Annotated in this window: 60 protein-coding genes and 14 tRNA genes (1 of these 74 only partly in view); 56 read left to right on the plus strand and 18 right to left on the minus strand. The window is 60.4% G+C overall.

Going from position 1 to position 54273, the window contains the following annotated elements:
* Window positions 1-1278: 1278 nt before the first annotated feature.
* From THITHI_RS0116145 to THITHI_RS0116155, 3 genes are all read left to right on the plus strand, one after another.
* The gene (locus THITHI_RS0116145) at window positions 1279-2679 is read left to right on the plus strand and encodes a hypothetical protein (protein ID WP_018234137.1); all 1401 of its coding nucleotides are present in this window, start codon (window positions 1279-1281) and stop codon (window positions 2677-2679) included.
* Between the two features lie 116 nt (window positions 2680-2795).
* Window positions 2796-4100, plus strand: coding sequence for a DNA topoisomerase (locus THITHI_RS19290; protein ID WP_156820665.1), 1305 nt, complete (start codon window positions 2796-2798; stop codon window positions 4098-4100).
* Window positions 4101-4110: 10 nt separating this feature from the next.
* Entirely contained in the window at window positions 4111-4482 is a 372-nt protein-coding gene (locus tag THITHI_RS0116155; RefSeq protein WP_018234139.1) for a hypothetical protein, read from the plus strand.
* Window positions 4483-4498: 16 nt separating this feature from the next.
* Here the strand turns inward: THITHI_RS0116155 and THITHI_RS0116160 are convergent, their stop codons facing one another.
* Complete coding sequence (locus THITHI_RS0116160; protein WP_018234140.1) at window positions 4499-5095, minus strand: hypothetical protein; 597 nt, start codon at window positions 5093-5095, stop codon at window positions 4499-4501.
* 148 nt (window positions 5096-5243) lie between these two features.
* On the opposite strand from THITHI_RS0116160, the gene THITHI_RS0116165 reads away from it, so the two are divergent.
* Window positions 5244-5531, plus strand: a complete 288-nt coding sequence (locus THITHI_RS0116165) for a hypothetical protein (RefSeq protein ID WP_018234141.1) — start codon at window positions 5244-5246, stop codon at window positions 5529-5531.
* Window positions 5532-5569: 38 nt separating this feature from the next.
* Here THITHI_RS0116165 and THITHI_RS19900 read toward each other — a convergent pair whose 3' ends face one another.
* Window positions 5570-6196, minus strand: a complete 627-nt coding sequence (locus THITHI_RS19900; RefSeq protein ID WP_018234142.1) for a helix-turn-helix domain-containing protein — start codon at window positions 6194-6196, stop codon at window positions 5570-5572.
* A 247-nt stretch (window positions 6197-6443) separates the two neighbouring features.
* On the opposite strand from THITHI_RS19900, the gene recJ reads away from it, so the two are divergent.
* Together recJ and THITHI_RS20675 are read left to right on the plus strand one after the other, a co-directional pair.
* Window positions 6444-8273, plus strand: a complete 1830-nt coding sequence (gene recJ, locus THITHI_RS19300) for a single-stranded-DNA-specific exonuclease RecJ (RefSeq protein WP_198005654.1) — start codon at window positions 6444-6446, stop codon at window positions 8271-8273.
* Between the two features lie 25 nt (window positions 8274-8298).
* Window positions 8299-8898 carry a ribonuclease H family protein gene (locus THITHI_RS20675; RefSeq protein WP_156820666.1) on the plus strand — a complete coding sequence of 200 codons (600 nt, stop codon included), beginning with the start codon at window positions 8299-8301 and terminating at the stop codon, window positions 8896-8898.
* Between the two features lie 26 nt (window positions 8899-8924).
* Here the strand turns inward: THITHI_RS20675 and THITHI_RS0116185 are convergent, their stop codons facing one another.
* Complete coding sequence (locus THITHI_RS0116185) at window positions 8925-10256, minus strand: hypothetical protein (protein WP_156820667.1); 1332 nt, start codon at window positions 10254-10256, stop codon at window positions 8925-8927.
* Window positions 10257-10487: 231 nt separating this feature from the next.
* Here THITHI_RS0116185 and THITHI_RS0116190 point away from each other — a divergent pair, with 231 nt between their 5' ends.
* Window positions 10488-10697, plus strand: a complete 210-nt coding sequence (locus tag THITHI_RS0116190) for a hypothetical protein (protein ID WP_018234146.1) — start codon at window positions 10488-10490, stop codon at window positions 10695-10697.
* A 40-nt stretch (window positions 10698-10737) separates the two neighbouring features.
* On the opposite strand, the gene THITHI_RS0116195 is transcribed toward THITHI_RS0116190, so the two are convergent.
* A complete protein-coding gene (locus THITHI_RS0116195) occupies window positions 10738-11190 on the minus strand; it encodes a hypothetical protein (RefSeq protein WP_018234147.1) in 453 nt (150 codons plus the stop codon).
* A gap of 298 nt (window positions 11191-11488) precedes the next feature.
* Here THITHI_RS0116195 and THITHI_RS0116200 point away from each other — a divergent pair, with 298 nt between their 5' ends.
* The 6 genes from THITHI_RS0116200 to THITHI_RS0116225 all read left to right on the plus strand — a co-directional run bounded on the left by THITHI_RS0116200 (window position 11489) and on the right by THITHI_RS0116225 (window position 17401).
* On the plus strand, window positions 11489-11683 hold the full coding sequence (locus tag THITHI_RS0116200) for a hypothetical protein (protein WP_018234148.1): 195 nt from the start codon (window positions 11489-11491) through the stop codon (window positions 11681-11683).
* 128 nt (window positions 11684-11811) lie between these two features.
* Entirely contained in the window at window positions 11812-12969 is a 1158-nt protein-coding gene (locus tag THITHI_RS0116205; protein ID WP_018234149.1) for a hypothetical protein, read from the plus strand.
* 82 nt (window positions 12970-13051) lie between these two features.
* On the plus strand, window positions 13052-14170 hold the full coding sequence (locus tag THITHI_RS19905; RefSeq protein ID WP_018234150.1) for a DUF7146 domain-containing protein: 1119 nt from the start codon (window positions 13052-13054) through the stop codon (window positions 14168-14170).
* Window positions 14171-14265: 95 nt separating this feature from the next.
* Window positions 14266-15864, plus strand: a complete 1599-nt coding sequence (locus tag THITHI_RS0116215; protein ID WP_083908791.1) for an ATP-binding protein — start codon at window positions 14266-14268, stop codon at window positions 15862-15864.
* Between the two features lie 147 nt (window positions 15865-16011).
* Complete coding sequence (locus tag THITHI_RS0116220; protein WP_018234152.1) at window positions 16012-16842, plus strand: crotonase/enoyl-CoA hydratase family protein; 831 nt, start codon at window positions 16012-16014, stop codon at window positions 16840-16842.
* Window positions 16843-17086: 244 nt separating this feature from the next.
* The gene (locus tag THITHI_RS0116225; RefSeq protein ID WP_018234153.1) at window positions 17087-17401 is read left to right on the plus strand and encodes a hypothetical protein; all 315 of its coding nucleotides are present in this window, start codon (window positions 17087-17089) and stop codon (window positions 17399-17401) included.
* A gap of 40 nt (window positions 17402-17441) precedes the next feature.
* Here the strand turns inward: THITHI_RS0116225 and THITHI_RS19310 are convergent, their stop codons facing one another.
* A complete protein-coding gene (locus THITHI_RS19310; RefSeq protein ID WP_018234154.1) occupies window positions 17442-18641 on the minus strand; it encodes a hypothetical protein in 1200 nt (399 codons plus the stop codon).
* Between the two features lie 357 nt (window positions 18642-18998).
* Here THITHI_RS19310 and THITHI_RS0116235 point away from each other — a divergent pair, with 357 nt between their 5' ends.
* From THITHI_RS0116235 to THITHI_RS0116255, 5 genes are all read left to right on the plus strand, one after another.
* Window positions 18999-21155, plus strand: coding sequence for an adenosylcobalamin-dependent ribonucleoside-diphosphate reductase (locus THITHI_RS0116235; protein WP_026186436.1), 2157 nt, complete (start codon window positions 18999-19001; stop codon window positions 21153-21155).
* A gap of 11 nt (window positions 21156-21166) precedes the next feature.
* Window positions 21167-21832 carry a TSCPD domain-containing protein gene (locus tag THITHI_RS0116240; protein ID WP_033337298.1) on the plus strand — a complete coding sequence of 222 codons (666 nt, stop codon included), beginning with the start codon at window positions 21167-21169 and terminating at the stop codon, window positions 21830-21832.
* Between the two features lie 110 nt (window positions 21833-21942).
* Entirely contained in the window at window positions 21943-22140 is a 198-nt protein-coding gene (locus tag THITHI_RS19315; RefSeq protein WP_018234155.1) for a hypothetical protein, read from the plus strand.
* A gap of 75 nt (window positions 22141-22215) precedes the next feature.
* Complete coding sequence (locus tag THITHI_RS0116250) at window positions 22216-22620, plus strand: hypothetical protein (RefSeq protein ID WP_156820668.1); 405 nt, start codon at window positions 22216-22218, stop codon at window positions 22618-22620.
* Between the two features lie 249 nt (window positions 22621-22869).
* The gene (locus THITHI_RS0116255; RefSeq protein WP_018234157.1) at window positions 22870-23820 is read left to right on the plus strand and encodes a hypothetical protein; all 951 of its coding nucleotides are present in this window, start codon (window positions 22870-22872) and stop codon (window positions 23818-23820) included.
* An 83-nt stretch (window positions 23821-23903) separates the two neighbouring features.
* Here THITHI_RS0116255 and THITHI_RS0116260 read toward each other — a convergent pair whose 3' ends face one another.
* Entirely contained in the window at window positions 23904-24287 is a 384-nt protein-coding gene (locus THITHI_RS0116260; protein WP_018234158.1) for a hypothetical protein, read from the minus strand.
* Window positions 24288-24396: 109 nt separating this feature from the next.
* Here THITHI_RS0116260 and THITHI_RS0116265 point away from each other — a divergent pair, with 109 nt between their 5' ends.
* Window positions 24397-24858 (plus strand): hypothetical protein, encoded by a 462-nt coding sequence (locus THITHI_RS0116265; RefSeq protein WP_018234159.1) that lies wholly within the window; start codon window positions 24397-24399, stop codon window positions 24856-24858.
* Between the two features lie 186 nt (window positions 24859-25044).
* On the opposite strand, the gene THITHI_RS0116270 is transcribed toward THITHI_RS0116265, so the two are convergent.
* Window positions 25045-25512 carry a hypothetical protein gene (locus tag THITHI_RS0116270; RefSeq protein ID WP_018234160.1) on the minus strand — a complete coding sequence of 156 codons (468 nt, stop codon included), beginning with the start codon at window positions 25510-25512 and terminating at the stop codon, window positions 25045-25047.
* A gap of 83 nt (window positions 25513-25595) precedes the next feature.
* On the opposite strand from THITHI_RS0116270, the gene THITHI_RS0116275 reads away from it, so the two are divergent.
* From THITHI_RS0116275 to THITHI_RS0116290, 4 genes are all read left to right on the plus strand, one after another.
* Window positions 25596-25781: a hypothetical protein gene (locus tag THITHI_RS0116275; RefSeq protein ID WP_018234161.1), complete on the plus strand. Its 186-nt coding sequence runs from the start codon at window positions 25596-25598 to the stop codon at window positions 25779-25781.
* Window positions 25782-25792: 11 nt separating this feature from the next.
* Window positions 25793-26260: a hypothetical protein gene (locus THITHI_RS0116280; RefSeq protein ID WP_018234162.1), complete on the plus strand. Its 468-nt coding sequence runs from the start codon at window positions 25793-25795 to the stop codon at window positions 26258-26260.
* Window positions 26261-26305: 45 nt separating this feature from the next.
* Window positions 26306-26554, plus strand: coding sequence for a hypothetical protein (locus THITHI_RS0116285; RefSeq protein WP_156820669.1), 249 nt, complete (start codon window positions 26306-26308; stop codon window positions 26552-26554).
* A 179-nt stretch (window positions 26555-26733) separates the two neighbouring features.
* Complete coding sequence (locus tag THITHI_RS0116290; protein WP_018234164.1) at window positions 26734-27183, plus strand: hypothetical protein; 450 nt, start codon at window positions 26734-26736, stop codon at window positions 27181-27183.
* A 105-nt stretch (window positions 27184-27288) separates the two neighbouring features.
* On the opposite strand, the gene THITHI_RS0116295 is transcribed toward THITHI_RS0116290, so the two are convergent.
* Window positions 27289-28104 carry a hypothetical protein gene (locus THITHI_RS0116295; protein ID WP_156820670.1) on the minus strand — a complete coding sequence of 272 codons (816 nt, stop codon included), beginning with the start codon at window positions 28102-28104 and terminating at the stop codon, window positions 27289-27291.
* Between the two features lie 623 nt (window positions 28105-28727).
* Here THITHI_RS0116295 and THITHI_RS0116300 point away from each other — a divergent pair.
* The 9 genes from THITHI_RS0116300 to THITHI_RS0116345 all read left to right on the plus strand — a co-directional run bounded on the left by THITHI_RS0116300 (window position 28728) and on the right by THITHI_RS0116345 (window position 30750).
* Window positions 28728-28803: transfer RNA gene (locus tag THITHI_RS0116300), tRNA-Gly, on the plus strand.
* 61 nt (window positions 28804-28864) lie between these two features.
* Window positions 28865-28951 (plus strand) — tRNA-Leu (locus tag THITHI_RS0116305).
* A gap of 7 nt (window positions 28952-28958) precedes the next feature.
* Window positions 28959-29032: transfer RNA gene (locus THITHI_RS0116310), tRNA-Trp, on the plus strand.
* A gap of 11 nt (window positions 29033-29043) precedes the next feature.
* Window positions 29044-29119 (plus strand) — tRNA-Ile (locus THITHI_RS0116315).
* Between the two features lie 47 nt (window positions 29120-29166).
* Window positions 29167-29242 (plus strand) — tRNA-Ala (locus tag THITHI_RS0116320).
* Between the two features lie 26 nt (window positions 29243-29268).
* Window positions 29269-30345 (plus strand): hypothetical protein, encoded by a 1077-nt coding sequence (locus tag THITHI_RS20370; protein WP_156820671.1) that lies wholly within the window; start codon window positions 29269-29271, stop codon window positions 30343-30345.
* A tRNA-Phe gene (locus THITHI_RS0116335) sits at window positions 30310-30385 on the plus strand. Before THITHI_RS20370 ends, THITHI_RS0116335 begins: the two co-directional genes overlap by 36 nt.
* 71 nt (window positions 30386-30456) lie before the next feature.
* A tRNA-Ala gene (locus tag THITHI_RS0116340) sits at window positions 30457-30532 on the plus strand.
* Window positions 30533-30657: 125 nt separating this feature from the next.
* Window positions 30658-30750: transfer RNA gene (locus tag THITHI_RS0116345), tRNA-Ser, on the plus strand.
* A 79-nt stretch (window positions 30751-30829) separates the two neighbouring features.
* On the opposite strand, the gene THITHI_RS0116350 is transcribed toward THITHI_RS0116345, so the two are convergent.
* The gene (locus THITHI_RS0116350) at window positions 30830-31093 is read right to left on the minus strand and encodes a helix-turn-helix domain-containing protein (RefSeq protein ID WP_198005655.1); all 264 of its coding nucleotides are present in this window, start codon (window positions 31091-31093) and stop codon (window positions 30830-30832) included.
* Window positions 31094-31465: 372 nt separating this feature from the next.
* Between THITHI_RS0116350 and THITHI_RS0116355 the strand changes: the two genes are divergently transcribed.
* The gene (locus THITHI_RS0116355) at window positions 31466-32272 is read left to right on the plus strand and encodes a hypothetical protein (protein WP_018234167.1); all 807 of its coding nucleotides are present in this window, start codon (window positions 31466-31468) and stop codon (window positions 32270-32272) included.
* Between the two features lie 59 nt (window positions 32273-32331).
* Here the strand turns inward: THITHI_RS0116355 and THITHI_RS0116360 are convergent, their stop codons facing one another.
* Entirely contained in the window at window positions 32332-32520 is a 189-nt protein-coding gene (locus THITHI_RS0116360) for a hypothetical protein (RefSeq protein ID WP_018234168.1), read from the minus strand.
* 662 nt (window positions 32521-33182) lie between these two features.
* Here THITHI_RS0116360 and THITHI_RS0116365 point away from each other — a divergent pair.
* The 3 genes from THITHI_RS0116365 to THITHI_RS0116375 all read left to right on the plus strand — a co-directional run bounded on the left by THITHI_RS0116365 (window position 33183) and on the right by THITHI_RS0116375 (window position 33429).
* Window positions 33183-33259 (plus strand) — tRNA-Arg (locus THITHI_RS0116365).
* Window positions 33260-33264: 5 nt separating this feature from the next.
* A tRNA-Leu gene (locus THITHI_RS0116370) sits at window positions 33265-33349 on the plus strand.
* 5 nt (window positions 33350-33354) lie between these two features.
* A tRNA-Cys gene (locus THITHI_RS0116375) sits at window positions 33355-33429 on the plus strand.
* A 62-nt stretch (window positions 33430-33491) separates the two neighbouring features.
* On the opposite strand, the gene THITHI_RS0116380 is transcribed toward THITHI_RS0116375, so the two are convergent.
* Window positions 33492-34346 carry a hypothetical protein gene (locus THITHI_RS0116380; RefSeq protein WP_018234169.1) on the minus strand — a complete coding sequence of 285 codons (855 nt, stop codon included), beginning with the start codon at window positions 34344-34346 and terminating at the stop codon, window positions 33492-33494.
* A 60-nt stretch (window positions 34347-34406) separates the two neighbouring features.
* Between THITHI_RS0116380 and THITHI_RS0116385 the strand changes: the two genes are divergently transcribed.
* From THITHI_RS0116385 to THITHI_RS0116405, 4 genes are all read left to right on the plus strand, one after another.
* Window positions 34407-34483, plus strand: a tRNA-Arg gene (locus THITHI_RS0116385).
* 29 nt (window positions 34484-34512) lie between these two features.
* Window positions 34513-35295 carry a metallophosphoesterase gene (locus THITHI_RS19320; protein WP_018234170.1) on the plus strand — a complete coding sequence of 261 codons (783 nt, stop codon included), beginning with the start codon at window positions 34513-34515 and terminating at the stop codon, window positions 35293-35295.
* Window positions 35296-35477: 182 nt separating this feature from the next.
* Window positions 35478-35552: transfer RNA gene (locus THITHI_RS0116400), tRNA-Thr, on the plus strand.
* 35 nt (window positions 35553-35587) lie between these two features.
* Window positions 35588-36133 (plus strand): YgjV family protein, encoded by a 546-nt coding sequence (locus THITHI_RS0116405; RefSeq protein WP_018234171.1) that lies wholly within the window; start codon window positions 35588-35590, stop codon window positions 36131-36133.
* Here the strand turns inward: THITHI_RS0116405 and THITHI_RS0116410 are convergent.
* Window positions 36130-36570, minus strand: a complete 441-nt coding sequence (locus tag THITHI_RS0116410; protein ID WP_018234172.1) for a hypothetical protein — start codon at window positions 36568-36570, stop codon at window positions 36130-36132. The genes THITHI_RS0116405 and THITHI_RS0116410 overlap by 4 nt on opposite strands.
* A 150-nt stretch (window positions 36571-36720) precedes the next feature.
* On the opposite strand from THITHI_RS0116410, the gene THITHI_RS19910 reads away from it, so the two are divergent.
* The 6 genes from THITHI_RS19910 (at window position 36721) to THITHI_RS0116440 (ending at window position 41187) form a co-directional block, all read left to right on the plus strand.
* Window positions 36721-37296, plus strand: coding sequence for a lytic transglycosylase domain-containing protein (locus THITHI_RS19910; RefSeq protein ID WP_018234173.1), 576 nt, complete (start codon window positions 36721-36723; stop codon window positions 37294-37296).
* A 58-nt stretch (window positions 37297-37354) separates the two neighbouring features.
* Entirely contained in the window at window positions 37355-37942 is a 588-nt protein-coding gene (locus THITHI_RS0116420) for an HNH endonuclease (protein WP_018234174.1), read from the plus strand.
* A gap of 166 nt (window positions 37943-38108) precedes the next feature.
* Entirely contained in the window at window positions 38109-38792 is a 684-nt protein-coding gene (locus THITHI_RS20680) for a hypothetical protein (RefSeq protein WP_156820673.1), read from the plus strand.
* 12 nt (window positions 38793-38804) lie between these two features.
* Window positions 38805-39368: a hypothetical protein gene (locus THITHI_RS0116430; protein ID WP_018234176.1), complete on the plus strand. Its 564-nt coding sequence runs from the start codon at window positions 38805-38807 to the stop codon at window positions 39366-39368.
* Between the two features lie 116 nt (window positions 39369-39484).
* Complete coding sequence (locus THITHI_RS0116435; protein WP_018234177.1) at window positions 39485-39967, plus strand: hypothetical protein; 483 nt, start codon at window positions 39485-39487, stop codon at window positions 39965-39967.
* Window positions 39968-40068: 101 nt separating this feature from the next.
* Entirely contained in the window at window positions 40069-41187 is a 1119-nt protein-coding gene (locus THITHI_RS0116440) for a hypothetical protein (protein WP_018234178.1), read from the plus strand.
* Window positions 41188-41312: 125 nt separating this feature from the next.
* On the opposite strand, the gene THITHI_RS0116445 is transcribed toward THITHI_RS0116440, so the two are convergent.
* Both THITHI_RS0116445 and THITHI_RS0116450 read right to left on the minus strand, forming a co-directional pair.
* Window positions 41313-41690: a hypothetical protein gene (locus tag THITHI_RS0116445; protein ID WP_018234179.1), complete on the minus strand. Its 378-nt coding sequence runs from the start codon at window positions 41688-41690 to the stop codon at window positions 41313-41315.
* 28 nt (window positions 41691-41718) lie between these two features.
* Window positions 41719-42039: a hypothetical protein gene (locus THITHI_RS0116450; protein WP_018234180.1), complete on the minus strand. Its 321-nt coding sequence runs from the start codon at window positions 42037-42039 to the stop codon at window positions 41719-41721.
* Between the two features lie 141 nt (window positions 42040-42180).
* Between THITHI_RS0116450 and THITHI_RS0116455 the strand changes: the two genes are divergently transcribed.
* The 5 genes from THITHI_RS0116455 (at window position 42181) to THITHI_RS19920 (ending at window position 46297) form a co-directional block, all read left to right on the plus strand.
* Window positions 42181-42255, plus strand: a tRNA-Met gene (locus tag THITHI_RS0116455).
* Between the two features lie 19 nt (window positions 42256-42274).
* Entirely contained in the window at window positions 42275-42976 is a 702-nt protein-coding gene (locus THITHI_RS0116460) for a class I SAM-dependent methyltransferase (RefSeq protein WP_018234181.1), read from the plus strand.
* A 173-nt stretch (window positions 42977-43149) separates the two neighbouring features.
* Entirely contained in the window at window positions 43150-44574 is a 1425-nt protein-coding gene (locus THITHI_RS19915; protein WP_051080011.1) for a GGDEF domain-containing protein, read from the plus strand.
* A 36-nt stretch (window positions 44575-44610) separates the two neighbouring features.
* Window positions 44611-45450, plus strand: a complete 840-nt coding sequence (dsbG, locus tag THITHI_RS0116470) for a thiol:disulfide interchange protein DsbG (RefSeq protein ID WP_018234183.1) — start codon at window positions 44611-44613, stop codon at window positions 45448-45450.
* Between the two features lie 169 nt (window positions 45451-45619).
* Window positions 45620-46297, plus strand: coding sequence for a single-stranded DNA-binding protein (locus THITHI_RS19920; protein ID WP_018234184.1), 678 nt, complete (start codon window positions 45620-45622; stop codon window positions 46295-46297).
* Between the two features lie 107 nt (window positions 46298-46404).
* Here the strand turns inward: THITHI_RS19920 and THITHI_RS0116480 are convergent, their stop codons facing one another.
* On the minus strand, window positions 46405-47721 hold the full coding sequence (locus tag THITHI_RS0116480; RefSeq protein WP_018234185.1) for a hypothetical protein: 1317 nt from the start codon (window positions 47719-47721) through the stop codon (window positions 46405-46407).
* A 121-nt stretch (window positions 47722-47842) separates the two neighbouring features.
* Between THITHI_RS0116480 and THITHI_RS19340 the strand changes: the two genes are divergently transcribed.
* The 5 genes from THITHI_RS19340 to THITHI_RS0116505 all read left to right on the plus strand — a co-directional run bounded on the left by THITHI_RS19340 (window position 47843) and on the right by THITHI_RS0116505 (window position 50615).
* Window positions 47843-48361: a PH domain-containing protein gene (locus tag THITHI_RS19340; protein ID WP_018234186.1), complete on the plus strand. Its 519-nt coding sequence runs from the start codon at window positions 47843-47845 to the stop codon at window positions 48359-48361.
* Window positions 48354-49187, plus strand: coding sequence for a metallophosphoesterase (locus THITHI_RS0116490; RefSeq protein WP_018234187.1), 834 nt, complete (start codon window positions 48354-48356; stop codon window positions 49185-49187). Before THITHI_RS19340 ends, THITHI_RS0116490 begins: the two co-directional genes overlap by 8 nt.
* Window positions 49188-49440: 253 nt before the next feature.
* Window positions 49441-49884, plus strand: coding sequence for a hypothetical protein (locus THITHI_RS0116495; RefSeq protein ID WP_018234188.1), 444 nt, complete (start codon window positions 49441-49443; stop codon window positions 49882-49884).
* Window positions 49875-50246, plus strand: coding sequence for a hypothetical protein (locus THITHI_RS0116500; RefSeq protein WP_018234189.1), 372 nt, complete (start codon window positions 49875-49877; stop codon window positions 50244-50246). Before THITHI_RS0116495 ends, THITHI_RS0116500 begins: the two co-directional genes overlap by 10 nt.
* 51 nt (window positions 50247-50297) lie before the next feature.
* A complete protein-coding gene (locus THITHI_RS0116505) occupies window positions 50298-50615 on the plus strand; it encodes a hypothetical protein (RefSeq protein WP_018234190.1) in 318 nt (105 codons plus the stop codon).
* A 74-nt stretch (window positions 50616-50689) separates the two neighbouring features.
* On the opposite strand, the gene THITHI_RS19925 is transcribed toward THITHI_RS0116505, so the two are convergent.
* The 3 genes in view from THITHI_RS19925 to THITHI_RS0116520 are tightly spaced (at most 4 nt apart) and all read right to left on the minus strand, a layout consistent with a single transcriptional unit that may run on beyond the window.
* A complete protein-coding gene (locus THITHI_RS19925; RefSeq protein WP_198005656.1) occupies window positions 50690-51535 on the minus strand; it encodes a TrbC family F-type conjugative pilus assembly protein in 846 nt (281 codons plus the stop codon).
* Entirely contained in the window at window positions 51532-52254 is a 723-nt protein-coding gene (locus tag THITHI_RS0116515; RefSeq protein ID WP_018234192.1) for a hypothetical protein, read from the minus strand. The genes THITHI_RS19925 and THITHI_RS0116515 overlap by 4 nt, the downstream gene beginning before the upstream one ends.
* A 4-nt stretch (window positions 52255-52258) precedes the next feature.
* Window positions 52259-54273, minus strand: partial view of a hypothetical protein gene (locus THITHI_RS0116520; RefSeq protein WP_018234193.1) — the 3' portion only. 37 nt of this gene lie beyond the right edge of the window; 2015 of the gene's 2052 nt are visible here — the last part of the coding sequence; the start codon falls outside the window, past its right edge — the gene reads right to left on this strand; the stop codon is at window positions 52259-52261.

Genomic DNA, 54273 nt, shown 5'->3' on the forward strand with positions numbered 1-54273 from the left:
ACAACCCCCCCCGCCGTTCTCCCCGAAGGGTATTCCCCTCATGCGAAGCCCCCTCACGCCTTCCACCTCCCGGCCCATACCCCACACCCAAGAACGCACCCGATAAAGCCCAATACCTCCGCGCAAAGACCCCATACCTCCCACCCCAGCGCCCCGGCCAATACCTCACGCAGCAAACGCCCCGGCTCCACCCAATACCTCCCCGGCGCCACGCAAGGGCAGGTTAGATGCGCGCAAGAAATACCCCAGACGCAGCGAGACCTCGGAAGGCCCCCTCGGGCAATAGCAGCCCGGGAACCCCTCACCTGGCATCGGCTAAAGAGACAGAAAGCAGGCGGGAGCAGCTGGGATTTCGGGACTTTCTTAGCATCCGGCGACAGCCGGACAGGAAACCCTCCGGCCCAATGCCCAGCCCAAAACCACCCCGCCAGGGCAACCCGCCACCCGAACCCGCATGCCCCCCCGGCAAGGCCACGCCCCACCCGAAGACCTCACCCGTACGCTCCAGCCCCGCCAATACGCCCCGACCTCACCCGTACGCCCCGGCCACACGAGAACGCCCAGGCCTCACCCGTACGCCCCGGCCACAACCACCCTCGAGCACAGCGCCCCTTCAACCCGCCCGGGTCCCCCCCTTCGACCCACACGGGCGCGGTTTTGGCCCGCAAGGGCCCGCAGAGCCATACCGCCCACACGGGGGAAGCCCATCCCTCCCGCCTACACGCCCCACCCCATACCTCCACGGCAAACGCCCCAGCCCCCACCCAACACCTCCCGGCGCGCTACCGCAGAAGAGCCGGAGAAAGGCGCGAGAGAGCCCCAGGGCCCATGCCCAGACCGGCACCGATCGCCACACCGAGAATTCGCCACCAAACGCCCAGGGCTCCGGCGCAACGACACCTCGGAAGGCCCCCTCGGGCAATAGGAGCCGCGGACGAGAAAAACTGGCATCGGCTAAAGGGACCGGCAGCAGGCGGGACTCGCTGGGATTTCGGGACTCTCTAAAACTACCGGCGCCAGCCGGGCAGGAAACGATCCGGCCAAGTGCCCCACGGTAAACGCCCCGGGATTGTCGCTATACACGAGCGAAGAGGGCAGAACTAGAGGCAATCAGCATCAGAAATCTGGGAGGTCAGGGGGGCGTGGCTGAGGTCCCTAATAATAATCAGTGGTAATCGAGGAGTAGGGGGGTGATTTCCCTGGGATTTTAGACACCACATCCTGATGTCTGTTTCTGATGCGTGAGACATACACCACAACCAAGCACTTGGAGAGAATATGAATCTGATCGACGTGCTGACCAAACTCGAGGATTGGATCGAGCTGGCCAATGAGTTCATCGTGAGCGAGGACTCGGATGTTCGTACCTGGGATGATGGCATCCTCGGGGTGATCCGCACAGACCCGACCAGTGGGAAGCGCACGCTTCACATCGATCGCGGGATCCTGTCGGAGGTCTTGGGGCCGGAACACGAGGAGGCCCTGATTGCGGCCGGCCTGGTGCCCCGCAAGACGGACTACCGCACGAAGTTGGGCGGCAAACGCCGACACACCTTCGACGTGTATCTGGACGACCTGATCGAGACCGCCGAGGAGGTGGTCATCGGTGACAGCAAGGAGCATCACCTGCGTGAGCAGATCAAGGTGCTTCGCAAGGAGATCCAGTTGCTGCGCAGCAGCGCCTCGAACTCCGAGAAGCTCAAAGAGATGATCATGGACACGCTCCAGCAGGCCAAGGCTCGCCCGAAGGCGCGCCCGCTGAAGGTCGCGAGGAAGCGTGGTCAGAATCTCGCCGGCTGGGCCACGCTGTTTCTCAGCGACTGGCACTGGGACGAGTTCGTGGATCCGAAGCAGATCGAGGGGATGAACGAGTACGACCACCAGATCGCGGTGGCACGCGCTCGACGCACCTTCACGACTGCGGCGGATCTGCTGCTCAACCACAGCTCAGGTGCATACCATGAGGGAATCGTGGTGGCGCTCGGCGGGGACATGGTCTCGGGGATGATTCACGAGGAACTGCGCCGCACCAACGACGCGCCGATCACTGAGACCGTGCTGACCATGTCCGATGAGCTCATCTCGGGCATCAAGATGCTCGCTCAGGAGTTCCCCGAGGTGTATGTGCCCGCGGTCGTCGGCAATCATGGTCGCCTTGACCGCAAGCCGACCTCCAAGGGGCGCGTGCAGGACAACTTCGACTGGCTGGTCTACAACCTGGTCGCCCGCGGCCTGGTTGATGTGCCCAACGTGATCATGGGTATCAGCGACGCCACCGATGTTCAGTTCGACCTGTACGACACCACGTTCCGGCTGACGCATGGCGATCAGTTCCGGGGCGGTGGCGGTATCGGTGGCAAGTGGCCGACGCTGATGCGCGGGGATTACCGCAAGCGCAAGCGCGCCGGCAACGTGGGGGATGCCTATGACTATCTCATCATGGGCCACTGGCACGCATACGGGGCCGTTGATGGCCTGATCGTCAACGGGAGTCTCAAGGGGTATGACGAGTATGCCTACACGTCAAACTTCGATTACGAGCCTCCGACCCAGGCCATGTGGGTGACACACCCGGAGTACGGGATCGTCTCCCACCTGCCGATCTACGCAGAGGGCCGTCGCGAAGGCGCTTCGAGCACCTCCATTCGCCTCGGCGACAAGGTCAAGAAAGCCGCGTAGCGGTCATGTGTTCTTTCACCCGGGCCTTGTGCCCGGGTTTTTTTCTCCCCGCATGTCCACACCCTTGATCTATTCGCTACATCCTTGAGCGGTCCGAGACCTTTAAGGAGATTTGAATGCCAGCACCTCGAGTGTTCCTCGCAGAGAAGCCCAGCCAGGGTGGGGATATCGCCCGCATTCTGGGCATCGCCAAGCGCCACGAAGGCTACATCGAAACCCGCTCCGGAGACATCGTGACCTGGGTAATCGGTCACCTCCTCGAGCAGGCCCAGCCAAACGCCTACCGCGAGGAGTGGAGCAAGTGGCGCTGGGAGTTCCTCCCGATGGTCCCTGATAGCTGGCAACACGAGGTGGTCAAGAGCAAGAGCAAGCAGCTCACTGTCATCAAGAAGGCCTTGAAGTCCGCATCCGAGGTCGTCATCGCCACGGACGCCGCACGCGAAGGGGAGTTGATTGCCCGTGAGGTGCTCGAGCATCTCAGGTACAAGGGCAAGACTCGCCGCCTGTGGGCGTCCGCCCTCACCGACAAGGCGCTTCGCGATGCGCTCTCCAACCTTCTCCCGGGCTCCGCGAAGGATGCTCTCTATCAGGCCGCGCTCTCGCGCAGTCACGCCGACTGGCTCTATGGCATGAACCTGTCCCGCGCGGCCACCCTCTCGGTCGGCCACAAGGCCCCTGTCGGGCGCGTACAGACCCCTGTGCTGTCCCTGGTGGTCAAGCGAGACCTGGAGATCGAGAACTTCGTCTCCAGCGATTACTACGAGCTGGAGGCCGAGGTCGAGACCGCCTCCGGACACCGCCTGAAGCTCATGCACGCGCCCAGTGGTGAAAATCGCATCACCGACAAGGCCCTCGCCACGAAGCTGAAAAAGCAGGCATCTGGCGCGCAGGGGCCTCTTCGCGTCAAGAAGACAAAAGGGGCTGATGGCGCGCCTTTGCCCTTCAAGCTCCCGGCGCTCCAGAAGGTCGCTGCCTCCAAGCTCGGCCTGACGGCCCAGCAGACCCTGGACGGCGCCCAGGCGCTCTACGAGGCGAAGGTGATCACGTACCCGCGCACGGATTGCGCTCACCTGGACCCTTCCCTGAAGGATGAGGTCCCCAGGATCCTGGCCGCACTACAGAAAATGTTCCCGAAGCAGTGCGCCACGCTCGAATCCAAAGGGGTCACCCTGCGTGACAGCACCTTCGATGCCAGCAAGCTCACGGATCATCACGGGATCATCCCCACCGGCGAACAACGCCATCTGACCGGTGCGCAGGCAAAACTCTACGAATTGATCGCTATACGGTTCATGCAAGCAATGGCGCCTGATCGGCGCTATAACGCCACGCGCATCGAGATGGATGCCAATGGCGTTCTTTTTCTTGCTACGGGAAAGGAAATCACAGAACCAGGTTGGTCGGCTATCCAAATTCAGTGAAGGAGTGATAATGCAAGTTCAGAGCAATGTCATCGAGGAAGGGCGGAGTATCTACCGATCGCTCACCGGCAGGATCGCGGCGCTGGAGAATTCCAACGCGATCTCGCTTTCAGATCTGCGCTCCGTTTGCGAGGTACTCGACCTTGAGCCGTGGGCCCAGGAGATCGGCATTCCTTCGGAACAGCTTCGACAGCTCAAGGGAATCGCCCGGCGCGGCCTGTTCATGGCCCTGCGCCGAGGCGAGGCAGATGACGCCAATGCTCTGGCATCCGGTTGCTGGGGCATTCAGGATCTATTGGCGGAGGCGTGTCGCCTCCAGGAATCGATCCACGTGATCGACGGGCCAGACGAGCCCTCGGGGGATTCGGCTCGAATCGCCTAGCATTCCCACCCCGCGCTCACTGAGGCGGGGTTTTTTTGTCTCCGCTTCCCGCTCGTTGGTAGTAGGCTCTGCTTCTCCAAAGAGAGGCGTGCTCTGGCGAACAGGTCTTCGCATCAAGGCGCTTGGCGAGAAACAGCTTCTCGCACACCCGGCAACTGCGCAGCTTGTGCGTCTCGCTGTTGTCCCTGAATATCTCGACCAGCAGGTCGCCCACGCTTTGCGATCCTGCTTGCGGCACCAGCCCGCGGCCGGGCACCCACCGCAACTTGGAGCGGTTCTCTGATACGGGGAAGGTCAGCTGTTCTGCGTTGATGATGCCGGCCGCCTGGAAGAGCTGCTCGTCCTGCTCTCCTTTATTGTTTCGGCTCAGGATGTAATCGGCCTCCGCAAGGCGAGCAACCGTCTCCAGATGGACGCGCATCTCCTGAGCAAACTCTTCCGACTGCTCCAGATAGGTTTCAAGAGAGGAAAAATCAAAACCATGCCCGCGTTGCGTCGCAAGGCCCAGCGCCGCACAGAACAGCTCACGAATAGCCTCCTGGCGCGCCTGAAGCTCCTCCGCGCTGACCAGTTTGACCAGGGCCTGAAAACATAACACCTTGATTTCTTTCATCTTTCAAATAATCTCACGCTTTCCCATGGAAAGCGGCATTGAAGTGTATATCCGGGGTTGTCAGAAAAAGAGGGTGCACCTAGTATCCTTACCGAGCCCGCATTACTGTGAAGCGATTCACACTTCCAAACATACCGGAGCATTGATCATGGATTCTGTGAACAAGTCCCTCTTTCTCCTCTCCCGCCAGGACCCTGTAACTGCTTCTCGCGAGGAATCCTACCTTCTCGCCGGCGCGTATCTCGACGATACACAGTTCACGCGCCGCAACCCCGCAAAGGCTGATGCCATGAGCAATTATCTGCGCGAACAGATCTTTGCTGATCTGACGAATGGATATTCAGAACAGGTTCACAAGATATGTCAACGGAGCTGGGCGCTGGGCGAGCTGCTCGAAGAAGTCCTGGTCGCAATGGAGCCGATGTTTGAAGACTAGAGAGACCCGCCGCGGTGGACGGGTCATGGAAAAGCCACTTACTTGTTTTCCTTTTCCTGCCTCTTGGCCCTTTCTCGTTCTTCCCTTTCCTGCTTCTTGGCCCACTGGAGCAGGCTCTCCACTTCGACGCGAATGTCGACGAGAGTTCTGCCGGTGGCCTTCTCGAAGGCGAACACGACGAACTGCTTCATCGCCAGTGATGCCGAGAAGATCTCGGGCGGCAACATCGGGCCCCAGTCCGGGTCGCGCTGAATGAAACGCAACGCATTCTCCAGGTGGGTCTCGAAGGTCTGCGGGCTTTCCGTGAAATCCGCCGTCGTCACCCGCCCTGCGGCGAGCAGTATGCTGATCCTCGGCATGCCGAGAAACGCCGCACAGCTCGTGGCGAATTCATCCGAGATCGCCGTGATCTGGCGAATGCCAGTGCGCAACTGTGACAGGTATCCGTACGTCACGTTGAGCTCGTCGGCCAGTTCTCGAAGAGAAAGGCCCCGCTCGTTGGCTTTCTGGAAAAGCATCGCCAGAAGGGTGGCACCGGTGCGCTTGATATCGACATCTGACATCGTCGTCCAGGCGACCCTCTCGAGCTTCTGCCCCTTGGTGGTGGCGACCTTGTCACGCCGGCCGTCCTTTCCGCCTTTGATGATCTCAAGTCTCTTATCCATAACAATACCCTCGTGTACTACTCGGTTTAATCCTCGGTGATTAGATATTCTTTTGGGCCATAAAGTTCACAGATATACACTGGCGCTACATCTTTTCATCATATTAGAATACGTCTACCTTAGTCAATCTGGGGATTTTCGGACACCGCCACCTCTCTATTATTCTGATTTAACAGGAATTTTCCGGTATTCCTCGCGTACAGCCCATACATGTGCTATACTTTGCAATCCAGAAGAAGAAATACCTATGGCCCTTCAAATTCTCGATCGCAACCCGCCCGGCCACGCTGAGGCTACGACCTCCCGGGCAGGCGATTTCCACCCCTCAAGCCAGGTGCATGCCCATCCGTTGATGGATCGCCTGCTGAAAAACCGGGGCATCCTGGATGCATCAGAGGCAGATCTCTCTGCCGCCAGACTGCCCGATCCTTTGCGCATGAAAGGCATGCGCGAAGCGGTTTCGCTGCTCAACGAGATGATCGATCGGGACGGCAACATCCTGGTGATATCCGACTACGACTGCGACGGCGCCACGGCCTGCGCGATCGCGGTTGAAGGGCTGCGTGAGCTGGGCGCCAAGCATGTCGGCTTTCTGGTTCCAGACCGATTCACTTACGGCTACGGGCTATCCGCCGAGATCGTCTCCAAGGCATCAGAGCTTCGCCCTGATCTGATCATCACGGTCGACAACGGAATCGCCAGCCACGCCGGCGCCAGCGCCGTACGATCCCTCGATCACCCCACCAAGCTCTTGATCACGGACCACCATCTCGCGCCCGAGTCACTCCCGTGCGCTGATGTGATCATCAACCCCAACCAGCCAGGCTGCGAATACCCCTCCAAGGCGATCGCCGGGTGCGGGGTGATATTCATGGCATTATTGGCACTGAAGAATCATCGTATCGAGCAGGGGTATTACCCTGAGGGCTCGGAGCCCCGCCTGCTGCGCCTGCTGGATCTTCTCGCCCTTGGCACGATCGCAGATGTCGTGCCGCTCGATTACGTGAATCGCACGCTGGTAAGCCTTGGCCTTGCGATGATCAACAGCGGTCGCGTGCGCCCTGGGATCGGCGCGCTTCTGAAGCTGGCAAAGCGCGCCCCGCCTCGGATCGTCTCCTCGGACATGGGGTTCGCGGTTGGCCCGCGCCTAAACGCCGCCGGGCGGCTTGATGACATGACCATCGGGGTGCGCTGCCTGCTGTCGCAGGATCCCGAAGAGGCTGGCGAACTTGCCCGGGAGCTCGACGCCTTCAATAGCGCCCGCAAGGAGATCGAGCAGGACATGAAGACCAGCGCGCTCGAGACGCTCCCGGCGATCGAGGATCTCGATGCCTATGGCCTGTGCTTCTTCAATGCCGACTGGCATCAGGGCGTGGTCGGGATAGTCGCCTCACGCCTGAAGGAGCTCACCCATCGTCCGGTGATCTGTTTTGCGCCTGATGAGGAAGGGGAGGTCATCAAGGGTTCAGCCCGCTCGGTCCCGGGTCTGCACCTGCGCGACGCCCTGGCTGATATCGATGTCCTCGCCCCGGGTCTGCTGCTTAAGTTCGGCGGGCACGCAATGGCCGCCGGGCTCTCCATCAGAAAATACGACTTTGAGCGCTTCTCCGAGATGTTCGACGCCCGCGTGCGCGCCTCGCTGAGCGCCGCGGATATAGCAGGGTCCATCGAAACCGATGGCGAGCTTGAGCCTGAGTACTTCAACACGGAAACCGCTGAGCTCATCAAGCACGCCAGCCCCTGGGGCCAGGGCTTTCCTGAGCCTGTCTTTCACGGCGAGTTCTTCGTAGTCGGGCAAAAGGTTGTCGCGGAGCGCCATTTGAAGCTCTTGATCGCCACCCGCTCCGGGGAGGCGCCTGTCGACGGAATCTACTTCCATGCGATCGAGCCGGGTGATCCGGTGGCGCAATACAAGACGGTCCGCCTGGTCTACCAGCTTGACGTGAACGTGTGGCGTGAAACAAAGAAGCTCCAGCTCATCATTCGCCACCTGGAGGCGCTAAGCTCTTCAGAGAGCGAGTCCCTTGAGCAGGACCCGCCTCAGAGAGGGGTTTACGCCGAAGAGCTCGTATTCTAGCCCTCAGAGAGGAAACATCCGCGCAATGGCGAAAGCAAAACTCTATCTCGCGATCGATGCCGCCGGCAGGGAGCATGTTTTCCATTCGTGGCCGGAGTGCGAAGCCTTTGTGCATGGGCAGCCTTTCCGTTTCGTAGGGGCGCCTTCACTGGAAGCGGCGCGGGTCCGGCTCTACGATATGGGGCAACCCCCATCAAAGTCCGGCTCAGCCGCAGCACGCGCTATATCAACAAGTACCGGCCGTCCCACCCGCGGCATCTGCTGTGATGCCGGCACGCGCGGCAATCCGGGACCCTGTGAATACCAGGTGACAAGCCTTCATGGCGAGGTCCTGCGTCATCAGGACCTCGGGTTTGGCACCAACAATTTCGCCGAGCTCTCCGGTATCGAGGCAGCCATCCATTTGGCGATCTCCTCCCGGGAAACCCTCATCTGGACAGATTCGCAGATCGCGCTCGGCTGGATCGCCACGGGCCGGGTGGGGCAGAAGGTGGCCGAGCGCCGGCGCATCTGCGATACGGTCTCAAAGATCCAGTCGCTGCTCGAGCGGCACCCGCAGATCAAGCTGTCGAAGTGGAATACCCGGCAGTGGGGGGAGATCCCGGCCGATTTCGGAAGAAAGTGAGCGCCCAAGGGCCGGCTGGCCTGCGCTCAGACTCCCGCCTTGTACGGCTTTCTTGACCCCTCGAGCGCCCTGTCTGCCTTCACGATGGTTGGCGCAATCCAGATCAACCTCCTCTGAGTACGCCGCGGCCCGTAGGATTGCTGCCTCAGGTGTCCGCGCCGCCAATGCGTGGCTACGGCCCGCGTACCAGCCTCCGGCCCTTGCGCCTCGCGAATGCTCACGCCGGGCGTCACCTCGACATAATCATACAGCCGAAGCGCGCGGCGCTTGGCCTTTCTGATCTTCGAGGCGGAGCGAAGCTTTGAGAGCGCCTGCTCGGCCTCCGATCGATCCCGCCTCAGCGCTTTGCGCACCGAGCTCGAATTCAAGAACAGCAAGGCTTTCGCCACGTGCCCCACGGCCGCCTGATACTCTGACACGTCCTCCTCGGCCAATCCCCCGAACCACGGGGTGTCGTCATCGTGTGAAATCGCGTAGTGCGCAATGTGGCGCTCGAACATCGCCCCGACAGTCTCTTCAGGGTCCTGAGCCAGGAGGCTGATATTGAGGGTCGTATCGTCGGAGAAATTGCGCTTCCCTGCGGGGGAGCCGATAAACAGAAGATCGATCACGCGATAGGGCTGGGTTACATCGATGCCGAGCCTCTCGGCCTTCTCCAGAGACGCCCCCTCCCGATCGTGCGGGGTCACGCTCACCTCGAACACGTAGGCACCCTCGAGCACGTGGCGACCGGATTGCTGGTTTTGCAGGGCGATGTTGGAGCAGGGTGATTCGCCGAAGCGGATGTAGATGCTCGGATATGGGGCCTTGAAATAGGCCATTGGCGTATCTTCCGCGATCCCCGTGTTCTCGAGCGCCATATTCAGTTCATCGGTCAGCTGAAACAGGGTCCCGCCCTGAAGCCGGTAACGAAACGGCATGATAGTGGCATCGAGAACGCCCAGGTTCTTTCCGCTTGCCTGCTGCCCAAGGATCCCGAGGTCGATCATCACCTGGATGACGTGAGGGTGCGCCAGGGCGAGGCGGTTGTAGCAGCGCTCTATGTCGAGATCAGGGTCAGAGAACAGGGCCAGCATGTCCTTGGCCGCCTGGCCTGGGAACATCTCGAGAAACTGGTCCGCGGTCCTTGAGAGCTCTTCGCGCACCGGCGCCGGCAACTGGCCGAGCCTTTGCATGTCATCCGGTGAAAGTCCTGCGAATACCGGATCGAGCCCGCTATTGATGCGCCATTGATCCATGGCACGAAACATCCGCGCATCCATCTCGAGGGGATTCTCAGAAAGCATGGGCCTTGCGCCTCCTATCCTTTCCTGCCCGGCGGGGATGAGCGGCATATATTCACCGACCACCGGTTTCAAAACACTACCTTGGCTGCCCTATATTCTCAAGGGCGCTCACCTCATACACAAGCAATAGTGCCCTTTAGACGGCCCCGGCCCCATATCTAGGTCAAGGTTGCTTGACAGGCAAAGTATAGCAGTGCTATTATGCGAACCATAGAAGAAACTTTGTCTGTCATCGTCGAGAGCAGGAGGGAGATGTGAGCACAGACAACCGCGCCCCAAAGACAGGCGCATCGGAGATTGAAAATGAGCACGGTAATCGATTTCAACAAACACAAGCGCGAGCGCGATCTGAAGATCCGCTGGCGCGCGAAGGCTGAAGGCATGGTGCAGGCCGCCATGGAGCTTCCGCCGCACCACTACATGCGCCGCGCGGCACTGGCCGCCGCCGATCGTGATTTTGATCTCGCGGAAGACATCATTCGCCAGGAGCGCGCTCGCCGGTCAGGCAAGTAAAACGGGCCCAGGGAGGGCCCGTGTTTGAATGATGGGGATTTTAGAAGTCCCCGTAAGCATCGCGATCCTGTGATTTTACAAGCCTCCGTGCCTCCTTCTTGAGCTCTTTCTCGAGCCCCTGGAAGTCGACTTCCTCTTCCTCCTTGAAACGAAGATCGAATACTTCGTTTTCGAACTCATCGATCTCCTCCTTCGAGGATTCCAGGACGATCTCCTCGGAAATCTCCATCTCCTGAAGATCCACGCCCTCGTCCTCACCGAGGCATGCCTCGGCGTCATCCTTGACCTCATCCCACATTCCTTTGAGGGATACCCAGCAGCATGCGCCAACGCCCCAGGCGGCAAGCCCGGTGAGCCCGGCTATGGCCGCCTTTGTGGCGCCCGCGGTGGTCAGGCTGATGGCGCCCGAGGCCCATGCGTGAGCCTCTACGACTGCCGCATAACCAAGCGCGGCGGTTACAGCGAACAGTACCAGATATGCGAATGCCCTCATCGTCACTCTCCTCGTTATTTGCGGATCTGCAACGTATAGCGACCGCCACAATCCTTTCTGATCAGGCCCTTGGGCGAGCGAATTGGTCTTTTTCCCTACATTTAAGAGGCCCGTCATCAAATGGAGGGTTTTTGTGAGAAGAAAAGCACTGCCGAAACTCCTGGGTGGGCAATCCACGCAGGGGACATACAAGGTCAAGGTTCAAGGGGTTTGCTCTCCGAAGGACCTCGAAATCGCGCGCACCAGACTCGGGGCCGTCCTCAATGGAGCGGTCAGCGTCGAAGGACATCGCCTGGTCGTGGACTTCGAAGGCTCGCTTCCTTATGAAGCCGTTTCCGACCTGGACTCTGTCCTTGACAGCCTGGGCGAGAACGCCAGCTCCCCGGGCCTCCTGTTTGAGGAGGCCGGTGATCGGCGCAGGTTCCTGGTGATCCGTGTCGGGGTCATCGATGCGCAACCCATCGACCACAAGGATCTCAACGAGATCGTGTAATTCCTTAAGCCGCCCCATTGAGGGCGGCTTCTTTGCGTGCGTGTGCCTGCCGAGCGCTCCTTTGCTCAACGCACGAAAGATTCGCTACACAGGACAACGGCGTTTCGCCCCGCACTGAGAGGTGTACGATGTATCACGATGACCACTTCGACGCAGAGCACGAGCAGATCCCTGCGCTCACACAAGCCCTTATCGAGGTCTCCGAAGCTGCCGCCTGCGCCAAGACCCATCCCCAGGACATCGGTCCTGATACTCGGCTCGACGAGCTTGTACTCAACACCCTCAATCAGGGCTTTGATGGGGCGCTCAGCGAGGCGATGACTTCGAGCACGAATATCGACGCCGTGGAGCTCATTCTCGAGAGCCTCAACTACTGGATCGGCAACCGGGTGCTCGATGAGCGCTTCTCCGCCCGCCTGATCAGTCTCCCGGCGATCGTTGAGCCCGGCAGCCAGGCATACGCCTACAGCGTCGCCCCTTATCAGATCTCCACGCCCGAGGGCCTCATGAAGGGCCTGCGGGCTTGTGGCGCCCTCGGCGCCGGCCACCGTCTGATGATGCTCAATCACCTCGTGACGCAAGAAGCCCTGGATCAGATGCTCCCCTCCGATCAGTTCCAGATCGTCTCGCAGATCGTGAACACGGCGTCGAACTCCCCCTGCGAACTCCCCGATCTGTTCATCCCCATGTCGTGCCCGGACGAGGGTGAACGCCCGCCTCTCGCCGAGTTCTGTCACTGGATCGGAGTGATCCTGATTGACCGGGAGGCCTCCGAGTTCGAACCCTTCACCAACCTCACCCTGGCGCGCGAGAGACCAGACCTTGAGAGGTGGCTCACGTCTGTTGCTAGTGAGTTCGAAGGCCAGCTCGGCAAGATAATCACCTTCCTTCCTCCGGCGCCCTTTGTCGAGGCGCAGCGAAACCTCCACGTGGCTGGCTCGCTCGAGGTTCTGGGGAGCGTGATCGACTCTCTCGAGGAGTATCTCTATGCGCCGCCCGCGGACCTCAAGTGCCTGCTCACGCTTCACGATGGGGGCGAGCATTCCGATATGCTCGTGCTCCACATATACGATGAAGACCTCTCCAGGATGATGGAATTTCAGTGGATCCTGCGAGATGAGTCCGCCGAAGACGCTGAGGCCTTTATTCGGGCGGCCTTGCGCGCCCGCGGCATCGAGAACATCACCTTCCTCGACCGATATCTGGGGCTCACTGAGCGTATCCCGCTCGAGACCGTCATCGCCGCCCGAAACGACGATAGCTGCCCGGCGCCGAAAATCCACTAGAAATCAGCGCGTATGCGTGATTTCCGTCCCATGGTGACTATACCTCTGTAGGCATGAAATCAGAGGGAACATCATGGGAAGAATGACCAAAGAGGAAAGACTGGAGCGCCTCAAGGCATTTTCTGAGACGCTCAACGAGAATGACTTTGCTCAGTATCTCGACGAGGTCGCCTCAGGGGTCGGAATCCAGGAGGGCGAGGGCTATCTCCTTGACCAATCCTGGCACAAGGCCACCGCCGTCGAGCGATCTGACAAGGGAAAGGTCTCCTATAAGGGCGAGTGGCGCTACACCCCGACCGGGATACGATACCCGACGGCGACGTTGCGCAACTACCGCGGCGGTGAGCAGTCCGTCTACTTCGATGGCTACAAACCGCTGATCGAGCTGTTCAACCAACACCTCCAGGGTGTTGAGCCTGAACCGAGAAAGCCCAGGAGGCGACGCCCCGCCAAGAAGCAGCGCGAGAATCGCTCGATGCAGAAACTGCTCGAGCGTGAGCAGCGCGAGGCGCGGGAGATTGTCTCCGGGGACCCTGTCGATCTGTACTTGCGCGCTCGAGGCCTTGGACTTTCGTCCTGGCCTTCCGAGATCCGATACCTGCCTGGTGCGCCTTACTATTACAGGCTGGAGAACGGCCGCCGCGTGGTGCTCGGAGAGTACCCGACCATGGTAGCCTTTATCCGCAACGTGGATGGTGAAGTCGTAGGACGCCACGCGACCTATCTGGATCCCGAGAAACCCGGGAAGGCCACCATCGTCGACCCCGAGACCGGAGAGATCCTGACCTCGCGAAAGATGGTGACGGCGAAAGAGGGCGCAGCCGCGACTGCCGCGATCCATCTGTTCGAGCCCGGCAATGTGCTGGCGCTGAGCGAAGGCATCGAATCGGCACTGGCTGTCCACCAGGTCACCGGCCTGCCTGTCTGGCCCTGCCTTTCAGCAGGCGGCATGCGAAGGGTCGAGCTGCCCATGGCGGTCAACAAGGTGCTGATCTGCGGAGAGCACGATCGATTCAACCGCACCACGCGCCGCAGAGCGAGCGAGCATAACTGCCGCCTGCTCTGGGAGCGGATGCAGACAGAATGGCGCGACTCGCTCATCGTCTGCCCGCTGACAGAGGGCAAAGACTGGTTGGACGCCCTTGGCACGCCCGAGCAAAGACTGCTCAGCTACGCCACGAAGGTCCTGCTTAACCGATAACGCTTCTCACTCACCGCCCACCCCGTGGGCGGTTTTTTCGTGCGGATCTCTCTGCTTTTTCTCTACACCTTCGTAAGGTCAACAAAGAGGAGTAGATGATGAATCACGGCAGAGTCAAGGTTCCACACGAATTCTTCGCCAAAGCCAAGCTCGAGTACCAGAACTGGACTTTCGCTTTCTTTCGCGAAGCCGTTCAAAACAGCTACGATGCCGGCGCAAGCGAGATCCACATCACGGCCGACAGCGTCGATGGTGGGATCGAAGTCGCCGTGCGTGACAACGGCAAGGGTATGGATCGCCGCCGCCTGCTCAATGTCCTGCTTTGCCTGGGGGCCAGTGAGAAGGATGATCCCGATTCGGTTGGTGGCTTCGGGTATGCGAAGACGCTTCTGTTCTTTGCGCACACTCGTTATGAGATCCACACCCGAGAGCATCTCGTAAGGGGCGCCGGCGGAGAGTATCAGTACGAGCTCGCCGAGTTCCCATACAGCGGCACCAAGGCGGTTGTGCTGATGAGCGGGGTCGATCTCTACGACATCTCGCGTGCTCTGCGCACGTTCGTGTCTCATTTTCACCCCCGTCGCAAGTGCCAGATTTTCTACAATGGCGAGCTGTGCGAACCGTCGACCGAGCGCTACCCGATGACGGTCAATACCGATCTCGGGCGCATTCGGTTCAAGGAAAACGGCGGCTCTCATACGATCCTCTGGGTTCGCTCGCGAGGCCTGCCGATGTTCGAGCACGTGGTCTGGAGCTCAAGTTCCACCGCGTTTGTCGGAGTCCTGGATCTTGGCAGGCCCTCCACGGAGGTTCTGACTGCCAACCGGGACGGGCTCAAGAGCAGCATCCAGCGCCGCCTGGCGGAGATGGTTGGGGATCTTGAGAAGGCCAGCTTGTCTGCTAAGTTTGAAGACCCGCTGGATCTCGTGCTCAACCCCTCGAACCTCTCCGAGCCTTTCTCGGCCTTTGAGGGGCCGGCAGGAAGCCGCTCGGGAGTGGATGCTTCGGTCGTCGCCGCGCTGGCTACAGCACCGAACACGGAGCCCTCGCCGCCTCTCGCCGAGACGCCGTCTACTGGCATGCCGGCCACTTCCCCGTTCGCGACGCTTGAGCGAAAGAATCGCACGCGACTGGAGAAGGTCCTGGATCGATTTCGCCGTCTGGATACCAGCAGGTATCCGAAAAACTTCTGCATTACGACGGCGCAGCTCGATCTCAGCGAGCACCGAACGGTCTTTTCAGGCATCCGCAAGGATCTCGCCAAGTCAAAGACCGCGAAGCTGGCGCATTACTGGGACGTGGCTGTACGCGAAGTCATCCGCGGGCTCTCCAAGGTCGACGAGCGTTACAGCTTCAGGAAGACCGTAGATGGCCCGGAGCCTTTCTTCGGCGAGGCTCACATCAAGAGCGGGTACGTTTACAGCCCGCATAACAGCGTCGAGGCGTTGCTTCGCAAGAGGGCAGATCTGATTCAGGTTCTTCTGAACCCGAACACCCTGCCAAAGAGGTGGCTGATAGGGGATCTTGTCGATCTCGCTATCCACGAGCTGGCACACATGAACGTCAGCGGCCACGGCGATCGATTTGTCGACGAAGATATGCGTTTGACCAGGATCTTTCGCAGAACCTCAGGAGAGAAGCGCATCGAAACGCTGGTGCGCGATCGCATCAGGACCTTTGTCCTGAATCGGTAATTTCCACTCACCCCGTCAGCCGATACTCGGCCGGCGGGGTTTTCTCTTCTATCTCGCCTGCCTTCTCCTGTATCGCGCCTTGCCAGGCGCTGCACGTTTTGACTTGTTTTTTCCCTACACAGGGCTCCAACAAAACCCTGTGACACGATGAGCACAACCAACAACAAGAACACCTTCAAGCACCTCACGCTGAGCTACGACGACAAGCGCCGCACCTACTGGTGCCGCCTGCACCCGCACCCACGCCCCTGCTTCTCAAGCGAACTTCTGGGCGAGCTCAGCCAGGTCAGCACGAGGATCCCCAAGGAGGTGACTACCCTCCAGTCTGAGCCGCATTACTTCGTTCTTTGCTCGGATATCCCGGGAGTGTTCAATCTCGGCGGCGACCTGGATCTCTTCGCTCAATTGGTTCGCGAGCGAAACTACCGCGGTCTGGTGGAGTACGGGCAGAAGTGTCTGCGCATGGTCACGGCGAACTCCAGCGGCTTGCAGGGCCATGCCACGACCATCGCGCTCGTCCAGGGCGACGCGCTTGGCGGAGGATTCGAGGCCGCGCTTGCAGCGCACGTCCTGATCGCCGAAGAAGGCACCAAGCTCGGATTCCCGGAGGTCCTGTTCAATCTCTTCCCGGGCATGGGCGCATACCACATGCTCAGCCGCCGGCTGCCGGTCAAACGGGCCGAGCAGCTGATGCTCAGCGGAGAGCTCTACAGCGCGGAAGACCTGCACGCTCGCGGGGTGGTGGATGTGCTGGCGCCTCGAGGGCAGGGCAGCGAAGCGGTCGAGGAATACATCCGCTCAGAGCGCGCCTACGCCCGCGGGGCTGCCGCGATTCGCCGCATAGGCGGGCACCTGGACCAGGTCCCCGCCTCCTCCCTGTCCGATGTGGTCACATTGTGGGTGGATTCCGCCATGCGCCTCACTGAGCGCGACCTCAAGCTGATGGGTAGGATTGTTTCTCGCCAGAATCATCTCTGATCGGCCCTCATTTCCAGCGGGATTCTCTACATCTCTTGAGACCTGAAGAGAGGAGAGTGTCAATGGGAGTGAAGATTCAATGGCCGGAGCTGACGTTCCCGCCCATCAACCTCTGGAATGCTCCGCGAGTACGCCGGCCGCGGCCAAGCGCCGTATCGACAGTCAGGGCCCGGCGTGCCCACCATCGCGGGCGTTCGCCGGCGATGGTCATCGAGGCCCTTACGCATTTACGCTAGGAGGATGCATGAAGTATCTTGAGATCATCGGTATTTCCGAGGATGACGAGGTGTTCTCGTTCGAGGTTCATGAGAACCTGACCAGCACCGCGACACGCCATGTGACTGGTCACGAGCCGTATCGCGAGACTCGCACCGTGTTCTTCATCACGCGCGAGGAGGGTTACAAGCAGGCGCTCAATCGCGTCAAGATCCACGGGGATCTTTGGCGTGACTTCGACGACCTGACTGGCGAAGCGAGGGCTTGCGTCTACAAGAAAGGAGTCGCCGGCACGCTTACGCACCAGGACATCCTGAACGCCGTGGCCGAACTCGCAGCATGATTGAACAAGCCCTCCCTGGTTTCCCGGGGAGGGCTTTGATTTAACAAGGCTCTGCCTTACATCTGGTAAGCACAGTCTGTTTGACGCCTCTGTATTCGTCGTGCTCCTTGATCTTGCCGCTGATCCGGTAGGATTGATCGCCCTCCAGGTACTTGGAAGTACCCCAGACGAAGCAGTTTCCTGACTCGTCCGAGAAGACGTAGAGCCGCTTCGGGCCGAAGGCGGTCTCCCAACAGGATGTGCGCTCGAGCTTGAGCTCCCCGGAGAACTTATCGCCGACCTTTCCCTGCCATTGGGACTGGTTGACGTGCTCCTGGCTCTGAGCCCTGATGTAGCCCTGCACCGCCCCGCACAAGACACCCAGGCCGTGCTCCTGCCCCACCTCCTCGAATCCGACATGGTAGGCGGCCCGTTGCGCGAACTCGCTGGCGTTCTGCGCCTCTCCTGCGGCCTTGATCTCCTCGATGATCTTGTCGGCGATCTCGAGCAGTGCATCGTTGAGCACCGTCCCGGCGCTCGGCATTATCTGCACCACTCGCTGCGCCGTGCTCATTGAGCGCTCTTCTTCCGCACGCGCCTTGGATACGTATCCGTGATTGGTGATGCTCAGCCAGGCCAACGCGATCGTATCACGCACCGAAAAGCAGTGCTCGTACTGAGGCCCACTTCCCTCGGGGATCTCCTCGAGCGTCTCAAGACAGGAGTAGAGATACTCGAGAAAGCCGGTGCGTCTCAGCAGGGTCTCCGCGGAGCCATGGCCGATGAAGTCCTTGACGCAACCCTTGCCCACCTGCATGACCTTACCTTCCCTGTGGAGCAGGTACAGGTGCCTTCGGGCACGCTTGGTGTGACAGTGCTCGCAGTACCCCTCAGGCAAGGGGCCTGTCGTCTTGTATGCCGGCGGGATCAGATTAAACGACCCAGGCGTGACCTTGAGCCTCGAAGAGAGGATCGGCTCACCGTGATCGATCTTGGCGAGCAATTGCCAACCATAGATGCACGGCGGCTCTCCTGTCACCTCCACCAGGCACCCCATGGTCTTGACCCTTGTAGAGCGAAGCTCCTGTCCGTGAGCCGTCTCCACGTAGGTGAGCATCCTGAAGGTGCTCGGCTGGGGTGGTCCGATCTTGAAACTCAGCGCCTCCATGCCAAGCTTCTTGGCCCGCAACTGCCAGGATTTGAGTTTTTTGGTGACCTCTCCGATACGAGAGGCCGGGATCATCTTGCTAATCAACTCCATCTCTTTTCTCCGTTCTGGCCTGCATCGTATAGCGAATTCACCGCCCGCAGCGCCGGCAAGCCCGATCGGAGTCTGTGAGGGGCCTCCCGGGGTTTTGTCCTCGCCGAGTCGAGGCGAGAGCGCGCATCAACCCTATGAGATGCCGGGGCTTTCACCTGCCCAGCCAGGCCGCCACGGCGATACGCAAGGAAGCTCCCTATACAGCAGACCACCCCTGATACGACCCGGGCGCTTGGCGCAAGGGGCTCTTGCACGCCAACAGCCATCACCCGGGGCCGCGGGCCCGGCACAAGCAAACGCCAGACCTCGCCTCGTTTCTCCCTATACCTCTTGAGGTCAACACCCAAGGAGAATTGAATGAATGCCGTAATCGAAGAAGAAAAGAGCGCAGTGGAGTCGGAGGTTCCCCTTCAGGAGGCCTCTGCCGACACGTGGCGCCGCAAGTATCGCCTCACGGATCGGGCCAACAACCCCGTCGATGAGTGCGTGCAAGACACCTTCAAGCGTGTCGCGCGTGTACTCGCTGACGTGGAAGCCCCTGAGGTCCGTGAGCACTGGTACGAGCGGTTTGTCTATGCCATGAAAAAAGGGGCTTTCCCGGCCGGCCGTGTTCTGGCCAATGCCGGCGCCCAGGCGTATAAGCCCGCGACCAGCACCATCAACTGCACGGTGTCCGGCACGGTGTTCGACTCGATGTCGAGCATTCTGGACCGGGTCCACGAGGCAGGGATGACGCTCAAGGCCGGTTGTGGCATCGGCTATGAGTTCTCGACGCTTCGCCCCAAGGGCGCCTTCGTCGGGGGCGCAGGTGCCACCACATCGGGTCCGATGTCCTTCATGGATATTTACGACTCCATGTGTAAGACCGTGAGCAGCGCCGGAGGCCGTCGGGGTGCCCAGATGGGTACGTTCGACGTTCAGCACCCGGATGTGCTGGATTTCATCCGGGCCAAGCGGGAGAACGGTCGGCTGCGCCAGTTCAATCTGTCGCTGCTGATCAACGACGCCTTCGTTGAGGCGGTCAAGAGTGACTCGGACTGGCCCCTGGTCTTTCCGCTCACCCAGGCCGAGATCGACCATGAAGGTATCGATCTCAACGACGAGAGTCGGGTGTTGTGGCGTGACTGGACCGTCACTGACGGGTATGTCGTGCACGATGAGACCGGTTTTGTTGCCTGTCGCATCTACCGCACGATCAAGGCGCGCCATCTGTGGGACATGGTCATGAACTCGACATACGACTACGCAGACCCCGGCTTTATCCTGGTCGACAGGGTAAACGAGCAGAACAACAACTGGTTCTGTGAGGATATTCGGGCCACCAACCCCTGTGGTGAGCAGCCGCTGCCGCCGTATGGCGCGTGCTTGCTCGGATCCATCAATCTGGTGAAGTTCGTGAAGAATCCTTTCACGGGCAATGCGTTTTTCGATTTCACCGAGTTTCGTGAAGTCGTGCGCATCTTCACCCGGATGCTGGACAACGTGGTCGAGATCAACGGACTGCCGCTTGAAAAGCAGCGGGCCGAGATCATGAGAAAGCGCCGCCACGGGATGGGCTTCCTGGGCCTCGGCTCTGCGATGGCCATGCTGGGCATCAAGTACGGGTCCGATGATTCCGTCATCCTGACGGATGAGGTCTCCAAGACGATGGCCCTCGAGGGCTATCGGGCAGGCCTTGAGCTTGCAAAGGAGAAGGGCCCGGCGCCGATCATGGAAGAGGAGTTCGAGATCACGCCGAAGATGATGCGTCAGCGCCCGGAACTGGCAAAAGCCGGCTTCGAGGTCGGCGATATGGTCAAGGGTAAGGTGCTGTGGGCCCGGTTCTCTCGGTACATGCAGAAGCTCACCACGCAGGACCAGCAGCTGATTCGGGATCTCTCGGAGTGCGGATGCCGCTTTACCCATCACACTTCGATCGCTCCGACCGGCACCATGGCCCTGTCTGTGGGCAACAATGTCAGCAATGGCATTGAGCCGAGCTTCGCTCACAGCTACTGGCGCAACATCATCCGTCCTGGCAAAAAGTCCAAGGAGAACGTGCCTGTCTTCTCGTATGAGCTGCTGGCATATCGCCACATGGTCAATCCCGAGGCGGATGTGAGCCCGGATGCTGAAAGCGGCAACGTGCTGCCGGAGTCGTTCGTTACCGCGGACTCTATTGCCCCGCTGGATCACGTCAAGGTTCAGGCCGCAGCACAGAAATGGGTGGATTCTTCGATTTCGAAGACCGCGAACGTCCCCACGGATTTCCCGTACGAGGACTTCAAGGACATCTACCTGTTTGCCTATGAGCAGGGGCTCAAGGGTTGCACCACGTTCAGGTTCAATCCGGAAGCTCACCAGGGCGTACTCGTTCGTGAAGATGACCTGGCCAACACGACCTATGTGTTCAAGCTCGCCAACGGCGAGATGGTCGAGGCCAAGGGGAACGAGATGATCGAGTACGACGGAGAAACCCACACGGCCGCCAATCTCTACGATGCCCTGAAGGAAGGGTATTACGGCCGCCACTAACGGAGATCAACATGCGAGAGATTGCTGAGAAGATCGTGGGTTTCGAAGTCAAGAAGCCCGAAGAGCCCAAGCCCGAAGCCAAGGAGGAGATGAACGAGCGCCTGGCGCGCCCGGAGTGCCTGAAAGGCGCCACGTACAAGGTCAAGACGCCGCTCACCGAGCACGCGTTGTATGTGACCATCAACGACGTGGTCCTCAATGAAGGCACGGACCACGAGGAGCGCTACCCCTTCGAGATCTTCGTGAACTCGAAGAACATGGAGCACTTCCAGTGGATCGTCGCGCTGACAAGGATCGCTTCGGCGGTCTTTCGAAAGGGCGGGGATTGCACCTTCCTGGTCGAGGAGCTCAAGGCGGTGTTCGACCCCAAGGGCGGGTACTTCCAGAAAGGCGGGCGTTACATGCCGTCACTTGTGGCCGAACTGGGCCACATCCTGGAGACGCACTTGCAGTCGATCGGCTTGCTGGAAGCGCAAGGGCTCGATGAGCATCAGAAGAAGTTCATCGAATCCAAGCTTGCTGCCGCCGGCAAGTCCGCAGAGCCCGTGAAAGGCGAGGGTGAGTCTGATCCAGCGTTGAAGAACGCCAGGCTCTGCCCGAAGTGCAACACCAAGGCTGTCATCCGCATGGATGGGTGCGATACCTGCACCGCGTGCGGCGACTCAAAGTGTGGCTAAGAACTAGCACTTTTCAACCCCTCCACCTTGTGTGGAGGGGTTTTTCGTCTCTGATCCCCTATACCAATAGAGCAAGGCGGTTAAACTTTCATCAAACGGAGGGTAATGCTATGGAGGTTTTGGATCGCGACACGTTTCACGATTATGTCGTCGCGCACGGGTTCGGTGCGCCAAGCGAGGAAGGCTATGATCTCGGGAAGCGTCTCTGCGCCCAGGGTGATGATTACGCTACCTCGGCTGCGGAGGTGGTTTTTCGAGGCCTGACCGTCTCAGGTGATCAGGAGGATCTCTGCGGGGTCAACCAGTAGCACTTTCGCGCGCTGAGCCCCGGCAAGAGCAGTGGTGTTTTACTGCAAGGTTTCAATTGAATTGGAGGTTTCTGTATGAGTTGGGAAGGAAAAGCCCGAAGCAACTATGTGCGGATTCGAGATATGGACGGACTCAATGCCTATCTCGGTAACTTCTGCGATTTCGACATCCACAGCGACGGCAAGGGGCGTCATTGCCTTGTCCCGCTGACCGAACAAGGGGACTGGCCTGTCGGGATGTGTTTCGATAACGAGGGGGTCGAGGAGGATTTCGCCTTCGAACGGATCGTCGAGTTCCTGGATCCTGATCAGATCTTTATCATCATGGAGGCTGGTCATGACAAGGCCCGGATCATCACGGGTTTTGCGAAAGCGATGCACACCACGAGCAAGGACTCCGTGCAGGTCTCTCTGAGCGACATCTACGATCTCGCGTCAGAGCACTTCAAGGCCAAGGACATTTCCCCCGCCGAGTATTGACGGAGACTGGTGGAGATCACCAGAAAGACACCTCTCTATCTCATTTTACTGGCCCGCAAGTCTTTCTGATTGCGGGCTTTTCTCTGCCTGGGCCTGCGATCCGGCGCATAGAATTTCCCATTTCGCCCGCACCAACCCAAGGCGCTCCGCATTGCGCGCACCGCCTTTGCCTCAGTCTGCGCGGCACTCCCTATACATAGACAAGGCCGTTCGACAGCCTGTCGTGCTCACCGCGGATGCGGATGGTGAATGTCGAAACCCAGAGAGGATACCGACCTTTTTCCCTGGTCGCCCTACTGGATAACGAGCACATTCCTTGAGATGCGGGTGACCGCCAGGAAGAAGGAGAGTGAGATGAATATTGATTCAAAGAGCATGAAGAAAGCCGCCAAGAAGCTTCGTGAGGCGCTTCCGCAAGCCGGCTTGCGACATCAGCAAACCCTGGACCTGCTCTCGCGGTGTTTCGGACTCCCCAACTGGGATACGGCCTGCAAGGTGCTGGATCGGGACGCTGCCCCTGAAGGAGATCGGAAGGCCTGTTCTGATGACCCAGGGCCTGTCCTGGTCCGTCAGCCGGACGGTGATTATCGGCTCGAGGCGCGCCCCAGCGAAAGCGTCTGGATTACCGTGCCCTCTGGTCGCAAGGATGGCGCCGGCGGCCTGTCGATCTACGTTAACCTGGACGAAGAGCAGATCGACATCGACGTCTATGCGGAACACTGCGAGATGGCAGACTCCATAGGACGGGAGCGCGTTTTCTTCGAGGATGCGCTCGCGACGCAGCAAAGGGAAGGCGTCTTGCCCGACCTGCCAGATTCGCCCGGCACCCTCTGGATGCTGCGCCTGGTTGATGATCCTGATGGGGGCGGTTTGTTCTGGAACAACGAGAAGGGCTGGGGCTCGCCTGGCGATGCTACAGTCTTTACCTCAGAGGAGAGGCAGACTTTCTCATTGCCGCCCTCCACGCCTCAGAGGACCCTTGAGGATTCGAAGTGGGAAAGGGTGGCTGAGCATAGCCAATGGGTGATTGTCTCGAGATGTCTTCTTGAAGACGATGGCGACGGTTACTGGAGCAACGAAAATGGCTGGGGATGCCGTGGCGATGCGACAGTGTTCTCGCTCGAGGAGAAGCTGGCATTTTCCCTGCCTAACTCGACCCCTCGAATCATCTGCGAAGATGCCGCATGGGAGAAGGCATGACATGAGTGATTGATTTCAAAGCCCCTCTTAAAGAGGGGCTTTTTTGCTGCGCGCGGACTCCAAGAGGAGATCAGCCCGGCGCTCTATCCTTCGACCTCCGCGGTGCAGGAGCAATCCTCGGGCCTCTCTTCCCCGGCCGCCAGCTCGTAGCTCTTGACCCCCTCGAACAGCTCCGAATTCCCCGCCTTCCACGCTTCATAGACGCCGTATACGGCGTCCGTGTCCCAAGGGGTCCCGGCGTCGGGGCTCTTCTTGAGCAACGCGGCCTGGCGCGCCTCCCATGCGAGCAGCAGGGTTCGTATGATGGCCGCATCGTAGATCTTGTATTGCTCTGTTACAGCGTTCCAGAGCCGCACCGTGGTGCGCTCCAAGCCGCCTTGCGCGAAAGGATCGAAGATGATCGGCACCCCCAGGTTCTTGTGAAAGAAAACAGGGTTGGGGTCTTCCAGATTGCAGGTGAGAATCATTATCAGGCACCAGTCGATTGAATTGTGCCGATATCTAGCGAAAAACCACCAGGCTTTTGCCGGCGATTCCCTACATCAAGGGTGAAGGGCAAAAAACTGGAGGTAAATCATGTCGAAATCCGTCTATGTCGGGAGTATTTCGGAAGGTACGCTGCTCCCGTCTGACCTCATCGAAGTGTTCAGCGATGAGCTCAGGCGCCTCGATGAGCAGCGCTTGAACGAAGTCCTGGAGGAGTTCTCTCTCACCGAGACCGAGCAGGCCTCGATCCTGGACCCCGACCAGCAGTCGGAGATCCTGTCGAAAATCGAGGATGCGCTCCAGGAGCAGTGCCCGGAGTTCATCCGCTTCGGCGCCCACGCCGATGACGGGGCCTGTTTCGGGTTCTGGCCTGATATCGAAGGGCTCATGGAGGAGGTTCAGACCGGAGGGATGCCTTCCGTGGGAGATCCCTCCGAGCTCGAGGCGCTCCCCATGGAGAGCACGTCCGCCGTGTTCGTCAATGATCACGGCAACGTCAGTTTCTACACCAAGCAAGGCCAGGACTGGGATCTGACCTGGGACTGCGTGTAACCCAGCCTTCCAACCACACCTCACAGGCATTCCTGTGAGGTGTTCTTGTAGAGGTGTTCTTGTATGCGCCAGCCCTCTCATCGACACCGCCTCCCCGCCCAGGCGAGGCCGGGGCGCACGAAAAACCCCTGCCAACCGGTCGGTTAGCAGGGGTCGCTTGAAGTGACCCGCCCAGGCGCCGCGGCCTTATCCGCAGGACTCCTGCCGGGGGTCAGGTTCGTCCGGGCACGGGAATCGTGTCCCTTTGATATTGTACTTCTGCCATTTCCCGGATGGGTCTCGGGCGGAATACCAGGCGTACCAGACATCCTCCCGGGAAGCGATTCGGGGAATTGCCTCGATGAACTTGGCGAGATCGTGAATCGGCCGGAGCATGTGGCGAGTACCGTTCGCCTCCTTGACCGGCTCGATAAAACCTACGCTGTAGAGCCCGGTTGCCTGATTGATGGTCGTCAGCGGGGTGGCTGGATATCGATGCGACATCCGGTACGTCCCGCAAAGATGACAGCGCTCGATCCGAGCCTTGCCTCGTTGCACCCACACCATCTTCTCGTTACCGCACTCCTCGCAGACCTTGTCGCCGCCGTCCCAGGTCGATTTGTCCGAGCGCTGGCTCTCCGCCTCGACCAGGCGTTCGATTTCACGTGCGCTCACTGCCTTCTCCTTTCTGATTGTGCCTGCCAGATGTAGCGAATTCCCTATACACATCTACAGAGGCACAACAAAGGAGCAAAAAGATGACTGATTCTCAGAAACCTCGGCCAACCCAGACGGTCGAGGCCGCGCTCGCCGGGGCGCTTGAGCAGGCGCTCGAGCAGATCGAACAGATGCGTGGCATGTTTGATGACGGCGACGGCCAGATCGAGGAAGCGCTCCATGAAGGGCGCAAGGCCCTCGACCTTTACGCCGCCCGCAACCCCTGAAGGAGAAGGATATGCCCTACTACAGGACAACCATCACCCGTGACCTGAGCGAAAGCGCCCAGGTCTACGTGGAAGCACCATCGGCGGACAAGGCCGCGGAGATCGCCATCTCTCGCGACATGGAATGCCGCATGACCGACCTCAACCGCTTCTCGCTCGACGAGAACGGCAACGTCGGCGAGACCTATCTCCCGGATCCAGATGACATCGAAAAGGTCTCCGAGGAGGAGTATCGCAAGAACGCCGAAGCCTTCGGAGAGTGGGATTTCATCGTGATCGGGCGTATCCCGTTCGATGACGAGGATACCTGCCACATCATCCGCTGCAACAACGACGATGACGCGGTCAAGGAATTCGTGAGACGGATCTACGAAGAGCGCAAGATGAAGGAGCCGGAAGATGATTCCGATCGGGCCTTTGTCAATCACATTCTCAGGGCCCCGCCGAACAGCGCCAAGCTTCTCTACGAAGTCGCGTAGCCTGAGGCCAAGGGCAAGCGCAACCTCATGGGAAAGGAGGTGTAAATGAATTTCACCAGAACACCGCGCATGACGGAGATCGAAGAGCGGATGGCGCCGCTTGAGGATGAGCTGGATGACTTGAGAGTCAGGCGCCCGACATGCCCTGGGCCGGAACGCGAGGCGTTCACCAGCGAAATTCGCAGGTTGCGCTCCGCTCTTGGGAAGCTCGGTAAGGAGTATTGGGATATCAGCATGAAGGTCAACCAGGAGTGGCACACTCAGAAGCCCCTCTGGCAAAAGAAGTTTCAATAAACAAGTGACGCTCAAAGCAGGCCATAACTGACTATCATCCGACATTCAACCCCGATGCCATACCGGTTTCGGGGTTTTCTTGTTCGCCCCGCCCCAGCGAGAACCCCTCGGGCTTTGCCGCGGCCAGGATATCAGCGCCTCTCGCTATACCTCTTGAGGTCAACAATCAGGAGATCGAAATGAGCGTTACTTTCTTCTCACCACAAGCCCCGAAAGTGCTCCAGGATGAGTTCGAATGCTTCAGATCCGTCAACGGATCCTGCGAGTCGAGCTGTCCGCATTGCCGGGGTGAAGGCAAGGTTCGCTTCTACGGGCACGAGGGGGAGTTCAACCTCTCCAACGCAAACGCGCGCGCCGTGCTTGCCGCGATCCACGAGGACCCTGAGGAGTTGGTGGGCGGCTGGGTTCCTGAGCAGCTCAGCGACGTCAGGGGGCGTATCTTGCGTATGCTCAACAGCGAGCGCAAACGCAATGCGCATACGCGAGCGCCTGTCGTGCTCGAAGCGCCCGGCAAGCCCAGGATGTACGGCGCCGGGCTCAACGAGGGCATGCTGAAGTGCCGCCTCGAGGCGCTCCTGAGCCTGATCTGCAAGGCCCAGGAGAACAGAGGGGAGGTCGTTTGGTCCTAACCCATTCCCACCCCGCAGTCTTTTTGCGGGGTGTTTTTCAGCCTGCGATCCGCGCCCAAAAGAAAAACCCCGACCGTGATGGTCGGGGTCAAGAATCACATCAGCTCAAGGATCCTGCCCTGGCTTGATTCCAAGCACCTCAGCAAACCCCAAACAAGCTTCAGAGAATGCCTTTGAGTGCTCTCGCTCCTGCCTGCTCAGCTGCTCCTGAAGCGCATCGATCTTTCGAGCCATGGTCGCCCATTTTCGTCCGGTGAGGGTTTCCTGCACCCTGGCGCCGATCGGGTCCGTGTACTCCTCGTAGTACCCCGTACCCTCGACAAACCACTCGGCGATCATCTCCTCGAAATCCTCGAACTTGTCCTGCGGCACCCAGTCGGGCACCAGATCGTCCGGGGAATCCCATCGGGCGAGAAAATCAACAGACACCTTGCGCCTGGAGATTATCACGTCACCGTAGAGGATCTCCTTGCGAGGTGCTGTTCGAATACGCACCGCTGGGCCCTCTCCGGAGAACGCCTTATCCATTCGCCCCCAGACGCCGGGCGCATAGCTCTCCCAGTCACCAGGCAGTGACAGCCAAAGCCCCCATTTGAGATCGACATTGATATCCTCGATCTCTCCCGGGTTATCCGGGGCGACGGCGAATACACGAAGCACTGGATTTCGCTCACGCGATCCGCAGACCGACACTCGAAACCCTTTCTTCCTGGTAATGCGCGTGGCTCTCGCCAGCGCCTCGCTCAACGACAGATCCTTTCCGAAATAGCGCTTTACCTCGCCTTCAGCTTCAAAAGTCTCGGCGTCCTTGTGTCCGTAGATCTCGGCCAGGACATCGCGATTACCGCGCTGATAAACCAATTCAAACCCGAAGATACTCTCTTCGAGCCTCACAACCAGTGCCGGTTCTTTTCGTTTCATCACTTTGATCTCCTCATGGTCGGAAAAGTCCAACCCTTGCCGGAGATCCACATCCGGGGTGCCCTTAATCTCGACAGCCTCGCTGTTTCGATGATTCCCGTCGGCCCGTGCAGTCGCATGTGCCTGTCTGAGTACCCGACGGATCCGACCAAAGGTCGGACAGGGAAAGTTAACGAATGATCGTATCTCTGCTCATCTCACCTCCATCAACAATCAGTTTGCCTTGGTAGTATAGGTAGCATCCGCCTCCCTGGCGACATATCGGCAAGCGGGATTTCCTCACGGACCGCCCAAACAAAAAATCACGACGGACTTGAAAATCGGTCAGTTCTTGCGCTATACTCTGTAGCACCAAGCAAACACTTGAGCCCTTGAACAATGACACAGACGAACCCACAGCCTCAGCTGCTCGCCCTCGCACCCGGGAACTCCCCGGCGGCGGCTTTTGCTGTGTCTTTCTCTGTGACCGCCATTATTGCTGGCGGGTGGCTTATCGCCACCTAAGGGCCTCCCTACAGGGGCCCACTCACCGGGCTCCGCGAAACTTCCGCTTCCACGATTCAAAGAGCCCGCCCCGAGAGCTTTGTTCTCTCGGACGCTCTTTTTCAATGTGCACGCATGACGCGGGTGTAGCTCAGTTGGTAGAGCTTCTGCCTTCCAAGCAGACTGTCGCGAGTTCGAATCTCGTCGCCCGCTCCAATTCGTTATGCGCCAGAGAGCACCCCCATGAGATGGGGTGGTCTTTGGTGTGAATGTATCCGCGCAGGTGGTGGAATCGGTAGACACGCCAGCTTGAGGGGTTGGTGGCCCAAGGGTCATGAGGGTTCAAGTCCCTCCCTGCGCACCAGAAACTTGTGTCGGTGGTGTAACGGTAGCATGGCGGTCTCCAAAACCGCTGATGGGGGTTCGAATCCCTCCCGGCGCGCCAATTTGAAGTATGGACTGGTAGCTCAGTTGGTAGAGCGATCGACCGATAATCGATAGGTCGCAGGTTCGAGCCCTGCTCAGTCCACCATTTTTTCGCTACACACGTCCGCGGCCCAGGCCGTGGCAAGTATCAAAGGGGCCGTAGCTCAACTGGGAGAGCGCCTGCTTTGCAAGCAGGAGGTCGTCGGTTCGATCCCGACCGGCTCCACCAACTCACCGGGTCAAGGCGATATCTCCTTGACCCGACCAGCGCATCGGGGAATAAATCAGATGGGTGGAAATGCGATCTCAGAGAGTCGGCGCCTTTGCGCCGGGGATTATCGAAAGCTTCGCCGCGAGGTACTGGGCGAGCTGTTCAATGTCTTGCCTGGGGTTCGTGTCGAGGCTGTTCCGGCATATCGATTGAAGATGGATTTTGGAGATCTCGATCTGCTGGTGGAGTCTGATCACCTGCCGACGGGGTGGCAGGAGAGGGTTGCACGGGCGCTCGATTCAAAGGAGGTGGTTGCCAATGAGCCCCGCCGGCGCTCAAAGTACGAGCCGACCTACTCATTTGAGCACAGAGGGTTTCAGGTCGACCTGATCCTCAGCCAGGCCCGGTACTTCGATTTCGCCATGGGGTATCTCTCCTGGAATGACCTGGGGAATCTTCTCGGCAACATCGTCAGGCCTCACGGCCTGAAGCTCGGGCAACGCGGCCTTCTTTATCCTCTGCTCTCCGGGAGCCGCCTGATCGCTGAGCTTGAGGTGACGCGCGATTTCCATACCGCCCTGGAGCTGCTGGATCTGGATCCGGCGCGCTGGGACGACGGGTTTCGTACGCTTCCGGATATCTTTTCCTTTGTCGCGGGTTCCGCGTTCTTTGATCCCGCGGCATTCGCCCTGGCGAATCGCAACCACGAAGGCCGAAAACGCGACTGCCTGCGCCCGACCTACAGGGGCTTTCTGGGGTGGATCGGCGAGCGCGAGGCGCGCAAGGGAGCAAAGGCTAACGTGAGCCTTGTAGAGACCGCGAAGGCGCACATCCCGGGGTTTGCGCTCAACATCGAGAAAACGCTCGCTGCCGACGCCAAGGCCACAAGGCTGAAGCAGCGATTCAATGGACACCTCGTCTCGGAGTGGACCGGCCTGGAAGGCCGGGAACTCGGCAAGTTCATGCGAGACTTCAAGGATCTGTGCCTGAAGACAGGCAGCGACCCTGCTCGCATGGCTGACCGCCTTTCGCAAGAGGAGTTCAAAGGCGCAGTGCTCTTGTTTATGAAAGCGAGGGCGCATATCGCCGCCCAAGCTAACCCGGTGGAAGCGCCTGCGTGAAAAGCAGGAGGGTCTGGTTCAACACCAGAGGGCGGCACCATTTAGCCGATCTCCGATGCATGCAGGAATATCTGCCGCTGCATTGACTATACAGGAGGTTGGTACGCTTCAGGGGCCATAGCTCAGTAGGGAGAGCGCTTGCATGGCATGCAAGAGGTCGTCGGTTCAATCCCGACTGGCTCCACCATTTTTTCGATCATCGGGCTCGCGCACCAAGTGCGGGTTTTCGCGGGGATGGGCGGCAAAGTCGTCGATACTGCCCGGCTTGTCCGCGGCTCCTGGAAGATCTGGCCCGAGAGCAATTCGAGTTCAGGAGAGGTGCCCGAGAGGCCTAAGGGCGCCGGTTGGAAACCGGATGGTCGTCTTAAAGGCGGCACAAGGGTTCGAATCCCTTCCTCTCCGCCACATTGCATCAGGGCTCAGGCCATCGGGGGCTCCCAGATCATGCTGCGCGCGGATAGGCAGAAGACCGTGCCTGGGGCGCTCAACCCAGTACCCGCCGCCGGCTGAATACACCCCAATCCCTGATCTGATAGCGTCCGGCCGTTGGGCTGGATGATTCTCGGGACCACTCGATGCGCACCCAGTAGTCATCATGCATGGCATTGAACGTGCGTCTCAGCGTTGCCCTGCTCACGCCCAACTGCCCGGCCAGCGCCTCAGCGGATGCCCAGGGATCTGCATGGATCAGGCGCAGCGTCGCCAGGACAAGCGACCCCGTCGTACCCTTGGTTCTGTAGGCGCGCACCACACCCCCTCCAATCGGTTGCGCCCAAGGATAGCGCAGAGGGCGGCTCAACACATGAGCCAGTCACGAAGATGGGGCTGAAAAGGCGGCTCGATGAGTACGCCCATGCGCTCATCTTCGGGTCAGCAGCAAGGATTAGCGCGTCGGCCACCCGGCTCGCACATTCAGGGCCCACTCTGTGGGCCCTTTTCTATGCACATCCTCAAGATCGTGCTCGAGACGCCGGCGCCTCCTCATTCCCCGGGCAGCCGATCAGGAGCACCCCTCGCGGGCACGAAGCCCCCTCAGGTGCTATTCTGCCCTCAGGGGTGGAGCCGCCCGCCGCTCGGTCCCTATACCTCTTGAGGGCAACACATAATGCGGGAGGAATAGATGCCTGATTACACGATCCTGATGAAGCGCGAGCCTGCCGTTGAGGGTGGGAGTGAGTGCGCGAATTTCTACTGGGAAGCGCCAAACGGCCGCATCTTCCGGGTGCGTGAGTTTGAGGACAGCGCTCAAGCGTACTTCCTTGAGGAGATGTGCCCATCAGGGCGTCGCTTCTCGACTGACGCGTCGGGAAATCACTATGATTTTCGAGACGACCCTGTGATCGAGCGCCTGCTGGGCGATCCGAATTCGTTCAGGGCCCGGCTGAATGCGGCTGGCATCTCGGAGGATGAGGTGATCTACGTCGGCGCCGGCCTGGGAATGGGCACCATCTACTACGCCACGCTCGATGCCTGCAAGGCTGCTATCGAGGCCGCCCTGGAGAGTAATACGTGGTATAGCGGGTACTCGAAAGAACTGGCAGAACAGCAATCCGCAGAGTACCAGCGAAGCGGCCGTGCCGCCGCCGAGCGCCAGGCCTGGGAGGATAGCAAGAGAGCGCTGCGCGAGCAGGCCATGCAGGAGCCCGGGTTTTTCAAGGGCTGCCACAACATGTTCGGGCCATTGAGCAAGGAGATCAAAGCCGAGATCCTGTCGTACATCAATGAGCCGAGCTGCGAGCAATGGAACCGGATCTACAGCCTCATGGTCAGCTCGACCACGACACTTTGGCAGGCGTGGGTCAAGTTCGACCCGAGCGCGCCGACCTCGCTTCCTGCGGGGACTGACGGAGAGCACAGGTGGCCCCGGATACCGGAGCCTGAAACCCTGATCGAGGCCATCAAAAAAGCTGCAAGCCAGACTGATTGAATACAAACACCCCTTGGACATGCGCCAAGGGGTGTTCATTTTGAAGTGCGGGATATCGCCTAGCGCTTCTCCGATGCCCTGCCGGCCTTGACAGGTCTCGGTCTCTGAAGCTTCAGGTAATCTTCGATGGCTGCCTGCTCGGTAGGAAACCAGTGCCAACCTCCGTCCAGCTTGAACAGCTGCTGCCCAGTTCCCTCGCCGTGCTTGGTGCGCATCTTTGTGCCTTCCGGCACCTTAATGTCTGTCATCGCATCCTACTCCTGGTCAATTGTATTGCCGCTACCCTCTGTGTAGGGAATCTGCGCAGGCGACCAGGCGCAACCCCGGGTGAGGGGAAGGTCAAACATCTCAGAAGTCCGGGTGGTTTCTACTGCCAAGCCGCAGAGATGGAGTGACTCTGCGCACGCCCCCGGCATCTGAGCTGGAGCGCTCGCCCTTATCGGGCCCGCTCAGGCGGGGCCTTTTCCGACCCAGAACCAGCCTCCGGGAGGCTTTCTCGTCGTCCAGGATTCTTCGCAGGTCCTTGCTGATCTGTGCGCGCACCGCCATCCTCCTCGCAAAGCGCCAATGGGTGGTACTGTATAGGCATCTCGCGCATCAGCGCCGTTGAAAACCCGCATCAACATGCGCTATACTATGAAATTCTGACGTTTACCAAGAACATGACCATGCCCTTTTCTCTTGCGACAACCGGAACACTCTTAGCCTGCGCTCACGCCGGCCGCGCCCGGTTGCGCGCCTCCTTTGCCGGCACCTGTTGCCGCGCTGACTCTCCCCGAGCCCTTTAAGCGCTCCCCGCGCAGGGCTCGAAGGCCCTGCGACTCCTACCGATGCTCCTCATCCAAAAGTCACGCAGGGCGGCTCAAGGCCCTTTGTCGCCTGAGCCTGCTCTTTAACAATCAGGATACCCGCCCCTGTAGCTCAGCGGATCAGAGCGCCCGGCTACGAACCGGGAGGCCGGAGGTTCGAGTCCTTCCAGGGGCGCCAATTTCGCTCCGGTGGCGAAGCTGGTAGACGCAGGGCACTTAAAATGCCCCGCCGGCAGGCATGCGGGTTCGACTCCCGCCCGGAGCACCAATTCAGAGCCGTACGCCAAATGGTTTGGCGCAGGTCTGCAAAACCTGTCCCAGCGGGTTCGATTCCCGCACGGCTCTCCATTTCCAGCGGGCATAGAAAAGCAGGAGAGGAAAGTCCCTCTCCTGCGTTGAAAGGTCGGCGCTCAGACGCACCGCTCGATCACTTGCTTGAGCGATTCGATTCGCTCCTGGCAAAGCCTCACATGCTCGTCCAGATCGCGCCCGAAAGGCGGCTTACGCCTGCCTTCCAGGACATCCTCGGCTTCCTTCTCAAGGCGCACTATGATGTCGGCATCGCGCTCCTCGCGATCACCAAACAGCAAGCTTCGGAAGTAATCCTCCTCCTCCAGCAAACTTGCGGAGTATGCCTCGATCTTCTCGCCCATCAGATGGCGCAACACCGCCTGGACTGCCTGCGCTTCATGACCTTCGGCCGGGAAGCAGTTGATCTCGTAGGGCTCGTCGCTCGGTGGCTCTCCGGAGCCATCCGGGTAACGATAAACCCCGGGGTTGTGCAGGCTTCCCGTGAAGACCCAGGCTGGCAAATCCACCGCCCGGTTTTCGCCCTCGGGTCCGACCCTCACGGTGAGAGGGAGGGGCCCGAGCTCCAGGTAATAGCCGGATCCGAGATCTATCCCGCCGTACTCCCCGAACTCCATGTCATCCGAGGAGACCGCTCGGGCCTCATCGAGGCCGAACTGACGAAGCATCGGATTCAGGTAATCAAGCATCAGAGACAGTCGCCGCGCCCGAGCCTCCTCGTCTAGCGCAGGAAGCTCACAGTTCGGATAGCGCTGCCCGAAGTATCTCCACAGCCTTGCGCATCCGATTGTCACCATGTGCGCCGGTGCCAGGCTTTGCTCAACCTTCCCTCGGCGCTCCTTGCGGTAGAAGACCTTCACGTCACCGCCGGCCGGGTTATCAGGATCAAGCTCAATTGCAGTGATGCTGCAATTGCCTCGCTCCGGGTTTCCGAGACGGTCCACAAACTCGTTCATATTCATTTCATCCTCGCATCAAGAGTCTACGGTCTCCCCTGGTATAGCGAGTCGCGTTTCGCCCCTGTAGCTCAGCGGATCAGAGCGCCCGGCTCCGGACCGGGAGGTCGGAGGTTCAAGTCCTCCCAGGGGCGCCATTGGTTGGCGCCAGATTGCTATACACCTCATGGCAAGCAACCCGATTCTCCGTCTTGAGCGCAACCCATCCGGCCGCGATTTCGTGGTCGGCGATATCCACGGGCAGTTCCACCTGCTCGACAAGCTCATGAGCATCGCAAGGTTCGACCCCTCGAGGGATCGCATCCTGTGCGTTGGCGATCTGGTGGATCGAGGGCGCGACAGTGAGCGGTGCCTCGAGTTTCTGCGCGAGCCCTGGTTTTTCAGTGTACGTGGAAATCACGAGCAGGCAATCATCACCGCCTGGGAGAGCATGGATGATTTGCAGTGCCTCTTGTGGGTTTCGCGCATGGGTGGCGCATGGTGGACAACCATGGGCCGTGCGCGCCAGTGCGAGTTCGCAGACGCTTTCTCGTGCCTTCCGATCATCATCGAAGTCCCCTTCGATCAAGGAACGGCGGGCATCGTGCACGCAGAGCCTGTCTGTGGGCAGGACTGGGCGCATTCCAGGGCAATGGCCCACGAACTGGCGCGCGGGGCGACGCACTGGCACTGCCCTCTCTTGTGGGGCCGCTCGCGGATCCAGAGCCACCGTGCCCTGCCGGTTGAGGGGGTCACCCTCGTATATACGGGGCATACGATCTGCGATGCGCCTCGGCGCAGCGCCAATGTCGTACACCTGGACACCGGCGCCTTTCTTGAGGGGCAGCGCCGCGCGAACCGCAATTACAGGCTCACCATGGCCGAGCTCGGCGTGGGCATGCCCGGGGTGACTCACGGCTTTATCAAGGATGAGGGCGTTGAGTTGCTCATCAGAAGATTGCCGGGCTGACTCCAGGCGCTCGCAAATCCTCTGGATTATTAGCTATATGGCATCACGCCCATGGAACCGATGGAAAAACAATCTCGACCGCTTCACCAGAAAATCCTTCTGGTGGTCTACATCATTATCGCGGGGGAACTCCTGGCCACGCTGCTGGGGTTGCTTGTTCTAAGGAAAATGGGGTTCTTGTAGCCGCCGTAGTTCAGTGGCAGAACACTCCCTTGGTAAGGGAGAGGTCGTGAGTTCAAACCTCACCGGCGGCACCATACGCTCGACAGATAACAGGAAATCAAGGATCAGCATGCTGGAAGCACTCCACGCCATGACGACACCGGCGCTGCTGGCTGGTTTGCTGGCCGCCACGCTTCAAATCGTGGCGTTCTCGCAACGCAGCCGAGCTGCCATCCTGTTCATCTACGGACTGGCGATATTCGCCTGGGCCGCGCATTTCTTCCTCCTCGGCGCCATCGCCTCCTCGGTGATCGTTGCCCTCTCGGCCCTTCGCACCTGGCTGTTTATCCGCTACCCGTCAACCATGCTGGCCATGGCCTTTATCGTGGGGACGGTGCTTGTGTTCCTGATCTCGCCGTCGCTACTGACCGCGCTGGCGGGCGCCGGCACGGTACTGATCATTCTCTCGAATCTTGCCGGATCGACCGAAAGGCTGCGGCTGTACCTGTTCGGCGGGATATTCCTGATCCTGACGCACGATCTTCTGGCGGGCTCGCCTGTGGCGGCTGCGGCCGATCTGCTGTCTTTGCTGTCTATCGCCTACGGCGCCTGGAGGTCGAGAGCGTCCGCAAAAACGACCGCCCTCGGCCCCCGTTGCCCGAAAGCCGCGCGCTAAGCCGCTTTCTTGACGCGGCGCCGGCGCTTGGGCTTGGCGCGCCGATTGGCCGCGGCTTCGATCCGCTTCAGGTCCTTTTCGGCAACGCCCTCCAGCTTGGCGACAGCGGTCATGACCTGCTTCTCGACCCTCTGCACCTGCTTGAGTGCTCGCACTGCGCTGTCGAGATCGATCTTCGCCCGCACCCGCGCCACGCGCGCCACGCTCACCCTTTCTCGAGCCTTATCTTTTTGTGCGCCACTGCGCGCGGCCTTCTGGCGCTCCATTGCCTTTGCAACGCGCTCCTTTGCAGTTTCGAGCATCGCCTGCTTGCGTTCAACGGCGGCCTCGGCCTTCAAACGCTGCTTGGCGTGCTTCTCGATCGCCTTGTTCATCGTCTCGCCAGGTGTCATTGGCTTGCTGACCCTGCGCCTTGCTTTTCTCTTCTTTGTGGCCATTGCGCGTCTCCCTTTCGTTGATGATCCCGGCAATTCTAGCCCCCGGGGTACACCAACTCAAACACAAACAGCACCTTCGCCGAATCCCCTATCCGACGCACAGCCGGATTCCCTATACGAAGCACCAGGCCACAACCCAGAAGGTGCATCATGAAAGGTATCTATTTCTGTTTTCTGGTGAGCTGCACGGTGGCTCTTCTTGCCGTGACCTCGCCAAGCCAATCCACGGAAGATCTGCGCGTCAACCTCGACCTGCCTGAGCCCCAGGAATCCGTTCCGCACAGCAGGGGGTACGCACCGAGCGCCGGCGAATTGGCGCAGAGCATCGCGCAGGCGTACCCAAGTATTCGAGGTCGTGAGCTCGAAGCTGCCGGCTGGATTCTGCGTGCCTCAGCGAGAACCAACGTCCCGTGGGAGATTCTCTCGGCTCTGATCGCCACGGAGTCCTCGTATCGGCTCAATGTGCGATCAGCCACCGGTGCGGTGGGCCCTGCGCAGGTACAGCCCTTGTGGTGGGACTCGCTTGGGTATGACTTGAAAGATCCTGCCCAGAACATCCTCGCCGCGGCGGTCATCCTTCAGGAATACAGGAAGGCGTGCGGTGACTGGGACTGCGCTCTCAGGGCCTACAACGTAGGTCTTACCGCGCACCTCGCAGGTCAGCAGAGAAAGGCGGAGGAGAGATACATCCGCAAAATCGATCTCGCCATGGCGAAGTTCGATTAGCTTGATTTCAGCAGCCCCGTGTCCTTGCGGGGCTGCTTTCTTGAAAGAGGAGGGGGAAGTGAACACCGTAGAACCGGTTGGCCAGCGCGCCACACCATCGATTCTGGCACTTGACGTCGCCGGGCGGCCTGTTGAATGGCTGCACTGGCGCTACGCTGTGCGCGCCTATGCCTCAGAGAAGGTGGCCTGGACGTACGGCGATATCATCTACACGGCAACCGGGGGCACCAGCGCTCGTACCGGGCTGGTTTCAACCATGGATCTGGCCGCGGTGGTGGCGCTCAAGGGCCTTACCGCCAAGAATCTCTGGGATATCACGCCTCACCTGAGCAACAGGGCTCTCTTTCAAAGAGACAACTACACCTGCATGTATTGCGGCGTGAAGTACCCGGGCAAGGTACTCACACGCGATCACGTGATCCCGCGCGGGCAAGGTGGCGAGGATGTCTGGGGCAATGTCCTATGCGCTTGTAGATCATGCAACCTGGCCAAGGGGTGCAAAACTCCCGAGCAGGCCGGTATGCCGCCCCTGGCGGTCCCGTATACCCCGAACCACGCCGAGGCCCTGATCCTTTGCAATCGTCATATCGTGGCCGATCAGATGGAGCTTCTGAATCAACACGTGCCGCCCGCGCGCCGGCGCTAGGGCGCCTTGTGCACATGGAAGTGCAAATCCACCTGCCGCACTCGCTATACAAGGCCGGCCGGCCTTTCGCCGGCCTCGGAACAGCCAACCACGGCCGAGCGAGAATATGCACACAGAGAGACAGTCGTTCAAAGAGCAATCACGCCCGTTGCCCTCAACGCCCGCATTGAGCGCACGCCCCGCCATCCGCCTGCTTGCGGAAGCATCGGCCCCGTACGCCAGAAGCGTGTTCTGGCTTGAGGGGATCGCCAATGGACGCCCTGGGCTGTGTATCGGTCCGCTCTACGTTCACCAGGCGCTCGATCTCGGCGATCAGGTGGAGGCGGCGCTCAGCTCGGACCTTCCCGTACGCCTTCCACACATCCGCCCCGAAGCCACATTACCTGCCTCCTGGCAGCCGAGCGTGCTGCTCGCGCTGGGGCCGCTTCGAATTGCCTCAGGCCACGGCGGGCCCTTGAGTGTAAACGGAGAGCTTCGCGCCGTGCGCCAGTTCGCCGTCAAGACATTCATTCGCGGCTCGGAGGCCGAGCTCTCGCCAATCGAGGAGAACAAGAAGTTCGCGCTGATGGCGCTGTGCGTGGCCGCCGGGGAATGTGACCTCTCCTGGGTTTGCGATCTGCTGGAGAGAAACCCGGGCCTTTGTGCTGCCCTGGATTATTTCTGCGAACACGACCCCGTCGAAGCGGTGGTGCGCTCGATCACTCACGGGAAGGCCAGGGAAACCGCGGCGCGCCCTGTTCTCAAGCGCCTGAGCCGATCCGGGTTCTCCGCCGACGCGAGAGATCAGGCGCTGCGGGCGCGGGTTCTGCGGCTCATCAACAACGATCGTCCGCATCTTCACATGTGCTAGGGCCCTTCGCGCATGCCTTTCCTGATCTACGCAACCATTCTGGCCTCGCTGGTGGCCTACACCATCAACGCCAATTTTCTCTCCGCGATGCGCTCGACATCGGAGGACGTCGCGGAGGTGACTTTTGCGCAGACCGAATCAGCCAGCTTCAGGCTGGCGGCCGGGGTGCGAGCCTACTTCTCTGAGCACGAGGCCCTCCCTCTCTCGCTCGCGTCGCTCCAGTCGAGCCACGCATTTCACCCTCCCGCCATGAAAGGGGTTCAGTGGTCGGTGGGGCAGGGCGTCTACGAGGATGAGCGCGTCGGCGTGTGGGCGTGCCTACAGGGGGATCTAAGCCTTGAGCAATCTCGCGGCTTGAACAAGGCAGTCTCGCGGTTTGCACAGGACATCACCGGCGTTGGCTCTCAGTGTGGCCTGGCGCCTGTCTCGCAGCCGAGAGTCCTGGCCGGCAACCACGCCATCACCATTTGGCTTGCGCTTGAGCCCGAGCCCCTGGAGGAGCCTCCGGGGGAGGGTGAGGATCCGCCAGTGGAGCCGCCGGAGCCGCCCCAGGTTGAGATGCTGCTTCACCGGTAGGGTGGCGCCGCTGATCACGCTCACGCACACCATTCCTGCCTTCGCGCACCACCTGCTCCTTTGATTCGCTATACGCACAACAGGAAGACGCAAGACATAGCCAACGAGATACTCTCATGCCTCACTTACTGATCACCATCGTCGCGATTATCATGATGTCTATCATGACGTTAGCGACGATCAACTACCTTCCTGCCGATCGCCCGGTTGTCGAACTGACTCGAGACCTTGTCCTGGAGGCGGAAAGGTCTACGCGCCGGGCCACCGAGCGATACGGCCTCGACCATGGCACGCTTCCGTCAAACAAGGCCTCTCTGGTCCCTGATTACCTGTTCGAGCCAGCCCGCCCCCACGGGCTTGAGTGGTTTATTGGACGCAACTCCTACGACGGCCTCAATTCCGGCACATGGCTGTGTCTGACCGGTTCCTTGAGCGCCGCCCAGGCCAAGGGCGCCTCTCTCGCGATCCTGCGCCTCTCGCCTGATGTGGTTGCCCAGGGGGCGAGCTGCGGCCTGGCGCCCGATCAAAGCACCACTATTGAGCAGACCTCCGCCGCGATCACCATCTGGCTGATGCTTGACTCGCATCTCGAGCAATAGCCCGCATAGCCTCCCCACGTCGGCCCCGGCACCGGCCTTTCTTTCCCTGCCTCGCGCTTTGTTCCCTATACCTCTTGAGTCCAGTAAAAGAGAGATAGGATATGAACCTGATAGCGCATCTGAGTCATACGGATCTGGACGGCTATGCCGCCCAGTACATCACCCGAAAGGTGTCCGAGCTCTGCGGCATTCCCGCGCTGTTCGAGAACACCAACTATGGGGACGAGATCCTCACCCAGTTTGACAGCCTCGTTGGTCGGGTCATCGACTCGGCGCCACAGGGCCCCGTGATGTTCCTGGTCACAGACGTCAATCTGACCGTCGAGCAGTGCGAGTACTTCGATCGCCAGGCACGGTATCTTTCCGACGCCGTGGGCCATGAAGTGCGGCTCATGCTCCTGGATCATCACATCACTGGCGAGGAAGCCGCCGCGCGCTTTACGTGGTACCGCCTGGATGTCGATGCCTGCGCCACGCTGCTCACGTATCGAAGCTGGGAGCCCGCGATCGAGGACAACACGGCCGCGTGCCAGTATCTTGGCTATGTGGCTGACGTGGTCAACGCCGTGGATCTTTGGCGTGAGGACGATGAGCTCTTCGAGGCCGGCAATCTGCTCTCCGAGCTGTTCTCCGGTATCGATGGCTACGTTCCCGAGGTGATGAGTGAGCTTCGCCGAGATTATCGTCATTTCTTGATCGGTGAGGTCACTCAGCTGCTGTTCAGCGGCGCGTCTCTTGACGACGTGGAGGATATGCTGCCCGTGATCCGCCGCCAGTTCATCAAGCAGTACCCCGGGCTGAACGAGGAGTCTCGCGAGATCATGGAAAGCCCTGACATGACCACCAGCAAGAAGTACTACTGGCTGGTTTACCAGAACCTGGCGGCCGACCTTGAAAAGGGGAGGTATCAGGTCGTCGAGGTTGACGGGCTCAAGGGCCTGGTGCTCCATCAGCTCCCGTACGGGGCATTTCAGTGCGCCTCGCACTGGCTGTTGAGAAACGACCATGGCCTTGATTTCGTGCTGCAAAGCACGGTGCGCGGCAATCTTTCGTTGCGCTCGATTGGCGACACGGATGTCTCCGCCTTGTCGAAGAGATACTTCAACGGAGGAGGGCACAAGAATGCCGCCGGCGGGCGCTTGCCTACCCGTGAGCAGATCAGGAACCCCGAGCATGCCCACCGCCTTGTACTGAAGGCATTGGGCCTGAAAGCGGCTTAACTGTTCAAGCTGAATTCACCCCGCAGCAGCAATGCTTGCGGGGTTTTTTGTTTCTGCCAGTAAAAATGACCCCCGCAACCCCGTATGGGATGCGAAGGTCATTGAAGAACGATCCATTCAGCCGATCAGGGCAGCGCGGGCATCGAGATGAACACATCCTCGCGCAAGCTCAGAGAGCGAAGGATCTCATCGAACATGGCGTCCGAGACAGCCTCGAATCCCAGCGTCTCGCAAAGCAAGGTGCTTTCGCTGTCTATGATACTCCTGACCCTCATCCCCTCACCGACGACGATATTCGCAGCAACAGGCACCACGAACGAGTCGCCCTGGTACTCTGCGCTGCGCTCTCGATCAATCGCCCACGAGGCAAAGTAGTTGCCTCGCTCGGAGACCTCGACAGCCACGGCCCTCAACGCAAGATCGCTGACCACCTCGACACTGAATTGCTCGGCAATCCAGGCAGGCATCACCACGGCGGTTTTCAGCTTATGGGTAAGACGCATACATCCTCCTGGGTAGATTCACCGGCCTTCACTGAGCGATGGCCATACAAGGCGACACCCCGGCACCGCACGACGCATTTTCCGTCGCGCAGCTCCGGCCGAGCACTACGCTCTGACCTGAGGTCGATATCGAGAAATGCTGCCCCTTCAGAGCCCTGATGCTTTCCACATCCGCATCGATTCTGCTCTTGAGCTCCCGAGGGCACGGCCCGCGATAGGTGAGCTCCAGGGTGGCGAACTCGAGAAACGCCAAGCGCTTGTAGTCGCCATCTTCATCCACCGTGCGATCGGCATACACAATGCCGGTCGGGTAGACCCCTGCAAAAAGCCTGTCCTCTGATTTGTTCACTCGCTTACTCCTTTTCATGTGGCCTCGAGGGGTATAGCGATCCTACGCCCCGGCATGTCGATTCGCCGCGGCGCGAAAATCCGCCGCGGTTTTCGCTATATCTCTGGCCTGGGGAGAAGTATCCCGGGCTCACACGACAGGTGCGGGGTGGTGTAAAGGCAGCATCCGAGGTTCATGATCTCGAGGATTCCGGTTCGATTCCGGTCCCCGCTACCACTTTTCAGACACAGCAGTTATGGCCGACGATCTGGATTTCAGCAACGTCACAGCAGACGCTTTCGGAATCAACGTATCCTCCCAGAGGATCGATGACCTCGATCGTCTTTGCCTCGATCATCTGCGCACCATAAAGGCCGCGGGGCGTATCCCGCGCGCGCTCGATCTCGCCTGCGGTGACGCGGCCATGGCTGCCCACATGCACCAGGCCGGAGCGCATGTGATTGCTGTCGATCGGGCGCTCCCTGGCGCGGATCAGCGCGTAGCGGGGATCACCTATGCAGAGGGCGATATGCGCACGCCGGCGCAGATTCCGGGCCCACCTCAGTTCGACACGATCCTGTGCCAGCGCGCCATCCATTATCTTCGCTATTTCGACGCGCTCTACCTTCTCAAGCACCTGCGCCAGCGCCTGACGGCCAATGGCGCGCTGTATCTCTCCGCTTCAGGGGTGAATTCAGAGCTGGGCACCGACTACCCGTCGGACACCGTGGTGGCCTCTCGCATGTCGCCGCTTTGTCATGAGATGGCGAAAAAGCACGGCATCCATCACCCCGTGTGTCTCTACCGCCCTGATGAGCTTGCAGGCCTCGCCCGCGCCGCGGGCTTCTCGGTCGCCTTTCTTTGGGAGAGCGAGTTCGGCAACGTGAAAGCCGTTCTCGTGCCGGACACGCAGACCGAATCCACGCCGCTTCGTCCAGAACCCGGTATTCGGCGGTAACTGTCGCTCACGCGGTTGCTATACCTGCCCATGCAACGACCCGCCGCCCCGATCCGCCTCGCTTCGCCCCCTCGGCGGCCTCTGCCAGGGGGCGCGTCACGATGAAAGTACTCGTCGCTGGCGGCGCCCACCTGGATATCCTGTCTTCGGTAAGAGACCCGGATGACCACCTCTTGCGCGGCGTGATCGACAAGCCGGGCTCTATCTCCATCAGCTGGGGCGGTACGGCGTTCAACATCATGTCGCACCTGTGCGAGCGCGGCGCCCAGGTGAATTTCCTCTCGATCCTCAGAGAATCCTCATTGTCACGGCTGATCCAGCACGCAATCGAGAACTTCGGGGTGCGGCCCTACATCGATTATCGGGATGACATACCAGAGGCAGGGTTCTCCGGGCATCTTGTGAACGGAGAGCTCTACGATGCGGTCGCTTCATGCCCGGTGGACGTCGCCGCGCTCAAAGAGGATCGGATCCGCGAGGCGCTGGTCGGATGCGTCGCGATCATTGCGGATTGCAACCTGTCGACTGAATCGCTCACTCGCCTGGGAGCGGCAGCCCGCGAGCGCGATATCCCGCTCTATGTCGCCGGCGTATCAGAGGCCAAGTGCCTGAAGCTTGCCCATCTGGCCGGCCACCCGAGGATGATTGCGTTCATGAATCGCAGGGAGGCCGCGGCGCTGGCAGGGTATATGGAATTTACCGCTCCCCCGGATTCGTCGATCCTCACGGCCTCGAAACTCGCGCGAAATCTCGAATGCCCGGTGGTCGTGACGATGGACAAGAACGGCGCCATCCTGTGCACCGCGGATCAACAGATCTCTCGCCACAAGAGCCGAACCCGCCTCGATCCGGAGAAAAATCACTGCCTCTCCGGCGCCGGCGATCTGCTCCTTGCGGAGACCGTCTGGCTTCACCGCAGCCAAGGAACCCCACTTGGCGATGCTGTCGAGCTCGCCCAGAAAGTCATCCCTGAAGCGCTTGAACGCCAAGAGGGCTGCTCGGTGAGGGCCAATGTGCTCGATGAGGCGTTCTCGTTTATCACCCGCATGGCCGACCAGGACCCCCTGACGAAACTGCTCAATCGCCGCGCCGGGATGGTTCGAATGGAGCACCAGGCCCAGCTCATGGATCGATTCAGCAAGTCCATGAGCGTGATGTTTATCGATATCGACCGATTCAAGACCATCAATGACCGCTTCGGTCACGCCGTGGGTGACAAGGTGATCCAGGCGACCGCCCGTCTGCTGGGCCAGCTGTTTCGCCGCTCTTCCGACCTGATCATCCGATGGGGCGGGGAGGAGTTCGTGGTCGTGACCTGTGACATTCCCATGCCCGATGTGTGCGCTCTGGCGGAACAGCTGCGCGCGCAAGCAGAGCAATGCGAGCTCGAGGCCGTAGGGCGGTCGATCACCCTCTCCATAGGGGTCGCAGATCGCGCCCTTGGGGAAAGCCTCGACAGCCTGATCGAGCGCGCCGATGAGGCGCTCTACGCCGCCAAGGAAGGGGGCAGGAACAGGGTCCTGTGCGCACCCCACAAATCCCCGCCCTCGCGCGCAAACCTCAGCCTCGATTCGCTATACGAACACGCCCCGGGATGACCGGGATGAAACCCACAAACTTCACAAGGTATTGACATGAGAAATCCGAGCTCCCTTAAGCCCGCCCTGGGCGCCGCAGTCGCCCTGGCCCTCTGGCTCCCCGCCGCCTCCTTTGCCGCTCCCCCAGCGCCGGCCGTGGCTGAACTCCCGCCCGTACTGAGTGAGCAGGCCGCGCGCGGTGTGACCGTGCACTCGAGCTTCGAGACCGGCACCGTACTGACCGGCTACACCGTGGAGCTTCAGAATGAACAGCACATCGTGTACGTCACCCCGGATGGCAATCACATGGTGCTCGGCGTGATGCTCGACAGCCAGGGCCGAAACGTCACGGAGCAGCACCGCGAAACCCACCTCTCGGGCGAGGATTTCGAGGAGTCCTTCGCGAAACTGGAGTCCAGTGCCTGGGTGTCCGAGGGTAGCGGCGAAGCCGGCCGGGAGGGCGTCTATGTGTTCATGGAGCCCAACTGCGGCTTCTGTCACCTGTTCTGGCGTGCTGCGAAGCACTACATCGCCGAGGGCGCCCAGATGCGCCACGTGCCCGTGGCGTTCCTGCGCGAGGACAGTCTCGGGAAGTCCGCCGCGATTCTCGAGGCCGAGGATCCCGAGTCCGTGACGATCGCCCACCAGCGCGCCTTCTCCAAGGGCGGCATCGCGCCCGCCGACACCCCGAAGGTCAGCTCGATCCAGGCGATCAACGAGAACAACAACCTCATGCGCGAGTTCGGCTCCACCGGGACGCCGACCATCGTATTCCGGGATGCCAGCGGCGCCATCCAGGTCATCAAGGGCATGCCCAGCCTGGATCAGGTCGCGATGATCTTCGACATGGACAAGATCGAGATCAACGACCCGGATCTGACGCGTTTCGATCGCTGATCCTCTCACACTCCTCCGGGCAGGGCGCTAGACCTTGCCCGGGGGTGTTCTCTCGCCCGAACCCTCCCCGCCAAGCCAGGCATCTCCCGGCGATTTTAACCATCCCCGCCCGCAAGCTGCTCCCTGTTTTGCCTATACCGTAGAGGACCACAGTTCAACAGGAGGGCATGTGACAGTCGAGCTCGTCATCCTGCAAGGGCATGTCGGTACCAACAAGGGACTCCAATCAAACGGATCCCGTGAGTACTGCCAGCTCTCATTGGCGACAGAGTACCTCGGAGAGAAGCGTTGGCATGAACTGGTGGCATTTGGCGCCCTCGCAAAGGTGGCCGCCAATTACGCCGAGAAAGGCCGCGAGATCGCCGTAGTAGGGCGCACTGCAAAAGTCGGCAGTTCCTCAAGACCAAGGACTCAGATCGTCATCGACGAGATCCACCTCGATACGATGGCGCTGACGATCATCCGCGGTAGAGTCGGCTACAACGAAGGCCTGATCAACCCCGGGCCAAAGCAGCTCTGCAAGATATCCGTTGCCGTCAACAAGCACAGCGGAGAAGGTCCTGAGTGGTACCGTGTTGCCTTATTCGGCAAGACCGCCGAGATTGCAGCCAGATACGCCGAGAAAGGGCGTACGGTCACGGTGATCGGCAAGATGAACACCAGGACATACACCAGGCATGGAGAGAAGCACTACTCCACCGAGCTGGTCGCCAAGAATCTCATGCTTGGCAGAAAACCAAGAGGGTCAGCCCATCCCCCTCAGGTAAAGAAGGCCGCTTCCGATGATATCTTCGGACTCAACGAATCACCGGCCAAACGACCTGTTGCTGACGTTTTTGTTTTCTAATCACTTCAACCCCGCCGCAACTGGCGGGGTTTTCTATGCCCACCCCGGGTATACGCCGGGAAAGAAAAAGCCCCGCCAGGATGACGGGGCTTGAAAGTGGTGTGGAATTAACGGTTGAGTCCGTAGGTCCTCACGAACTGCTCGGCGTCGGCCGCGCGCATGTTGCCGATACCGACCACATGCGCCTTTCTCCCCTGGTCCTGTAGCGATCCAGGGTTGGCCAGGATCACCACATTGGCCTCAGAGGTGATGACCGCGTAGACGTCGTTCTCGGCGTCCTTGCTCACATCGGACGTATTGTCACCTACCAGCGCGCGCAAGGTATTGAGCCCGGCGCCCATCAGGGTAAACACGGGTGTACTGTTCGCCCAGTAGTTATCCCTGCGCACCTCGAAGAGATCCCAGGTCAGCCCGCCAAAGCCAGAGGTCGGCTTTTGCTTGCCAATCAGGGGCTCCGAAGGGCTCCCGAACATCGCGACCCGCTCACTGACCAGCATGGCCATGGCGATGTTCATGTTGCTCGCGGTGCCGAGATTGCCGAGTCCGAACCCATAGTTGGAGCGGTTCGGGCGATCGGACGTGGCCTCTGCATCGAATACCCGTAGACGGTAATTGCGAAAATCCACCGTCATGTGCGAGAACTCAAGCCATCCCCAGAGCATCAGTCCGGTGCGGGCTGAGTGACTCAGAGGCGCCTCGTTGACGAACACCGCATCCGCGCTCGGGAACCAGTGCTGCTCACGGGTGTCCATGCGCACGTTCTGCATGTACTGCGTACGCCCGTTCGCATAGTCCCTGATCACCTCCAGCACGACGCTGGGATCGTCCCACTCGGTCGGCCTCAGGCTGTACCACCCGCCATCCGGCGCCGGCGCAGCCACTCGAACCCCGCGAGGCCCCGACACGGCCCTGCCCTCGGGCGAGTAGCCCGTGTAGTCGTAGAGCCACATCCCGAAGGGATTGGCGCCCTCGCTGCGCTTGGCGGCGAAGATTCCATTGTGGCCGACCACGACATCGGCGGGATCCTGCACGACACCGTAGGTGCGCGTGATCGCCCCGCTCGGGCTCACCTGGTAGTAGACCAGGAAACGCCCCCGCAAGGGGCTGGTGTGATCCACGGTGTCCTGGTAGACAGCAACCAGGTAGCCCTGCTCATTGGGGAGGAATCCACCGACATCGGCGTAACCTCCGCTTGCCGTGAATCGCACCCCGTCGATGTAGAGCGCGTTGTCACCGCCCTGGCGATACCGGGCAGGCACCCACACGGTGGTCGGATCCTGGAGTCCCGCGGCAGCCGCGCTGACCTCGATGCCCGTCTTGTCCGCCAGTGCCTCGGTGTTGTTGTTGCCCTTCACAGGCATGGTCACGCCGCAACCCGCAAGGGTGATGGCCGCGAACAGCCCGACGATTGTCTTGCATATCATTCTCATTTCGATCTCCTTGTGATTTCTGCTAAAAAGCAATGTCCTTACGGTATAGGGAACTTTGGCACGAACCGGTCTTTTGTTCGCTACACAAGGGAACCCACAACATCAAGGTTTCCTTATGAGCTACATCAAGAAAGAGCTTCTGCCTGACGAGCAACTCATCCGTTTCTCGCACGCCCACCCGATCATCTTCTTCTGGCCCATACTGGTGCTGTTTTTGTCGCTTGCCCTGTGGGCCGGCGCGCTCGGCTACCACGATGAGGCCTCGGCTTTCTCGGGGATCACCTCATCGGTCTCCAACGCCTCGCCTTACCTGTTCGCAGCCGCCCTGGTGCACCTCGCCTACGCCTATCTGCTCTACCGGTTCGAGGAGTTTGCCGTCACCAATCGCCGGGTCATGCTGAAAAACGGGGTGATTCACCGCAAAACGCTCGAGCTGATGATCGATCGCGTGGAGACCATATCGGTCGATCAGCACCTGATCGCCATGATCCTGCGCTTTGGCACTCTGCACATCACAGGCACGGGATCCCAACGGGGAAGCTTCAAGCACATCCCGGATCCCAATGGCTTTCGCCGTGACGTGATCGAGAACGCTGATCGCGCCCGGCGCCAGATGAAGCAGGACGGTGATTGAGCCCTACAAGCTCACCACGCCCCGCTCCATGAGCAACGCACAGACATCTCGCCTGCGCCTGAGGCTTCTCTCCGATATCCATCAAGAGATCCACGGCCGATTTGAGGTCGTACCTCATGAAGAGGATGCCGAGAGCGTGCTGGTGCTCCCCGGCGACCTGCACAACCCCCACGATCTCATTGGCTGGCTGATAGGGCTCAGCTATCGATTCAGGGCGCTGGTCGTCGTTCCGGGAAATCATGACTACTACGACGTCGTCATGGGCGAGATCGAGCAGCGCTGGGTCGAGGCGCTCGCAAAGGCAGGGATCTCGAACGTGCACCTTCTCTGCCCAGGCGCCGCGACCATCGATCACGTGCGCTTCATCGGCGCCACCCTCTGGACGGACCTGAGAAACGCCGATCCACTTCTCTGCCTGGATGTGCAAAAGATACTGGATTTCAGGCGGATTCTCGTGCAAACCCCACGCGGTCGCCGGCCTCTGACGGTTGACCACTGGCTGAGCACCCATGCGGCGCACGCCGAGTACCTTGAGGCAGAGCTGAGAAAGCCGCATCCCGGCCCTACGGTTGTCGTCTCACACCACCTTCCCTGCGAGCAAGTCAGTGAGGAGCACCGGAGAGCTCAGCGCCTGCAAGGCGCCTGGGCCTGCTCTCGCCTCGAGCCGTTGATCCACGAGCACCGCCCAGCGCTCTGGTGCTTCGGCCATACCCATAATCCGGTCAACATGCAGATCGAGGGGACGCGCATGCTCGCAAACCCCCTCGGGTACGTGCGCATCGGTGAAGGCCTGCGTTTCGACGATGACCTGGCAATCCATCTCTGAGCCCCTCGCGCGCCACCCCTGGAGCGCCGCCTTGCCGGCGCGTTGCCTTAATGAAAGACCGCCTCGCGCATTCGCTATACCGCAGGACCCTGAACAAGCGGAGCGAGCGCGTATGTCACAAACTGGACCAGGATGCCCGGTCAAGGACCTTGTGTATCTGAACCCTTCGGAGTCAGAGATCGGACGCGCGATAGCGCTCAGGTGCCGGCGTGACCAGCTCTACGGAAATCGGTTCCAGGAGCGCAAAGGCGACATGCGCCATCTCGGAGAACTGGCGGAGATCTGTCTGGTCCGCCATATCGAGAGCCTTGGGCTCGAGGTTGAACACCTCGACGAGGATACGGCCGCCGGCAAGCCCGATCTGCTGATCGAGGGGTATCCCGTCGGCGTCAAGGCGGTCAAGCGCAAAGGCCCGATCCTGTCGCATTACTCCATGCAGATCACCAAGGCCCATGCGCACGAGCCGGTTGATTCCTTCTTCTTCTGCTCCTACGAGTACCCCCTCAACCGCCTCTGGCTGGTTGGCGGGATCTCGCGGCTTCGCTTCATGCGGGAAGCGGTGTTCGTGGGGGAGGGGGAGGCGGTGCATTCCGCCTACCGAATCCGCCCCGGGCACAGCATCTACAACATCAACGTGATGCAGCTGATCCCTCCGCGGGCCTTTCTTTGCGGTTTCGGTCGAGCCCGATGCGCCTGAGCGAGTTCGAGAAGATCAAGATCATCGAGACGCTGCTGCTCGTGATCCTTGGTTTCCTGGTGGCAAGCGTGGTGCCGAGCGGGTATCTGACGCTGCTGGTGCAGCTCTACGCCGGCGTCACCGCTCTTGCGCTCCCGCTGGAGGCCCTGTGGCAATTCAAGGCCAGGCGCGACAACCGGCTCAGACACCGCCTGAGAGCGCGCCTGAGCCACGCATCCGCCTTATCTCTCGTGGCCATGCTCACCTGGGCGATCGCCTCGCTCGAGGGGGCGCAGACAGCCTCTCTGGCCGGTGCCACCCTGACTTCCCTATCCTTGATCCTGCTTGCCAACCTTGCGCACCACGCGGCTGCGTGGCGGTGATTGTACCTATACCTCTTGAGGACAACACACGCCAGAAGAAGGAGGCAATCAATGGCTTGTTTCTCATGCAACAAGGCCCGTAAAGCCTACAGAAATGGGCATATCGCCTGTGAGTTCTGGAGTAACTTCCGGGATGGCGAGGCGCTGCCGGAGAATGGCCCGTTCACCGGGGACTTCGAGAAGGATCTCGAGATGTACGGTCCGCTGGAGTACGCCATCGGATGGGGTGCGCTCAACATCACGCCCGAGGGTCGAAAGGGTGAAGGGGTCATGCGCCAGGACCTCGTCCTGGTGCCGGAACACGAGGAGTGCTGCGAGCTCGCAGAGATCCGTGCCCAGATCCCCGCCCAGATTCTTATCGCCGTGTAGTTTCAAAAAACCCTCCGTCTCCCGGAGGGTTTTTCTGTGCCCGCAAACCGCCGCGAAGGAGAAGAGGGCGCGCCTTAGCGATCAGCCCCCGGCAGAGGGATCTCGTCCCATTCCCCCTCGAAGTCTCGCTGGAGCATGCCAGACCAGAATCCCTGGGATGTCAGGGCCTGGTAGCGCGCCTGGGCGCCCCGCACTCCGGCCTCAAGGAAGCGTTCCAGCGCGTAGTGGATGGTGACATTGCCGGAGAGCTTGTAGAATGCCCCGTCCTCTGGCCCGGCCTGGTAGCAACGATTCCACGCCATCTCCTGGCCCTCAACCTTTTCCACCGACTGGACCGGATCGGAGCAGATCTCGAATTCATCGACCTCGCTGTACACGAGGGTCGGCACCGCGGTGACGTGAAAGACATCGAAGAGCCTCGGATCGATCTGGATCGTGGCCGTGCCGCCTTTCTCGTTGACAAACTCGTTGAGGTATCCGGTCAGGAATCCCGCCAGATCCTGATCCTCCGGGATTCCCCGAAACACCAGCACGGCCCCCGACCAGATCGCCTCCAGGGAGTAGGCCTGAATCAGTTCACGCGGCATGGAGCTTGAGACAAAGACATACAGCCGGCCCTGCTCATCATCGACGCCGAGCGCGCCGAGGGCGTTGTCTCGCGCCTGCTGCATGGCGTCATCGGCGATACCAAGGCTTCTGCGGGTAATCTCGCGCAGCGCCTCTTTGTCGACGTTCTGCCCGGCGCCGCCGCTCAGAATCTCATGCGCGGCACTGTAGGCGTCGCGCTCCACATCGGTCCAGTTATCCCCGAACAGGCGCGTATGCTCTTCGCTCAGCACGGAGGAGGGCGGCTGCGCCAGCGCGGGCGCGAAAAGGCCCGCAAGGGCGAGCATCGTAGCGGCTAACAGGAACTGTCTCATGGCTCCTCCGCGATGCCGTTCCATGCGCTGAGCACAAACGCCACCGTCATGTCTGATTCGGAAAACTCGGTGATTGCCAGGTACCGGCTGCGCGAACCTTCCCCCACCCCGATCATCGAAGGGGTGGCCCGGATGTCAAAGCGCTCGATAAACGCGCTGTCCGCGTAGAAGATCGGCTCGCCGGCCACTTCGCTGACTTTCCCTGGGTTGCCGGCCGTGAGCACGACCTTGACCCGGTCCGTGGCCTGTAGCGTATCCAGTGCCAGTCGCAGCTGCTGCTCGCTGCGCCCGTCAACGAGCAGCATATTGGTGGCGGGGCGCACATAGTCGAGCGGGTTGTGGCGCGTGCCCGCGCGAACCAGCACCCCCCACTCGTATGAGCCATCGCTCTGATGAATCGGGCCCTCGATATCCTCCTTGGCGATCACAGAGGGGTCCTGCCACCGGGTCCGGGTGCGCTGGGCTACGCCCAGGCGCGCGGGCTCGAGTTGGTTGAGGTAGGAGTCTGCACTTTGCGCCAGCGCCGCAGCGGGGTTCGGGGCTTCGAGCAGCTCACGCGCGATCCGCCGGCGCAGATCCTCCTCTTTAATATCGAACAGGCGTGCATGCTGGCCGAGATCCACCGCCTGCGCGAAGCCCGCGCCAGGGGCGCTCAGCAGCAGGGCCATGACCATGACCGCCGCCAGGCGCAGCCCTGCCTGAAAGTTATTCGAAATCATCACCTCAGCCTTCCTCGAACGGGTCATCAAGCCACTCGCCGGGGTCAAGTCCATCAAGCATCTGACAGTTGTTCTCCCAGCGATCCTCGAAGATGTACTCCTTGATCGGCTCGAACTTGGTCAGGCGCCCGCCGCCGCCGGAGTGGCGCACGTACAGATTGCCTTCTGTGTCCATGACAACGCCGGATATCCACGAGACCGAGAGGCCGTTGATGGTGTCCGGGACCGGCGTCCACTGGTACACGATCGCGGCATTGGACTTGCGCCTTTGCTCGAGCGTCGACTGGTTGTTGGCGTAATTGAATCGGTAGTAGAACTCCCCGATGGGCGGATAGAAGTACCCCGCACCCGGGTGCGCGCTGCTGAACTCGGCCTCATTGGAGTCGCCCTGGGCGATCAGGGACCCGAAGTCCACGTTGATCTTGTGGTGCTTGTATTCGCGCACATGCCCAGAGCCACCCCCGCCGTTCTCGCCCTCACCTTCACCCTCACCCTCGCCGTCGCCTTCGCCACCCCCCGTGCCCGGGGTCTCGATATAGGAGTAGATGTCGATGATTCGGTGGTTGGTGGGATCCTGCACCACGCGCACGCCGAAAGAGCGATCCTCGAGCGAGCCTTGCGTGGATACCTGGATCGTGCGATTGGACATCAAGCCGCCGGTGGAGGTGTAGTGCACCGTGAAGTAGATTCCGGTCTCCTGCGCGTCGTGGCGCACCGACAGCACTCCGACGTAGCTTCCACTCAGGCCGCCGAATGTCGCGTGCACGGTCCGGTTGACGCCCAGGTAGGTCTGCCAGCTCAGCCCGCCCGAGGCGGTGATCTGCTGGAGATAGCTTCCCGCGCCGGTATGGATGTTGCTGCTGACCTCGTAATTGGTGTAGCGCGAGTGAACGAAGTTCGTGTCGGTCTCAAGCGCGACATCTCCGGCAAGCGACTGGGAGTAAGAGCCGAGATTGCGCACCGTTCTGATGATGGTGCCCGTCTCCTGATCCATCTCCACGATCCTGTTGATGCCCCCAGGGGTGGTGTTGTAGGCGAGCAGGTTGCCGGCGCCGGTCAACCCGACCGGGTGATAGGCGTCGCTCGGGGTGCTGTTTCTCTGCCACGCCACATCGAAGCCAGGAAGGATGTTGATCGTCGTGTCAATCTCAAGCCAGTACTCACAGCCCGCATCGACCACAGGGCGCTCGAACTCGCACTCCTGCTCCTCCTGCTCGCAGACATAGGTCTCCACCGGGAAGGCCTGGTTGCAGGCCTCAAGCGTACGCACGGTCGTGCACATGCCATCGACCTGGTTCGGGTCGTAGATCCAGATTCGGCGCGGATCGTTCGGGTCGCACGCGAGAGGAATCTCCCCCGTCTCGGACAGGATCTCCAGGCGATCCACATTACAATCCGCGGCATTGCGCGCCTCAAGTCGACTCAACGCGTACGCCGCGCTCTCGCGCGAATCCTTGATATCATCGACCAGGCTCCCTCTCGAGAGGAACTGCTCGGCCTGCGCGTCCAGGCCGCCCCCGCTGAAGGTGCGCTCCCATTCCGAGCGGATCTCGAATTCACAGAACCCGTCCTCGCACTCGCTCAAGCTGATCTGGTGGCGCCCCTCCAGGGGATCACCCTCAAAAGCCGTCCCACCGGCATGTACCGCCCGCCCGGGGGAGAAGTCCTCCTCCTGACAGATCGTGCCCCGGATCATCGGCACATCACAGGCAGAGATCACGGCCTCGGTCTCGGAGCAGGCCTGGACCTGAAAGACCACCCCGCCGATGGCGGATCGGGCCCCGACCTCGCATTTGAGCGTGCCGCGCACGGTCCTGTGGACCTCGTGACGGGTATCCTGATCGTAGCCCCCGAGGGTCTTTGTTTGCCCGAGCCCCGTGGCATCCTCGACACCCTGGCGCGCGCCCTGCGGATCGAAGCCGCGTCCAAGGCCTGTGCCGAGCATCCTGCCCTGGTTGCGGCCGGCCTCGGCCTCAGCAGGCGTCATCGACGCCGCCGGCGCGCTGAACGCGAGCAGGG

It is taken from the genome of Thioalkalivibrio thiocyanodenitrificans ARhD 1, assembly GCF_000378965.1.
GTDB classification, from domain to species: domain Bacteria; phylum Pseudomonadota; class Gammaproteobacteria; order Ectothiorhodospirales; family Ectothiorhodospiraceae; genus Thioalkalivibrio_A; species Thioalkalivibrio_A thiocyanodenitrificans.

Coding starts and splice junctions, on each gene's coding strand:
- THITHI_RS0116260 (WP_018234158.1), bottom strand. CDS start 24,287: ATGATTCTCACCTGCAATCTGGAAGACCCCAACCCTGTTTTCTTTCAC.
- THITHI_RS0116145 (WP_018234137.1), top strand. CDS start 1,279: ATGAATCTGATCGACGTGCTGACCAAACTCGAGGATTGGATCGAGCTG.
- THITHI_RS0116495 (WP_018234188.1), top strand. CDS start 49,441: ATGCGCCATCTCGGAGAACTGGCGGAGATCTGTCTGGTCCGCCATATC.
- THITHI_RS0116250 (WP_156820668.1), top strand. CDS start 22,216: ATGAGTTGGGAAGGAAAAGCCCGAAGCAACTATGTGCGGATTCGAGAT.
- THITHI_RS19340 (WP_018234186.1), top strand. CDS start 47,843: ATGAGCTACATCAAGAAAGAGCTTCTGCCTGACGAGCAACTCATCCGT.
- THITHI_RS0116280 (WP_018234162.1), top strand. CDS start 25,793: ATGCCCTACTACAGGACAACCATCACCCGTGACCTGAGCGAAAGCGCC.
- dsbG (WP_018234183.1), top strand. CDS start 44,611: ATGAGAAATCCGAGCTCCCTTAAGCCCGCCCTGGGCGCCGCAGTCGCC.
- THITHI_RS19900 (WP_018234142.1), bottom strand. CDS start 6,196: ATGGATAAGAGACTTGAGATCATCAAAGGCGGAAAGGACGGCCGGCGT.
- THITHI_RS0116160 (WP_018234140.1), bottom strand. CDS start 5,095: ATGAAAGAAATCAAGGTGTTATGTTTTCAGGCCCTGGTCAAACTGGTC.
- THITHI_RS0116190 (WP_018234146.1), top strand. CDS start 10,488: ATGAGCACGGTAATCGATTTCAACAAACACAAGCGCGAGCGCGATCTG.
- THITHI_RS0116405 (WP_018234171.1), top strand. CDS start 35,588: ATGCTGGAAGCACTCCACGCCATGACGACACCGGCGCTGCTGGCTGGT.
- THITHI_RS0116480 (WP_018234185.1), bottom strand. CDS start 47,721: ATGATATGCAAGACAATCGTCGGGCTGTTCGCGGCCATCACCCTTGCG.
- THITHI_RS0116240 (WP_033337298.1), top strand. CDS start 21,167: ATGCGAGAGATTGCTGAGAAGATCGTGGGTTTCGAAGTCAAGAAGCCC.
- THITHI_RS0116220 (WP_018234152.1), top strand. CDS start 16,012: ATGAGCACAACCAACAACAAGAACACCTTCAAGCACCTCACGCTGAGC.
- THITHI_RS0116440 (WP_018234178.1), top strand. CDS start 40,069: ATGAACCTGATAGCGCATCTGAGTCATACGGATCTGGACGGCTATGCC.
- THITHI_RS19310 (WP_018234154.1), bottom strand. CDS start 18,641: ATGGAGTTGATTAGCAAGATGATCCCGGCCTCTCGTATCGGAGAGGTC.
- THITHI_RS0116205 (WP_018234149.1), top strand. CDS start 11,812: ATGTATCACGATGACCACTTCGACGCAGAGCACGAGCAGATCCCTGCG.
- THITHI_RS0116410 (WP_018234172.1), bottom strand. CDS start 36,570: ATGGCCACAAAGAAGAGAAAAGCAAGGCGCAGGGTCAGCAAGCCAATG.
- THITHI_RS0116275 (WP_018234161.1), top strand. CDS start 25,596: ATGACTGATTCTCAGAAACCTCGGCCAACCCAGACGGTCGAGGCCGCG.
- THITHI_RS0116380 (WP_018234169.1), bottom strand. CDS start 34,346: ATGAACGAGTTTGTGGACCGTCTCGGAAACCCGGAGCGAGGCAATTGC.
- THITHI_RS19905 (WP_018234150.1), top strand. CDS start 13,052: ATGACCAAAGAGGAAAGACTGGAGCGCCTCAAGGCATTTTCTGAGACG.
- THITHI_RS0116435 (WP_018234177.1), top strand. CDS start 39,485: ATGCCTCACTTACTGATCACCATCGTCGCGATTATCATGATGTCTATC.
- THITHI_RS19315 (WP_018234155.1), top strand. CDS start 21,943: ATGGAGGTTTTGGATCGCGACACGTTTCACGATTATGTCGTCGCGCAC.
- THITHI_RS0116255 (WP_018234157.1), top strand. CDS start 22,870: ATGTCGAAACCCAGAGAGGATACCGACCTTTTTCCCTGGTCGCCCTAC.
- THITHI_RS0116265 (WP_018234159.1), top strand. CDS start 24,397: ATGTCGAAATCCGTCTATGTCGGGAGTATTTCGGAAGGTACGCTGCTC.
- THITHI_RS19910 (WP_018234173.1), top strand. CDS start 36,721: ATGAAAGGTATCTATTTCTGTTTTCTGGTGAGCTGCACGGTGGCTCTT.
- THITHI_RS0116295 (WP_156820670.1), bottom strand. CDS start 28,104: ATGAAACGAAAAGAACCGGCACTGGTTGTGAGGCTCGAAGAGAGTATC.
- THITHI_RS0116460 (WP_018234181.1), top strand. CDS start 42,275: ATGGCCGACGATCTGGATTTCAGCAACGTCACAGCAGACGCTTTCGGA.
- THITHI_RS0116360 (WP_018234168.1), bottom strand. CDS start 32,520: ATGACAGACATTAAGGTGCCGGAAGGCACAAAGATGCGCACCAAGCAC.
- THITHI_RS0116500 (WP_018234189.1), top strand. CDS start 49,875: ATGCGCCTGAGCGAGTTCGAGAAGATCAAGATCATCGAGACGCTGCTG.
- THITHI_RS20675 (WP_156820666.1), top strand. CDS start 8,299: ATGGCGAAAGCAAAACTCTATCTCGCGATCGATGCCGCCGGCAGGGAG.
- THITHI_RS0116215 (WP_083908791.1), top strand. CDS start 14,266: ATGATGAATCACGGCAGAGTCAAGGTTCCACACGAATTCTTCGCCAAA.
- THITHI_RS19320 (WP_018234170.1), top strand. CDS start 34,513: ATGGCAAGCAACCCGATTCTCCGTCTTGAGCGCAACCCATCCGGCCGC.
- THITHI_RS0116355 (WP_018234167.1), top strand. CDS start 31,466: ATGCCTGATTACACGATCCTGATGAAGCGCGAGCCTGCCGTTGAGGGT.
- THITHI_RS0116505 (WP_018234190.1), top strand. CDS start 50,298: ATGGCTTGTTTCTCATGCAACAAGGCCCGTAAAGCCTACAGAAATGGG.
- THITHI_RS19290 (WP_156820665.1), top strand. CDS start 2,796: ATGCCAGCACCTCGAGTGTTCCTCGCAGAGAAGCCCAGCCAGGGTGGG.
- THITHI_RS0116195 (WP_018234147.1), bottom strand. CDS start 11,190: ATGAGGGCATTCGCATATCTGGTACTGTTCGCTGTAACCGCCGCGCTT.
- THITHI_RS0116515 (WP_018234192.1), bottom strand. CDS start 52,254: ATGATTTCGAATAACTTTCAGGCAGGGCTGCGCCTGGCGGCGGTCATG.
- THITHI_RS0116285 (WP_156820669.1), top strand. CDS start 26,306: ATGAATTTCACCAGAACACCGCGCATGACGGAGATCGAAGAGCGGATG.
- THITHI_RS0116430 (WP_018234176.1), top strand. CDS start 38,805: ATGCCTTTCCTGATCTACGCAACCATTCTGGCCTCGCTGGTGGCCTAC.
- THITHI_RS0116235 (WP_026186436.1), top strand. CDS start 18,999: ATGAATGCCGTAATCGAAGAAGAAAAGAGCGCAGTGGAGTCGGAGGTT.
- THITHI_RS0116445 (WP_018234179.1), bottom strand. CDS start 41,690: ATGCGTCTTACCCATAAGCTGAAAACCGCCGTGGTGATGCCTGCCTGG.
- THITHI_RS0116155 (WP_018234139.1), top strand. CDS start 4,111: ATGCAAGTTCAGAGCAATGTCATCGAGGAAGGGCGGAGTATCTACCGA.
- THITHI_RS0116165 (WP_018234141.1), top strand. CDS start 5,244: ATGGATTCTGTGAACAAGTCCCTCTTTCTCCTCTCCCGCCAGGACCCT.
- recJ (WP_198005654.1), top strand. CDS start 6,444: ATGGCCCTTCAAATTCTCGATCGCAACCCGCCCGGCCACGCTGAGGCT.
- THITHI_RS0116290 (WP_018234164.1), top strand. CDS start 26,734: ATGAGCGTTACTTTCTTCTCACCACAAGCCCCGAAAGTGCTCCAGGAT.
- THITHI_RS19925 (WP_198005656.1), bottom strand. CDS start 51,535: ATGAGACAGTTCCTGTTAGCCGCTACGATGCTCGCCCTTGCGGGCCTT.
- THITHI_RS0116225 (WP_018234153.1), top strand. CDS start 17,087: ATGAAGTATCTTGAGATCATCGGTATTTCCGAGGATGACGAGGTGTTC.